The sequence below is a fragment of the Amedibacillus sp. YH-ame6 genome, assembly GCF_053848845.1.
The window spans coordinates 57,672-115,342 of record NZ_JBSPEZ010000004.1 but is presented as its reverse complement, the minus strand read 5'-3'; the positions used below and the strand labels follow the sequence as shown (position 1 = coordinate 115,342).

The window sequence follows — 57,671 nt, the reverse complement described above, 5'->3', positions numbered from 1 at the left end:
TTCAATGATTGCTCGGCGCAGTTCAAATTCATCATCCGCTACGACGACTGTGTACATACCATCACTCCCTCTTCCTTGCTTCCTACCTATATTATAACTACGAACCTCATGACTGGCAAAAAAGATTAAGAATCTGTAATACTCACTTTCTTAATCTTTTTACCATCATACAAAAGTTTTAAATAACCTTAACTCCACCACAAGGACGAATCTTTAATATATAACAAGAGCCTTCTCCAAAGATTGCTTCCATTTGTTCTTTATAAGCACATAATAATTCTTCTGGAACAAATGCTTGAATTGTACCAGCAAATCCACCACCATGAACACGGCTTGCTCCAGCACCATTTAACACCTGTTCACTAGCCGCAAGTGCTACGGATATATTTTGTTCACTTACAATCTGTAAAGAGTATACATTCTGTAAAAACTTAAATGAACTATTTCCAGAAGCAATGACCAACTTCTTAAACGCATCAAAATCAAATTCTCTTAATGCTTTTACTTCTTGTACGACACGTTGATCCTCTTCAAAGAAATGGAAGGCTCTAAGCACACAACGATCACTACAAGCTTTTCTTACTTCAGCAACTTGTTTACTAAATTCTTCATAAGAAACATCACGTAAAACTTCTTTTCCAAAATAGTTAGCGACCTTCTTCATTTCACTTGGAATATCAGCGTAATCACTCGTTAAATCCGCATGACTTCCTTTCGTATCTACGATACATAAACTGTGTTTATATGCATCGAAATCAAAATCAATCTTTTCTACGATAGGATTGGCTGTATCTTTAAAGTCAATTGTTACAAATCCTCCTACACTTGAAGCCGTTTGATCCATTAAACCACAAGGTTTTAAGAAAAAATGATTCTCTGCATATTGTCCTATTTTCGCAATCTCTACAGCATCAATTTTTTCTTCATTATATAACCCAGAAAGAATAGTCCCTAACAATACTTCAAATGCTGCAGAAGAAGATAAACCAGCACCTTCTAGAACATTACTTGTAAGGTACGCATCAAAACCACCTACCTGAAATCCTAGTTCCGCAATTCTTGCACATACTCCACGAATCAATCCTTCTGATTTACCAACTTCTTCTTGTTGCATTTGTAAGTTAGAGATATCGATAGGAGAGATATGAAATCCCTGAGATGTGACAGAAACAGTATTTGTATCACTCTTAGATACAATCGCAATGGTATCCAAGTTAACGGAAGCTGCTAATACACGACCATGTTGATGATCCGTATGATTACCACCTACTTCACTTCTACCAGGTGCGCTATAAATTTCTACATCACGATCTTCTCCATAAAGAAAAGTAAAGTTATCAATCGCTTCTATATATCTTTTCTTCTGTGCTTCCACAAGTGCTGAATCCACATAGAGATATTGTAATCTTTCATTTAATTCACCACGTTCAATCTTTGCTCTTAAATCTTTTACATTCATGTTTTTATTCTCCTTCAATTGTAAATGCAAATGTTGTTGTTGCTACATATTTTTCATTTTTACGTAATATGGTAGATGGATCTTTTTCAATATGGATGGCATTTGGTGCCGCTTGTGTTTCGATACAAACAGCTTCACGTTTATTGAAATACCAATGCTTCTTTCCTTCTAAAGTTCCATCTAAGAAATTGGATGTATATATTTGACAACCAGGTTGATTGGTGGATACTTCTAAGACTCTTCCACTGTTTGGATCTTTTAAAACCACAGCTGGATCAAATTCTTCGAAGATAAAATAATGATCATATCCTCCACCATAATTTAATTGTTCATCATCGATATCAATATCTCTACCGATTGGTTTGCTTTCATTGAAATCAAATGGTGAATGATGTACCGGACGATGCTTTCCGTTTGCACAACAATCTTCATCACAACATATGATTTCTTTCGCATGTATCATTAACTCATGATCTAAAATACTTCCTTTACCTGCTAGGTTAAAATAGGAATGGTTTGTAATATTAAGGATTGTATCTTGATCACATGTCGCTTCATACGTAGCAATTACTTTACTACCTTCCAATACATATGTAACATATACATCTAGATTTCCAGGGAATCCTTCTTCACCATCTTTTGATATATAGTGGAAACGAATTCCATCTTCTAATATGATATAATCAAAAACTTTAGCGTTGAATCCTTCAATTCCACCATGAAGAGTATTCTTTCCATTGTTTCTAGGCAACGTATACGTTTGATCATTTAAGTTAAATTCTCCATTACGTATTCTTCCTGCACAGCGACCAACAATAGCACCAATATATTTATCCTGTTTCAAATACGTATCCATATCATCAAAACCTAAAACCACATCATCTATTTGTCCGTTTTTATCTTTTGTAAAAATGGAAACGATGGCACATCCAAGTGATGTCACATGTACCTCTATCTCTTGATTTTTCAACACAATAACATCAATGTTCTCATTCGAAAATAAATTCCTTTTTATGTTATGTTCCATGTAGTGTCCTAACCCTTCTTTTCGGCCAATGTTTCTCTAGGCACAAATGTAGCATTCAATACTACTTTTTTACTAATGCTTTGTTCTTCTTTGATCGTTTCAAGAATTAGCTTTGCGGCTTGATTCCCTAATTCATACATATTTTGATCAATGGTAGTCAGTTTTGGTTCTACCAATTTACTCAATATAATGTTATCAAATCCTATAATAGAAAACTCATCAGGTACACTCACACCAATTTCCTTACAAGCATTAAGTACCCCAATAGCCATTAAATCATTACAACAGAATGCTGCGCTACAACCCTCTTGCCGTATCTTTTCCACCATGAGCTTACAAGTCACATCAATCACTTGATTACTATTTCCTTCACCCACATACACAATATGTTCATTGACATCTTCATCCTGTAAACGAAGAAAATCACGATACGCTTGTTCCTTTACATCGTAGGAATAGCTACTTCCACCTCGTACAAAGTAGATATCTCTATGCCCTTTGTCCCATAAGCTTTGTAGTGCTTTGTTAGCCCCATCACGCTCATCACATAGAACATGAGAGAATCCCTCACGACTAGATTCTCCATTGATAAAGACTATCGGTGTACTTTGAACCAAATCATCATAAAATCCACTTTCCACATTGGTTGTGTTCACATCCGCAACAATCATCCCAGCTACATTCCTAGATAACAAATTACGAATACATTCTTGCTCTTTTTCTTCACTATTTTTAGAAAAGCTTAACAACAACGAATATGATTTCTGCATCAAGTGTTGTTCAATCCCATTGATAACCTCAGGGAAAAACATATTTTCAACACTCGGCACAATGACTCCTATGGTTTTGGTTTTACGCTTCTTAACTTCTCTAGCTTGTAAATTAGGAATAAAATTAAGTTCATTAATTACCTTTTGTACTTTTGCCTTTGTCTTACTATTGACTGGATAGTTATCATTGATTACCCTTGATACCGTCGCAACGGATACATTGGCTTTCTTCGCAACATCAACAATTGTAATTTTCATACCTCACCTTTATCAAAGTACTTCTATAAATCGTTCAAAATACTTTAACCCTTGTTCATCTAACTTAAATACCCCACAATCCTCCAATACTCGTTCAAACTTCTTTGAAATTTCTTCTTGTAAGAAATTCGTTATATTACTAACTGTATTCGCTTCTAACTTTTCTTTTAAATAGCTGATCCATTCTTTATGTTTTTGTAAACTATCAAGTTGTTCAGCGCTCAATTCTTCATGTAATAAATATTTCTCTACGCATTGTAACTCTGTTTTCAATCGCGCTGGTAATACGGCTAATCCCATAACTTCAATCAATCCAATATTTTCTTTTTTTATATGATGCACATCATTATGTGGATGGAATATTCCTAATGGAAATTCCTCGCTCGTACGATTGTTACGTAATACCAAGTCTAACTCATAATGTCCATCTTTCATTCTTGCGATTGGTGTTATGGTATTATGTCGTTCCTCACCGGTATATGCATGAATACCTGCTTCCTTATCCTCATAGGAAATCCAAGCATTTAATATATGACTAGCACATGCAATCATCTCTTCCCTATTCTTTCCTTGTAATCGTATAGTTGATAATGGCCACTTCACATGAGACAATGACACATTAGGAAAAGCTTCTAGTGAAAAAGAGGATAAGCACTCAGCATCTTCCATTGTAAACTTATAACATCCACCTTGATAATGATCATGACTTAAGATAGAACCTCCAACAATTGGAAGATCTGCATTCGATCCGATAAAGTAATGCGGAAACAAATCTAAGAATGCCAACAGATTTTGAAACGTACGTTCATTAATCTGCATAGGTTTATGCTGTGCATTTAAAATAATGCAATGATCTTGATAGTACACATATGGAGAATATTGCATAAACCAATCTTCATGATTCATCCTTAAAGATATCAAACGAATACTCTGTCTTGCGGCATGCGTGAAATCACCCGCAAATCCTTCATTTTCTCTACAGATTGCACATTTCGGATAAGAAGAAGAAACAGCATGTTTCAACCTAGCAATTTCCTTTGGATCTTTTTCTGGTTTCGATAGATTGATGGTGATATCCAACTCTCCGTACTTGCTCTTCCCTTTCCACTTTTGATCCTTATCCACTCTAGACTTACGAATATAATTCGTTGCGATGCTAAAGTCGTAATAATACTTAGTAGCCTCTTGTGGAGAAGATTTATAACACTCCCAAAATTTCTCTTCAACACTTGATGGTCTATGCATGACGCAATTCATAATTCTAGTATCAAACAAATCTTTTTCTGTTACCGTATCTTCTATCAAATGATGTTTTACTGCGTAAGCAAGCATATTTTCTAAAATAGAATCAGGCAAAGCCAATTGTTCCTGAATTTCTATTTCATCAAACTCAAAGAGTTGAAATACATCTAATAATAAATTTGCGCTGTATTGCTTATCACGTGGGTCCATTAAGTTGTGTTGTAATGCATAATTCAATAAACGATTGATTTCTTTATTCATCCTATTTCCTCCATATCGAGCCTACCATTCTACATCTACCTTTAAAATGATAGCGGTTCCTTAACAATTTTATTGTAAACGTTTTCTATAGTGCTGTAAAGCTATTTTTGGCTTTTATTTCAAATTTTTATAGTAATAATTAGTTTCCATAGTAAACGTTTACTAAAGTTCGTAAAAAAAATATAATATTGACTTCATGCGCGTTATTTTACAATCTATTCAAAACTACTATGTATCTCTTCTAATTTCTATAGAACATACAATATAAAGTAACCGTCAAATAGAGTACATCTAGAAAAATAAAGAGCCATCAGCTATACTATGAATGTAGTAAAGGGATGGCTCTTATCATTTGATTTTTAACTGTTGTGGCAGTGTTGGTGAGTAAGGTAATATAGCTTGTATATCAATGGCATCATTGTTTTTGACTTCCTCAAGCACATATTCTAAATATCCATGTATATCGAGATGGTTTAATTTTGCACTTTCAATCAGGTTGTAATAGATACTGCTCATCTTTGCTCCACTCTTCGTGTTGGTGAACAGCCACGCTTTTCATCCTATTACGAACGGCTTTACTGCTCTTTCTCCTCGATTATTAGAAATTTCTGCTGCTCCATCATTCAGATATTCTCTTATATATTTCTCCTGGTTTTTCGCATATTGAATTGCCACACCCATTTTTGACTTTACACAATATTGATGTTCATATTCTTCAAGATATTGGAAAAGCTCATCGACTCTTGGCTTTTGTTCTTCCTGTCGATGCTCTTTAATCTCTTCTATTGTATATCCTTCTTTTTGATATCTGCTTTCACAATGAAAAAGATAGCTTAGTTCACTCAACACATGCTGAATATTTCCATAGGATGGATTCTCATCACAAAGCTGTTTGAGCTGTTTTTGATTCATCTTCTTTGTGCCTTTATGTAAAGGACTTACTTCTAGTGCCTCTACAAATTTTCTTCTAAGGTGTGCCATGCCCCCTATCACCTTGGCTTGCTCAAACTTATGATAGGATTCATAACCATCACAGTGGATACTTCCACGATAGTCTGCACCTAGGATCTCTTTTGCTATTTAATGTTCACGTATTTCGTGATATTGATACCACGCAATCTGCTCTTTCTCGTGTTTTCCACTTTCTACTACCCACATATAGCTTTTGCTTCTTCCTGTAGTTTGTTTATCTTCCAACACAACAACTGTGGTTTCATCCATGTGTATATGTGTTTGATTGCGAATATCTTCCTGCATCTGGATGTAAAGTGGTTCTAGTTTTTCACCACAATTCATCAACCAGTTCGACATCGTTGCTCTACTGATTTCTATTTTCTTTCGCTTCAATTCTTGTTCCTGTCGATACAATGGTGTCCCACTGATATATTTGTTGAAGACACTGCCTGCTACTACAGAAGGTGATGTAACACTTCCTTTGATTAATCGCCTAGGTGCTCCTTCGGCAATCGTAATTTCTGCTTCCAAATTTTCTTCTGTACAGGCAGGACAAACATATTTATGTACAATATGACAGTCTACTACATAGCGTGCAGGTTGATACTTCAATACATCGATAGTTTGTGGTGCTAGTTCTCTTAAATCATTCCCACATACAGCACAATGCTTGTCTTCAATTTCATGCTTGATAATTCGTGTTGGCAATTTTGAAAAATCTGCTTCTCTTTGCTTTTTCTTTTTTGATTTTTTTACAAGTTCAGGTTTTTCTTCAACTACATGATCATTGCTATCTTCTACTTCATTAAGAAGATTCAATTGACCAGCAATTGTTTGTTCGCTACTTGATGAAAATCTCGCTTTTTTCAACATAGCAATTTGTTCTCTATACCAATTATTTTCTTGTTCCAGCTTGCTGTTTTCATTTGCTAATTCATCTCTATTGATAAGCAAATCGATGAGTTCTTCTTGACTCATCGATTGCAGTTTTGTTTTGATTTCTTCTCTATTTTCCATGCCTATATTATACCACTTACAGCATATAAATGCACAATGTTTAAAGGCTTTTTTGATGATTTATACATATTTCGGATTGCTCTTTTTGAATGCTGTTTTCTGTTCAATTCGCAATCCTTCCAATAACCACTTTAACTGTTGATGTGTAAGAATAATCGTTCCATCTTCATTCTTGATCCACTTAAAATGTCCTTTATCTAAGCGTTTATATAAAAGCCAAAAACCATTCCCATCCCAGTATAAGCATTTGATTTTATTACGTTGTCGATTACAAAAAATATACAGTGTATCTTGGAAAGGATCAAGATGATGCTTATCTTGTATCAGGGAAGCGTAGCCATCGATTCCTTTTCGTAGATTAGTGTATCCTCTTACCATATAAACTTGTGCAATATCATGAAACTGTATCATTGTAGTGCCTTCATGATTTTGCGTAGTCCTTCATCATCCAATGAAGCATCTATTGATAAAGATACCCTGTTTATAACGAACGAAATCTTTTGCTGTACTTCACATGTCACTGGTACGATGCTGACTTCATCTGCCTTGTTCACAATTTGATATTTATGGTTTTTGAAACTTTGATAAGGAAGCCCACGTTCTCTACAAAACTTCTTCATATTCATTCCTGATGATTGTTGCTCTTTGTGTAGTGATTCCCAATCATAATCATATTTTACTGGCATTAATTTCACCTCCTGTTGGATATATTATCTTACAGAAGGTTATCTATTTCTAGATGTGCTCTATTTGACACTTACGTTATTTTTCTCTCATTTCCACTTAAATTATGTAAGTTCCTAATAGACAAAAAAAGGTCCCATCCCCTTTACTTAACGGGCTTGGGACCTTTTTACTTTCTTCCAAGTGTAAAACTTGAGATCGTATTTTGGTTATGATTATAAGTGTTTTTTTATAATCTTATAAAAAAACACTCACAACTTTATAAACCATTTTTTAAAGAACTCATTTCCACGGTTCTATGAATGACTACTATCCCCATTTTTTGGGAATATTAGTTTAACATCAATCATTCTTGCTTTGTATTCCTCTTCGGAAAGTCTTAATTTTAAACACAATCATAAAAATCATAATAGCAACAACTACTCCAATTACACCCGATACAATATTTAACACAGCTTCCTCCAATTGGAAATGTCTACCATCAATAAATTGCTTATGCCATTCATCAAAGTAGCCATAACAAACAGGTATGATTAGCGCAAATGCAAGCACTTTATAGTTCTTCTTTCCAAATGTATATATAGAGGATAAAAAAGACAACACACCAAGGATGAAAAAAAATCCTATATGTGCCAATTCTCTAATATTCATATGCATGCTGTTTACTTGTGATTCTGTCGGTTGCGAATAAACAAATTCAGCCACATCTTTTGCGATTCCACTACTAGTTTGTGATGTTTGTGTACCATTTTGGGAAGAAAGCGCGAAAATAAAAATAAGCCATAGGATTGTTATAATCCAAAAAGTGATAGAAATTTGTTTTGGCTTATATTGTATTCTGAGTCTAGAAAAATTCATCTTCTAACAAACCTTTTCAAGATCATTTTAAGTTTATTTGGTAATACCCCTTTTAAAACACCAAAATAATATTTGATTCCTTGAGATTTTCTATACCACTTTTCAACAGCTTTGTATCCTTCATTTTTGTAAATATTCAATATTATCTCTCGTTTCTTACTCCGATTACTTGGATGATTCAATTGTTTATTAGCACTTGCCGCCTTTTCAAACTCTGATGGTAAAAGCTCCATGTTTTTACAAAAATCATTTAATATTTTTGCTCCATGAGAATTATTAGCAATAACACAAGATACTCCTTTACTGATGTCAATATGTTTTAAATACTGAGGGTGCTCATTTTCTATACCCCAAAAGTCTCCAATTGTTAAATCACCAACACGTTTAGAACTTGCATATTTACATGAATAGCAATTTTCTCTATAAATATATGACTTAAGAAACAAATTATAATATATTGATTGTTCACAAGAAAGTAATTTGTTTAACTCTTTGTTTGATTTTGAATACACTATTTTCGCATTAAGGCCCCAACCTTTAGACTTATCCCTAAACTTATAATTTATAACTTTTCCTTTAAGTTTTTTTTCTAATATCATAATGTAATCTTGAAACATTTGAGCATTTGGAACTCCATGACAAACTAGATCAACAGTGATTAGATTTTTATAGTCTTTCATTAAATAATGCTTTAATCCATCTATTTGGCACGGTGTTCCTGAGAATAGAACCAATAAATCTGTATCTAAAAGCTTTTTTGCTTGTTTATAAGTATCACCTATATAACTTTGTACATATTTTGATCCCTGTAGCTTTTTTAATCCTTCTAAATTGTTGATCATAATGTGTTTTGGTATTAATTGGTTGTGTTCTTGTTCCAAAGAACACCCAAATGCTACTCCACCTTTTTTTATTACTTCTGTTGCCAATGATGCAAAAATACCTCCTGAAGCTGAAGTTTTCAATATTTCACTGTCATTTGACACCGCAACATAAGTTTTATTAATTTCTGGAGTAGTAATTTCTGCTTGATAACCACAGACTTTTTTACACAAACCACAGCTTATACAAATATCTTCATCAATTTTTGGATAAATAAAGCCATATTCATCAGGTTTCATTAATATTGCCTGCTTCGGGCAAATGTTCATGCAAGCTCCACAACCACAGCAGTTCAATTTGTTATCATAAAGGATAATTTTTTCAACGTTTACTTTATCATTCATTTATTCATTCTCCAACATATGTTTTTCTTTAGATTTCACTTTTTCTTTTTTTATACTGTAAAAAACTACACCAAGCATAATAAGAAGCACCATAGTATACAAACAGTTTATTATTGTGCTTCGTGTCATATATAAAATTGATGAAATCAACATCATAATGCATGGAATAAAATAATGCCATGCTTTCAACTCGATATCTATTTTCTTTTTTAGAACGAAATATCTAATGATTATATTCACAACAAAACTTACACATATAGACAGGTTTGCACCATTTATACCAAACGACGCTATTAAAAAACGACATAATAACAAATTACATACACAAGAAACAACCATTGATGTTAAAATTGATTTTGTATCCTTTATAGCATAGAAGATGTTTCCGATAAATGTAGAAAATGCACTTAAAATCGCCATTATTAAGAATAGTGGAATCGTTGCATATGCTTCAACATAATTCTCCCCAATCAAAAGTGGAAAAAGAATCGAAAAGCAAGGAATCATAAGAGAAAATCCAATCCCTAAAAACAAAAAATAATAACCACAAGCATTTCCGTAAAAAAACTTATTTCCTTTTTTCCCTGTTTCATGAGCAAACGCCAAATCCTGCCACGCATATGTAAAACAGGTTGTAACCAATGCGATTGCAGATCCGAATTTGTTTCCTATTGCATAAATACCATTCGAAGAGATTCCCATTACTTCTTGAATGACTACTCTATTGTAGCTAGTTAAAAGCCAATATGATATTGAGTTAACGCATAATGGCAATGTATACCTAATGATACTCTTAAATAACTCCTTGTCTAATTCAAATCCTATTACTTTTGGTAAGCATCGAGATGCAAAACCTAAATATAAAACTTGTCCCAAATTTCCTAATATAGCAGAAATATACAACGCTTCGATTTCCATGTGAAAAATCAAAATCATAACAAGATTTCCTACAAGCATTATTATTGTATTTATAATACCAGATATTGCAAATTTAACATTTTTTTTCCAACCGCGTGTAACAAACCCACTCATGTTATGAAAATTCACTGACAAACCATATAACAAAATTAGCATCGAATATCTAATTGAAAAAAAGTTACATATTATAGCCCCTAACGTCACATAAATAACGGATGATATAAAAAACAGAATCCAGCATGTCGTTGCAATTTGTTCCTTACGTTTTACATCATTCGCATCATACATGAAGCGTAGAACTGTCGACCATATATCAAAATATAAAAGAGATGTAAACACCGTAACATACGCTACAGATAAATCATAGTAGCCATAACTGGCAGTAGAAATATACATAGTATACAGTGGTAGCAACAAAAATATAATGATTTTGGAAAGCGCATTTCCTACAAAAAAAATCCCTGATGTTTTTATAAATAACTTAAGGCTGTTATTCATTTAATGCTGCCTCCAAAAACTTAAAGCTCTTTTCTCTTTCTATTTCCAATTGATTATTTACATAATTATAATCAATTGGTCTATTAATTATCGAAAAATCTAGATAATCCTTTAGTAATCTATTTTGTGTTCCAGTTAGTGCCAAAATACTTTCGATACGCGTTCCAAACCGTTCAGGTAATACACTTACAAAACTTTTGTTTAAATTTAACGAAAATGCTGTAGCATGAAAAGAATCCGTAAGTACACAAGCCGCATCAAAAAAACACCCAAGTAATGTTTCAACACTAGGGCAAACTAAACATTTACCAGCTTTTTGCTTTCCGGAATAGCCATAACTAATTCTCACAATATCCCATCCATTCTCATAAGCGAGACTTACAGCATACTCATCCATTTGATCATTTTTATTAAGCTGATATATTAATAAATAGGACCTGTTTTGTTCATAAGGTTCTGCTATTTTTTTCCATTGACTAGCGGTAAGCATTAATGTCGGATCTAGCACTTGTTCCGCATGTATCTCCAATCCCCTTAATATATCTACCCCACTTTTCTCTCTCATCCCAATTGATGAGTATTTTTTTAACATTTCTTTTGTTATTTCTACTTCCCAATCATCTAACATACTCTTACCTATGCTCGCGGCAAAAGCGATTCTTTTCTTATCTTTAGGTGCATATTCAAGAAAATATGGTTTTTCTATTCCTTTATTCCATGTACTATTCCACACTTGATCACTTCCCGTCAGATAAATGTCTGCTTGAGGCACATCATTTAATATTTCCTCAAAAGAATAATAAGACTTTTGGGTTAAATGAATCCTTTTTTGTAGAAATTTTTTCATTGGTGCTCGCTTTTTTTTCAGCATGAATTTCAAAGGAAGTCTTACCATCTTACGTGTTATGCTATTGATTCCCCAAATTTTCTTATACTTTTGCATGAGAGAACTTTCTAAAGCTTTTTCTATTGCATGCTCTCCAGTATTATCCTTTCTCCAATAGTCTACAAATTCTACTGTATATCCCATACTCTCTAAAATTGTCTGCGTCGCATAAGTTTGCAAAACAGACCCATAATTATTTACAGTATGCAATGTGATTACGCTTATTTTCATCTATGTAGTCTCCTTTTTATAATAAATTTATAAATTGGCAAACAATAACAATAGGTTATAGCTTGCACTTTTTTTATATTGGGAATATATTTGTTTTTTAAAACACTGCTTAAATATTTTTTTGTAATTCCCCTCGTTTCATTGACTAATTCGGAAGGACATATCAACCCATTTCTTGCATAGGCGCTGTAAATTCCCATATGAGAAAACACACACGCCGTTTTCGCAACATATGATAGCTCTGGATAATTTTCTTCATAAAATTTTAATTGTTCAAATGAAACCTCGATTGGAGCTAAATTGATTTTTTTATTTCTTGAAATACTATTTTGGCGCTGAATATAATGATAATATGGAGCAGAGTTATAAACAATTTTTTCCGCCTTTGCCACTATTTTATGCATTAAATAATAATCTTCACATAATTTTCCAACAGGAAAACGAAGATTTTCAAATAAATTAGTTTTAAAAATCTTATCACAAAATGACATATTAAAGTATTTATAACTATTCAACTCAATTAAAGCTTGTTTTTTTGATAAACAAAGTTTTGTATCATTAGAATGTTGAGCTCTTTTTTTACCATCTTCTTGTTCAATCCATACTCCCCCTATAGAGATATCTGCATTTTTTTCTTTCATAAAGCTCATAAGATTTTCATACATCATCGGATCTATATAGTCATCAGAATCAACAAAAGTTACATATTCTGTTTTGGTCGCATCGATACCAGCATTTCTTGCTGCAGAAAGTCCTTGGTTTTTTTGATGTATTACTTGAATATAGCTATATCGTTCTGCATATTCATCACAAATTTGACCACTCCCATCAACAGAACCATCATCAACTAAAATAATATATTTAGCTTGTAATGTTTGTGATAATACAGAGCCAATACATCTGCGTAAATATTTTTTAACATTATATACGGGAATGACAACCGTTAAATCACTCATATAAACTCTCCTATCTAAAAAATATCGTATGATATGGAAGTACGTTATTGCCGTTTTTTACGCCAATAGTATAGGTAATATAGACAAAGTATAATAGTATTATTAATGCACTAACCATAAACTGTATTTTTTTATTTTTGATTTTTGACACCACCAATGGAACAAGGATTATTCCAGGCAATCCAAAAAACCATCTTATGCGATTAATCAATACAATATCTCCGCTAAACGCAGAAATCCACATAGCGATTACCTGTAAGTTAAAATACAACTGATATTTTTTTTCTTTAACATAATAAAATGCAGCAAATATGGTGATTGCTATATTCATAAGTAAAATTATATATCCAGTTTCTCCTTTATCATATATAGATCCAACATATCCACTATATTGTGTTTTAAGTATGATATCATTTATTGAAGTTCCAATTGGCTTACTTAAAAGAAACAAAATAATTGTTGTAGCAGCCATTATCCTTGGTTTTAATTTAATACTTTGTATGAAATATACAAACAAAAAAACAATACAGGATATATGAAACCCTGTAGCTATCAACACACAAGTCGAAAATGGTTTGATTTTTTTTTGCTGCACATATCTAAGAGAGAACAAAAGGATAGCACATCCAACCATTTGACGCATGGCATTCATAAATATAAAATAATAGCTCATACCAATAAGAAGATAGATACTAAACAATGGGTATGGAGAATCTTCAAATATCTGTTCATACACAAAAATCATAAATATAATAGAACATATAATAAAAACCCAAACATAATCACCAAATAGAAAACTGATTATCTCGTTTAAATAATGATATACCGGTTCAAGTTTTTCATTAACACTACCAATTTGAATTCTTTCAAAATATGGAACATATGTAAAAAAATAATCTTGTCCTACACCATATCTTAATCCTGCTATCAATATAAGTGGTAAGGCTGAAATCCATATTGTAATTTTTTTTTGTTTTTTTTCTTTAAGTGGATTATGTTTTACATGTTGACAAAACCAAGCTAGACATAGAGATATTAAACATCCACACCAATAGATAATCATTCGTTATTCTCCAACATTTTAAAGTATCTATCACTCATTTTTTTTGCAGCAATAGTTATATCAAAGTCATCAGTTGTTATTACTGCATTTGTTCGTATCATACCATTTGAAGCAATTTCAACTAATTCAGTTACCCATGCATCTCTGTTACTATCAGAAATAGCAAGAAATGACACTAAATCTGAAATTATCGTATCCTTCGTAATCGCGTCTGAAAATAAACAGGTAAGTCCATTGTACTGAGCTTCGATTCCAGTAAGTGGCAATCCTTCAAAAAGTGATGGCAAAACAAAAACATCCATTGCTTGATAATAATTTTCACAATCTTTGTGTACTCCTGCCAAAATTACATAGTTTTCTAATTGTAAATGATGGATCCTACATATAATTTCATTTTTTAATTCACCTTCCCCTAATAGTAATAATTTCGTATTAGGTAAAACATTTAGAATCTTTTTTAAAAGTTCCAATAAAAACATATGGTTTTTTTCCAAATTAAATCTCCCCACATGTCCAATTACAAAATTATTTGAAACGTTTAATTCACTACGCATTTCTATTCGCTTATTAAGATCAAATTCGAATCTTTTAGAATCAACAGCATTGGGAATAAACTCAAAATCTTCCTTTTTGAATAAATAATTGCCTGCCTCTGTTGAACATGCGAATCTAAAGTTTGCATTTACCTTTGCAAATCTAAATAGCAAATATTTTACATAGCCTTTTGGAGATTTTAAGAATCCTGCTCCATGGCTATGCGAGATTCTATATGGTACTTCTGCCTTTTTCGCAGCACCAAGATAAAAATATGCAAGACTACTCAAATGACCATGAACTATTTTGTACTCTTTATGTTCCTCAAAAAAACATTTTAGATTTTTTTTATACTTCAAGATATTCTTGTCATCAAGTACACTCATATGAAAAACGTTACCTCCAAGAGTTTTAATTTCATCTTCAAAAAAACCTATATTTGTATGATGAACCAAGAAATCGAATTGAATGATGTTTCTATCTATATTTCGATACAAATTCATAATATAATTTTCCATACCACCTGTATTTAAAATTGAAACTACATGTAAAATACGAATCATTTTCTTAAAAACCTCCTATATATATAATCTCTAATTATATTCGGAGCAAGGCACGATATTGTATTTGCTATAGAGCGCGCTAAAAAATCCCGTCTATGCATCCATCTCATTTTATATAATTTTTTATTAAAAGCAAGCAGTGTTCGCAAATATTTATATCCACCTCTTCTTTCATAAAAATTTTCGTTTACCCGCATAGATACCAAGCATTCCTTCATTGTATATCCCTTACAACCATAGGCAAGCAACCGAACAAATAAATCATAATCTTCATGCAAGTATGCATTTTGATAATTTCCCACTTGAATAATTTGACTTTTCTTCATGATAACAGCAGGATGAGCAAAAGGTGTTCTTCTTCTGCTAAAAGCCACTATATCATTGTGCTTTTCTGGAAAGACTCGAGTTGCAATTACATTGTTTGGCATATCTATAAACTCATTTACGTCACAACCGATAATATCTATATTACTCTTCATCATTTCTTCTAATTGTTTTTCACATCTATCACAAGCACTATAGTCATCAGAATCCATTCGAGCTATATGCTCATATTTGCATTTTTCTATACCAATGTTAAGTGCCATGCCTAACCCAACATTTTTTTCTAAGGAAATAATTTGAAACAAATTAGGATGCTTTGATTGGTAGTCAACAATAACGCTCTTTAAACTTTCAGTAATAGGTCCATCTTCTATAATTACAAAATCATTTGGTGGAATCGTTTGCATCATCATACTTTCAATTGCCAATGCAAACCATTTGGGATCGTCTTTTATGTATACTGCCATTAGAACACTATACTTCGGAAATCGTTTTTCAATATCATTCATTTATAATCCCCTCCATGTATTTAAAATAACCCTTTTTTGTTGCAGTCAGTATACCAATCCTTAAGCGTTTCTTCAAAAGTATAGTGAAACTTATAACCACATGTTCCTAATTTCTTGCCACAAATATTTGTCGATATCATGAGTTTTCTTACTCTTTCTGGATGTAATCCAACTTTCTTACCACCAATAGGTCCAAAAACGGTAGCAGCCATTATAAGTATCCATGATGACACTAATGGTATATATCTTTTCATATTTGTAGCTTTTTGCATTTCTGTACAAATTTGTTCTATCGTATAAGATGGTTCAAAAGTACAGTTGAAAACATCAACACTTTTAAAACTGTTATCAATCATTCTATATTTCATGAAGTGAATAAGTTCTTTTACATAAATACAAGCTTTGATAGTGTTTCTTCTTCCTGGATAAAAGAAATATCGCTTTCTTTGTCCCCAATAGAGGCGAGTAAAATTACCATGTTCTCCTTTACCATACACCACACCAGGGCGAACTATTGTAACTTCTCGTTTGGGATCCTTTGCTTGCCAAATTGCATGTATTTTTTCAGCAACTAATTTACTAATACCATAAGGTGAATTAGGAGTTGGCAAACTATCTTCCGTTTTTATTGATTCTGCAGCGCCATATGGAGCAATTGAACTTGTAAATAAAATTTTATTAATACCATGCTTTTCAGCAAAATCAGTGACATTCTCTGCACCCAAAATATTCGTTTCGAAATACTCATGATCGGGATGCCCTGGTGTCCGATGAACTGCTGCTAAATTAAAAATAATATCATTAGCTGTAGGAGTAAAACTAAACTCTATAGGTTTACGTATGTCTAATCTAAGATATTCTACCCCTTCAATTTTTTCAACAATTCCTGGAACTATACCTTCCTCACCAGGCATTACTATATCGAGATTATATATTTTATCTTGATTAGTTATTACTTCTTGTTTCAGCATTTTAATTAAATGTGTTCCAATAAATCCTGACCCACCAAAAATAATGTAGTTCACTTTCATTCTCCTTTTATAATAGTTTTCTAAAGGTATTCCGCCTTTTAAAATTATTTAAAAACCATAATGCTAAATCACCTAGTTAAAAAAAATCAGCGTTAAAACTATTTAAAAATAGTCGTCTTAATTAAAATAAATGGACCTAATCGAGTAGAGACTAATAATTATCATTAATGTTATTTCGTCCCTCTCACACCACCGTACGTACGGGTCTCGTATACGGCGGTTCAGCACTTTACTTGTTTGTAGTAATCTGAAAAGAAGATATAGTTCTGTGATTTAATATAATCATTCGTTAATGTCTTACATTCGTTAATGTCTTACATTCGTTAATGTCTTACTTAAAACAGGACTATAGGCTAATCGCCAATATCCTTTTCTTGTATTCGCATTTCGATATGCTTCATTATCACTCATACCCAACTTGGCAAGGTTCTTATACCATGTCTTTATTTTCTTCCATTGCTTCCATATTCGGCACCTTATCTTACTTTGCATCCATTCATCTATTTGCTTATATGCGATTTGAGGCTTTAGGTCCAATGTTTTTTATTAAGACGTATTTAAATACATAATAACTAAGTATCAACTATTTTAATGAAACTAATCAAAAAGATACACTCCCTCCCTCCCCCACATGAAGTGTTGAACATTGAAGTATATCCTTAAAGTTTTCACAAGGTGCCTCAACAACCATTGCTTCTACTTTATATCTTTTTAACTATTTCTAAAGAAACAGTAACTCTTAAAACGTTATCTAATACCTTTACTTCTAATTCTGCTTTCCTTTGATGTCTATCAATCTTTACAATACTACTCTCATATCCCTTCAAAGGCCCTTCTGTGATAATAACTTTATCATTTTCGACATAACCTTTTGATGTTTCTACAACCTTATCAGAGTTTAATAAATGTTCTAAATACTGTCTTTCTTCTGGTAGTAAAGAAGGCATTTCATCATCGTACTTCAGTTCCTTGATTAGTCCATCCTTTTCACTTCGCAATCGATTGAATAGTTGCGTAAAGGATGCATGGTCAAGGAGTGTTTCCACAAATATGTAAGAGGGAAACATTGCCTTCAGTACAGTGTAAAAGCTTCCCTGTCGTTTATGAACAACTTCTTTTTGGACGATAAATGCATGAATATCTTCCACGAGATTGAGATAATCGCATAATTGCATTTCTCTTCCACCATATACATAAAGTATATACCAGCGTGTTTGCATTTCAGCCATATCAATAATAGTAGTTGTAGTAATTAGCCTGTTCGTTATCTACTTTCGTCAATACTATACCAAGAATGTTTACGCCATTTCGTTTAAATTGGGTGATTGCGTTTTTAGCATCATTCTTTTTCGTATCCATCGCAGAAATAACAAATACCAATCCATCACTAAGTCTTGCTACTGGGATAGCATCTGACACTGCGGTTACTGGTGGACAATCTAAAATGATAAAGTCAAATCTCTTTCTTAGTTTTTCTAATAGGATCTCAAATTTTTCACTTCCCAATAACTCTTGTGGATTTGGAACCTTTGTCCCTGATGTTAACAAATACAATTTTCCATCACTTGCATTTTCTTTAAAACGTTGAAAGTAGGTATTATCATTGATGTTTACATTATCCAAATCGAATAGTAAATCACTCAACCCTTTTGCATTCGATACATCGAAAATTTTATGTTGTCCAGGTTTTCTTAAATCGCAATCTATAATTAAAACACTACTATATTTCGCTATGCTTATCATTGCTAGATTACTTGAAACGGTAGACTTTCCTTCTTTTGGACTTGTAGAAGAAAAACTTATAACTTGTAGCTGCTTATTGTTGAAATAAGAATATTCGATATTGGTACGCAATTGACGAAATACTTCTTTTTGATCAAACTGATCCTTTTTGGTACTCACATCTCTATTTCTCTTAATTTTAGGTAGTTTCATGTTTACACCTCTCTACTATAAATGCGATTCCATAAACTTTTTTTAATCTTCATCGATGCGACAGACTCGTCATGAATAATATGCATCGGATTCTCTATACATAATAAATCTGCGTTAATATTACCATATTTCGAAGATATCTTCTCATACACATCGTGTAGTCTGCAGTTTCGATTTCCGCTTACACAATGTGCATCTGATGCCACAATATGAACAAGCGCACTCTTTAGTAACTTATGTGCATTATATTCATTTTGGCTTCCATGTAAACCTAAGATGGATCCACGATTCACTTGAATTAGACATCCATTATCTATCCATGTACGAATCCTTTTTAAATCTATATGTCTATGAAAATATCGTTCTACATGAGCTATTACTGGGACATAATTTCTAACTTTTATTTCGTATAACATGTCTTCTATGTCCATTCTATTTGAAATATCTTTTCTTACATCAAATTCAACAAGCAAATAACGTGAATTGTTAAGTGGTAGAACTGAATTGGTCTCGATCATTTCCAAATATTCAAAATTCATGAACACTTCACAACCTGCGTAAACTTCAATATCGTAAGTTTTTGCTAAACTAATAAATTCATCTATACGCGATTTTATACGTTCCTTATCGCATGCATTGTGCGTCCCAGGAACAAAGTGAGGTGTTGCAATTATTTTTGATATCCCATCTTGTTTTGCATTCTCAAGTGCTTTCTTTGCATCTTCTTTTGTTTCTAATCCATCATCAATACCCCACGCTAAATGCGTATGTATATCTACTAGCATTAATCTATTCCCTGTAATATGGTATTTCTACAAGTACTGGTATTCCTAAGAATGATTCTGCTTCAAAACTGTTCTTTAAGCGCTTATCAAGAATGAATTTTAAGAATACATATCCACAAGAGAGGGCAATTCCAATAAATGCACCAAACAATAAATTCACTTTCTTGCTTGGTGAAACTGCTGTCGTATTGATTTTTGCAGAATCTATAATTGTTAAGTTTTCAATGTTAAGTTTATCCTTCATCTCAGTAAAGAATATATCGACCGTTGTTTCCGCAATTTGTTTTGATTTTGTAGGATCATCAGTTTTTGCTATAACATTTATAATCTGTGTGTCCGGTTCATTTGAAACCGAAACCGCTGCTTTTACCTCATCAACGCTTGGTAAATCTAATTTCTCCGCAACTTTGCTTAAAACATTTTCACCCTTAATCATAAGCACATAATTATTTACTAGTATTGTATTAGAATTCACAGAGCTAGCATCAACCGTTCCCTGTTCTGTAACTTTGGGTGTTAAATAAATGGTTTCCGTACTAGCATATTTTTTTTCGATGAAAAACACGGTGATTAAAAGTGAAATAGCTGCGCAGATCGTTGTTGATATAACAATAAGCGTTACATGCTTTTTCAATAAAAGAAAGAATTGGCTTAAGTCAATTTCTATTTCATCTGACTTTCTTTCTGTATTTATATTCTCGTTCATATATTTTCCTCCAGAGGGCTCAAAACGCACCGTCTTTTACAAGTACACTTTTCATAGTTTTGATGAGAATCGTAGTATCTAACCATAGGCTCCAATTACGATTATAATAATCATCCATAACACAACGATCTCGAAATCCAACATCGTTTCTTCCATGGCTTTGCCACATACCAGTGATTCCTGGTTTGGACATGATAATACTGTCATAGTACTCACACATATCCTCTTTTTCACGAGGCAAATATGGACGAGGTCCAACAATGCTCATTTCCCCTTTTAATACATTGATAAACTGTGGAAATTCATCCAGACTTCTTTTTCGTAACAAATACCCTGCTTTTGTAATTCTTGGGTCTTCCTTCAATTTTTTATTCTTTGTATACTCTTCTTTAATTAAAGGATCTTGTTCCATCAAATCCTTTAATATATCTTCAGCATGTGGCACCATTGTTCGAAATTTATACATCACAAACATTTTGCCATCTTTACCTATGCGTTCTTGTTTGAAATATACTGGCTCATAATCACCATTCTTACGATTTACATGACGAACATATAACGTTAGTGGTAATAAGAACATAAATCCACATAAGCCCATGCAAATGTCTATAAAACGCTTAACAACATTTTTAGTGATGCTTTTCTTTTCGTTTGTCTTTGAAATCACTAATAAACCGTCCAAATCCTGTATTGCTGTATCAAATGTTATTAAATCTTTGATTCTAGGAACAAATTTTATTTTTTTCACATAATGATTAGCGATACCTACAATTTTGTCTAAATGTTCTTGAGGAAGATTTGGCTCCGCTAAGATAAGTTCTGTTATCTTATCCTTCTTTATTCTATCAACAAGATCTGTCAAAGGATAAATACGATCTTTTAATGTATCGATTTCTTTAAACAAATTCATCGTATTTCTTGCATTAGGATTGATGATACAAGTAACATTCATCATGGCAAATCGATTTGTTTTACATATAGTAGCTAATGTTTTTGCTTCTTTTCCAACACCAACAATCATAACTCTTTCTGCAACTTGTTTATTCAATATGATACGGATATAACGAGATATCAAAATATCAAAAACAAACATAAAACAAGTGATCATTAAGTTTTTAATAATTAGTTGATATGACAAACTCATCAATGGTAGTAAAATCAATGATGTCGTATAAAAGCTAACATGTGATATGATTAGCAAACGAATTTCATCCCAAATAAGAAGGGATTTTAATCGATAATGTCCAAATAGCGTCTGACAAATAAAATATAATACTAAAAATCGAAATGTATAATCAGAAGAGTAACTAAACCCCAAACATAATAAAACAAGAAAACCATATTCTATAAGTAAAAGAAATACTCCCATTATTTTTTTACTCACTTATTGTCCCCTCTCTTTCTAAAAAATGTGAACGATAGATTCGCATATCTTTGTGCTTATTCGATTTATGAATAGACTTTATATATGCAACCTGAAATCCAAAAGCAATAAGGAATACCCCTATAATCATACATGAAACTAACAATGACCTTGAATATTGAACTACTAAATTATACATATATTCAGGATTAATTGAAATTTTCTCAAAAATTTTCATAGAATATAAAGTAGCAGGAGCAATGGATATCAATAAACCAGCACTGATAAGGGCAACTGCAAAATACTTCTTTCTACGATGATTCCTTGTTTGTAATCGATAAATAAAGAAACATGATATGACACTCACAAAAAGTAAAATTGGTATTACTATCATATATACTTTATTAAACAAATTCATCATATTTCCCATGATTCCCAAATAAGGAAATTGCGTTAGATACACATATTTGTTTATGCAGTTTTCCGTAAACCTATCTAAAGACAACTGTGTATTTGCATCTATTTTAATATTGTTGTTCTGTGCATATGTTTCTATAGTGGTTTGCAACTTTTGTTTAAATTGTGATGTATCAATCACAGCTTGTTCTTGATCTAATACACTTTGTTCATATGTAATCATTTTTTCTCTAACATCTTCTTCCTGAACAAACTTGTCGAAAACGTCAATTTCAAATCCAGCTCCTCGAGCTTGTTGCTTTATATAGCGCGTTAATTGTGTAGCTGTATTATTATAATAATCAACTGTTTCCATTGTTTTAAAGAAAAACGTTGGACTCATCACAGTGAATCGTATACAACTTAGCAACATAATTAAGAATAAGAAGAAAGCTAGAGAAAATGTGAATATATATGTAATAATAAGTCTCCAAGTATTCTTGCTCATATTATACCCCCTCTACTACAGGACCACTGATTTTATCAGCGTATACAAACAATCTCTGTTCTTTGAATCCTATACCATCCAGAGGATAACACGTATACATAATGAGCTGTTCTTTTTCCTTCTGTGATAAATCATACATATTACTGTCATTAAAATTACCAATTTTTGTTTCCGTTATTTTATATTGGAAAACTCCATATGACGTAGATATTTGTACAACATCACCTTTTACTAATTCATCAAATTGACGAAAAAAAGGTATTGTATGCCCAGCAATTAATATTGTTCTGTTACATCCTGCTAAATAGCTTCCAGAAAACTGACCAGCTGCAACTTCAAGTATTTCTTCACTATCACCATAGTACAAATCAATATCCAAATTGATTTTAGCGATGGATAATTTAGCATACAAATCTCCATAACTAGGCTTTTTAATATTTTTATACGCAACAACACCTGATGATGACCCAGGCTCCCCATTATATAAATCTAGTGTTTTTTTATTAAAGTTTGGCGTTACTTCACTGCTGATTAAAGAGTATATAGACATCACTGGTCTTAATAACGGATAAGAAAATGTAAACATCAATCCATACCCTATTATAAGAAAAGACAATGGCGCTATAATAAGTGTCATTATCTTTTTCGTTCTATGGCGAATTTTCATTTTTTAGATAACAAGCCCTTCTTCAGTGCCACTATTCCAGCTCCAGCTAACAATATGGCAAATGCCCCTGATAAAGCCAGTATCGATGTGTAATCATCCCCAGTGTTCTTTATTGCTTTCTCCGCAGTGAAGATAACTTGACCATTTTTATCGATTACTGTAATGATTTTTGATGGATAATCAACAGAAATCCTAACGCCCATTACACTCGCAGCAGTTTGTGCAATATCGATAATTTGATCTTGATATTTTTTATTGATTGTAGCTAAGTTTGTAACATTATTGTCTATGATAATTTTTTTCGCAGATTCTATTTGCGTTATGATTGTGCTTTTCTGATTTTCATTCATTGATACATCATCCCGCATAAAATAACTCTCCGCTTGTGATATGTAAGTAGAGTCTATTGTCACAATCTTCCCATTAACGTTTATTCCGCTTTTCAAAATGTCTAAAACTGCTTGTTCATTTTCATCGACTCCCGCAGTTGCGTTAATCGGTGAAAGTGCACATGTTGCGCATACCAAAATGCTCATAATCAAATTGGTTATTTTTTTCATACTTTCTCCTCTTTTCCATCACATTTTTCATAACTATATTTACAAAAGCACGTATTCTCCCTTACAAGTTATAAATTGTATATCAAAATGAATGATGCCATTCGTGATACAATTGTGATAGTATGTAAAATTAATTGCACAATTTCACATAGTAATTTTACTATACCTATGCACAATAAGCAAGAAAATTTATGTATCCTAGGGAAAACATTCGTATTACACACGCTTTATACAGCGTCGATAATGGTGTTATTATCTCATGTCTATCTCACTAAAATAGAATTGGATCATCATACAGTATAGCTGTTTTTGGAAATCTTTAAAGTTTAGTAAAATGTTCTAGATTTATAAAATGTTTTTTGTTAAACTTTATGAGTTTAACCATTCTATAATTTTATTTTTTGCTTGTGTAATGGATGTAATACCTTCAGCTTCTCCTAAAATATACTCACACACATCTTTCCAATCTTCTAAAGAATAAAGCGCTTCATCCATATTTAAAATATAGGTTTGATACGTGCATAAAACAGCTTTATTTTTAATATCAGAAATATAATGTACTCCACAATGATTTGCCAACTGATCTAATAATTGATATTTCATACGTACCTCCATACATAAAATTATAGCTATTTAGACATTTTGGTTTTTTTGCAATTTGTCTTTTTTTATTTCTTTTTGCTTTTGTAAATGTATAAAACTGGTTTTTTGTCTACGTATCAAAACGTATACTTTTTTAAATTCACATATGAATTATAACACATTCCATCATGAAGTATATTTTTTTTTACATTTTTTTCCTTCATACAAAGAACTCCATAAATACTGAATGATTTTACATAATTCTAGGATAATGGGAAGAATAATGGTACGAGGTGATGAACATGAATTCCTATTGGATACAGAATGGAACTAGCAAAGCATATCCTTCTCTACAAAAGGATATAAATGTAAATATAGTGATTATTGGTGCGGGTTTAACTGGCTTAAGCACTGCCTACTATTTATCGAAAAGGGAAAAGGATATGATTGTAGTAGAAGCAGATACGATTTGTTATGGCGCAAGTGGTAGAAATACCGGGAAACTAACAGCACAACATGGTCCTTTATATAAAGATTTAATGAACAATTATGATTTAATGATTGCGAAACAGTACTACCATGCAAATGTAGAAGCTATACGTTCAATGGAAAGCATTATTAAGGAACATGATATTTCTTGTGGATTTAAACGAAGTGATACGATGTTATACACAAGAGATAGCACTATGGTGAGTGAACTTCAAGAGGAATATCAAGCCTACTTGGATATTGGTATCGATTGTAAATATGTTGAAAATGTTGGAGATTCCTACAAGATAGAAGCGGGATTAATAATGCATAACCAAGCAAAATTTGACCCCTATCAATATGGTTTAGGACTTAGTGATATTTTGGATGAACGCAATATTCCCATTTATGAGCATTCTCCTGTAAAAACGATGGTAGAGCGTGGAGATCATTCATACGAGCTTCACATTAATGATTATCACGTACACGCCCATTATGTCATCTTTGCTTCACAATTTCCTTTTATTGATCACGCTCATTTCTATTTTACAAAAATGTATTGTGAACAAGAATCTATTGCTTATATGGAAAACTTCTATAATCAACCAGAGATTATGATGGTCAATATAGAAAAACCATTACACACCTACAACATCTATAAAGATAAAATTATTGTTGGTGGTAACTCTTATAAAAGTGGACAAGCACCTGAAATTACACATACAAAGTTTATGCGTGATATTCGAACGTTATTTCCAAAGGAAAAAGTAGAATATGTTTGGTCTAGTCAGGATTATATTACATTTGATCATATTCCTTTTATTGGTAAACTAGATAAGAAGGATGATCATGTGTTATTTGCGAGTGGCTTTAACAAATGGGGCAATAGCACAAGTAATATTGCAGGTAAATTATTAAGTGCCTATGTATTAAAACTACATTCTCCTTATCATATGTTATATTCTCCACAACGTTTATCTTCCCTATTTACCATTCCTTTCGTAAAGGAAAATCTCAATGTAGCCTATGAATTTATCAAAAGTAAGTTTAAGTATGAAGATGATGAATACCCGATGTTAGCGGAAGGTAAAGTCATGCAGATTGATGGACACTCTTATGGAGTATATCGTGATGAACACGATGAACTCTTCATCGTTGATATTACTTGTCCTCACCTTGGATGTGTCTGCTCTTTTAATTCTGTAGATAAAACATGGGATTGCCCATGTCATGGTTCTAGATTCTCATTTAAAGGAGATATCATCAAAGGGCCAGCTACACATCGTTTGAACAAATATGGAGAGGGCTTAAATGAAATTAACCCCCATATACTAAAATAAAGGGTTGTGCTCACAACCCTTTTGTCTTGTCTTCTATATACGTTTCTATCTTTTCTTGAATACTTTGAAACTGTTGTTTCGTTGTTGAAGTTTCAAAGGTATACATTGTTCGTAATGTTTGATAATTTCCAAATTGTTTCACAAGATGTATACTCTTCACAAAGTGTATATCAAACAACAATGCTAGATGAGAAATGTACATATCCAAAGGTGTTTTGCGCTTTTTTGCTAAAACACTTTTTTCTTTCATTATATCTTCATATACTTCTTTACTTATCGTTTCCTTTTTTAGTTGTTGTGGACTACATTGAAACAATAGTTCACAACTCTCCTCACAATCTACTCGAAAGATATCGATTTTATCCGCATCTCTAATGAGATTAACATACAGGAGTTCCTCCTGTGTTAGGTTGTCTTCGACAACGAAGCGATTATGATTTCTTATAGCTGTATAGATAATTTCATCGTATCTATCTTCTTCTATAAATGCACGAAGAAATTGATGTTCTTGTAAGATGCATATACCTAACAAAGCATGGTCCTCGCTTTGCGAATCTAAAAACGTTTGATACCTTCGTATTTGTTCAAATCGTCCTATATCATGAAGCCACCCAATCAGTTCCGCAAGATCTTGTTGTGCCTTGGTAAACTGTAAAGACTTAGCGATTTGCCTACATAATTGGGCTACTTTCTCAGTATGGATTACTTTTAATAAAATCTTTTCATCTTCTAAAGAATAGTCTTTCACATATTCAAGAAATGCTTGTTTCGCTGTCTCTATATTCATCAAAACTTCCTACCTTTTTAAATAAGTAAATACCCAAGCATAATGCCAATGCTTCCGCAAACGGAGTGGTCAACCATATACCTGCTAAATCTACCGTTGGAATAAGAATCACAAACCCTAATAGAATAAATAAGAATCCTTTACATAATGCAATCACAGTCGCTACATTTCCTCTTTCTATCGATTGGAAATAATACATCATAATCGTAATCGCAGATAAACATACTAGGCATAAAAAATATAATCGTATGCCTTCTGCACCCAATGCTATTAAACGCGTATTTCCACTCGCAAAGATAGCCGCAAATTCTTCTGCAAACAAGAAGAAAATACCATAGGTAATCACAGAAAATATTGCGCTACATACTAAGGATAATCGTAGTACTTGTTTTACACGCGAGAAATATCTTGCGCCATAATTTACAGACATAATTGGTTGTGCTGCTTGCGCAAACCCGTTTAATAACCCTCTACAAACATATGCAATATTCGTTATAATTGCAAATGCCGCAAGGAACAACTCATCCGCAAAGTATAAAATGATCATATTAAACACGATAACGATACATGCCGCACTGATTTCCATAACGCCACTACCAAATCCGTTTCGAAACATTCTCTTCAATAAATCTATATCCAAGAAATTCTTCGTAAACTGTACGGTATTTTTCTTTTTCATGAAATGAGGAAGTACTCCAACGATAACTAAAGCCGCTCCAATACAAGTCGCAACGGCAGCTCCCATCAAGCCCATATCCCATTCAATAACAAATACATAATCCAATACAATATTGGTGATATTTCCAAATAAGGTTGCTTTCATAGCGGTAGAAGGCGCATGATCAGCACGCATCAACACACTACATGAGTACATAGGAATAAAAATGATACTAGAGGCAAGGATAGGCACCATATATTCACGTGCATAAGGCAACAATTCTTTTGAACTTCCAAATGCCATTGCTATTTGATCGCTAAACACTACACCTAAAATAGAGGCAAGTGCACCAATCGCTAACATACATACGACACTTAATGTAAATGCTTTATTACGTTTATCAAATTGCTTATTTCCTTCTGCAATGGACATCACCGTAGCTGCACCTACTCCAAAGCATACCCCAACTGCCGCAAACAAAGAATACAGTGGCATCGCGATATTTAAGGCAGCTAACCCCACACTTCCTGTGCCTTTTGATATAAAGAATACATCTGCCAAACAATACATAGAACTAGATAACATGGCAATTAAGGTAGGTACTAAGTAATGCATATATAACTTACGAACAGGAGCTTGTAACATCATACCATCTTTCATAAAGAACACTCCTTCTGTAGTAAGTTTAAAATGTCTTCACATTCTTGTTTTGTTTCATTGGTAAAAACGCATAAGAATGAAGAGATTCCCTGTTGTTTTGCGTTTTGACAATCTTGCATATAATTTCTTGGAGTTTCTTGTAATATATGCATGCGACAGTCTTCATCGCACATAATTGGATAGGTTTGTTTCTTTAAGTCAGATAATTGATAGTTTGCTTTACGACAAAGTCCACAGTTCTTTTTATCACTATCTTTTTCAACTGCGTTGATACAACAATACTCACTTATCATAAGTTCAATACGTCCATAAATTGGATAGATAAAGTTTCCTTTTTCTTGATAGTTGTCTTCATATTGTTGCACTATCTGTATGCACTCTTCTAAACTTAATTCCAAAGAGAAACATACCCCGAACGCATGACGTTCAAATAAGAAACGTGCATACGCATGATTGGCTACATTTAAAGATGTATCACAAATACAATCGTGTTGTTGATACAGTCCTCCACTCTCCTGAATCATACACAAAGATGTCTTAGGATATTCTTTTTTCATGACTCTGGAAGTTCTAGGATAAACTCCTTTTTCATCTCTTAGTTTTTGATACAAAGTATCTCCATCTACAAAAATCATAGGCATGTTTGCTTCTTTACAAGCAAGGTATTGTTCCATCGTGTGCACAACCACAAGAACTTCTGGTAGCTTTTCTTGTTTGTTTAGATTCGTAGGTTGACCCGTTGTACCTACTTGACGATTTGGATTACAAACTTTTCTCTGTTCTTCTAACTGTGACAAAGCATCTCTACGCATTTGATTGATTTCTTTGATTGGAAGGATACAAGTATGATCCATATGAAATTCTATTTGTAGAAAATCAAAGGGTGTATCTTTGCTCTTTCTAAGTTGTGCATCTAAACGTTCTTCATCCAATGGTGTATGATTCGCTTTTACACATGGTATCGTGCTTTCTACAATGACTTGATTTCCAAGTTCATCCATCACTTCTAATTGAGCAAACTGTTCACAGAACGCCTTAAAGCTTCCATATACAGGTACTCTTCGTTTTCCACCTTCATATGTTTCTTGTAATTGTTTTAATTGCTTTACATCACTTGTTTTTACTACGACACTTCCCTTTTCCACAAAGAACGTCTTATCAATTTCAATAATATCCTTACCATCTCCATGATTTACCAACAACCCATTCTTATAGATACGATTGATACGAAACCCTTCATCATTCTTTAAAGATAATATACGAATTCCATCTCCTTGATACAATGGTTTACTTAACTGTATGCTTACTTTATCTTTACGGAAATCAATTACTTTTCCAATTTCAATCCCCATATGATTTGGTCGATTGAAATTCATTAAATCACTTCCCATTTTATGAAATAAATGACCTGCACTAAATCCACGATGAAAAATCTTTTGCATATCTTCTTCGATCGTCGCATCCACATGAAAAACCTTTCCTTCATAATATGCATCGATGGCTTTACGATAGGTAGAAACCATAAGGGCTACATATTCTGGACGTTTCATTCTTCCCTCAATTTTAAAAGAGGCAATACCCGCTTCAATTAGTGCTGGTACTTGTTTGATAGAGTTCAAATCTTTCGGACTTAACAAATACTTTCCATTCGCTTTTACACTATGCACTCCAGTATCATCAATTCTCTCTAAATCATATTGCATACGACAACTCTGTGCACATTCTCCACGGTTCCCGCTTCTTTGTTGTGTCATGGCACTCATTAAACATTGTCCGGAATACGAAATACATAAAGCCCCTTGTACAAAGACCTCTAAATCCATTCCTAACTTACTATATTGTTGAATTTCTTCAATGCTAGTTTCTCTTGGAACGACGACTCTAGCTGCACCTAGTTCTTGTAGTAAGTGAATTCCTTGTGGATTATGTATATGCATCTGCGTAGAGGCATGCAGTTCAAAATCAGGAAAGTGTGCTCGTATCAATTGAAACAATCCCAAATCTTGGATAATCAACGCGTCTACATCCGCATCTTGCAGTTGTTTTATATATGTTAAACAAGCTTCTATTTCCTCTTCCTTAATCATTGTATTTACAGTCACAAAAACACGTACGCCATAAACATGGGCATACGCAACTGCTCGTTTCATCTCTTCTTCATCAAAGTTGTTGGCGAATGCACGTGCCCCAAACATCACACCACCTAAATACAGTGCATCACAACCATTTTGTACGGCTGCTTGTAAGGCTTCAAAAGAACCTGCTGGTGCTAATAATTCTACACGTTTCATACTTATACTCCCCTTCTAAAATTCCGCGGTTTACAAATCGTTTTCATAACTGTTGAAACCAACAAAATCCCTAATACCAATATACCCGCTATCGCAATCGTATCAATCCCTGTTGTTAAGGCTTGCATAGCATTTCCTTGAATAGCTTGTAACATGGTACGATACATTCCTCCTCCAGGTACTAAAGGAATCAAAGCCGCAACTAAAAATGTAGTTACTGGAGTCTTACAAACACGCGCAAATATTTCAGAATATAAAGACAGGGCAATTGAACCCCAAAACATCGACATCATTTCAGACATTTGCATATCCAAACATACATGATAAACAATACCACCGATGGCTCCGCCAATTCCCGCAAGGATTAATTTTTTTCCTTTTATATTGAATAGGATTCCAAATCCTAAAGTTGCTAAAAATGAACCAATTATAATTTGTATCATCTTACATACCTCCACTTATGCCAATGGACATACTCAAAACAAAACCAATTCCAGCCGCAATCGCAACTGCCGCAATCACTGCCTCTACGCCTCTAGACACACCAGAAAGATAATCTCCCGCCACAGTATCTCGTATCGCGTTGGTAATTGCTAAACCTGGCACCAACAACATGATACTAGATATAATCATAATATCCACAGGTGCTTCTTTGAATAAAGCGTGAAAGATTAACGCAAAGAAAGCCCCAATCCCTGCAGAAACAGCATTGGTAAAAAAGTTATTAAATGCATGATGTTCCATAAACCAACTCATGGATTTGATTGCCATACCAATCACAAAGGAACATACTGCCACAATGATATTTCCTCCAAAAAACAACGCAAATCCAAACGCACTCAATGCGCCAAAAAATAACGTTGGTAAAAAAGAATAACGTTTCTCATCCGCAATCGCATGCAAGCTTGTTTGAAGTTCTTCGATTGTAAAGGATGATGTTGCGGCTTGTCTTGATAATTCATTTATTTTGTCAATGCAGTTTAAATCTACTCCATTGTTGCGTACACGAAGAATTTTAGTATGGGTAGTTTTATTTACAGTGATGGATAACATAATACCCGTTGGGGTCACAAAACTTTCTGCATCTTCCACCTCTGGAAAACTAGTACAAAGTCGTACCATGGTTTCTTCTACTCGATATATTTCTGCCCCATTTTGGATCAACAGTTTCCCAGCATAACTGCACATCTCTAAGAGTTGATTTGTATTCATATTCTTCGCCTCGCTTACGCTATCAAGTATATCGAAAAATAGCTAAAAAAGAAAACAATTTCTGCATTATTTTCATTATTTTGAAGACAAATCGTACAACCATGGAAATTCTTACCTTTTTACACTATAATAGGTAGTAGAAAGCTGGGGTGAGCTTATGAATCGTAAGGTTATGATCATTATGAATCCAAAGGCGGGTAAAGGAAATGCAAAGTCTTCTTTGTTCACGATTTGTGACAAGTTCAATGCGATGCAAGATCATGTGGAAGTCTTTGTGACGCAGTATGAGCACCACGCTACCAAACTTGCCAAAATGCATGGAGAACAATTTGATATTTTAGTTTGTATGGGTGGAGATGGTACATGGAATGAAGTCATTAGTGGATTATTAAGTATAAAGAAACGACCTGAAGTATGTTATTTACCAAGTGGAACTGTGAATGATTTTGCGTCTACTTTAAAACTTTCAAAGAGTGCAAGTAAAATGATGGAACACATTGAAGAATACAATCCGTTTCCTTGTGATATGGGCAAATTTAATAAACAGTACTTTACGTATATTGTTGCATTTGGTATCTTTACAGAAGTGTCTTATAACACTCCCCAAAACATCAAAAACACCTTTGGCAAGGTTGCCTATTTTCTAGAAGGCTTTAAACAACTTACAAGAATTCCAAATTATCATATCAAGGTAGAAGTAAACAACGAAATCATTGAAGATGATTTCATATTTGGAAGTATTACCAATTCCAAATATATCGCTGGCTTTTCTTATGTAAGTGCTAAGGATACAGAATTGGATGATGGTCTATTTGAAGTCATGCTCATTCGTAGTCCTAACAATCCCATGGATGTTCAAGCCATCGTCGCTGCTTTACTAAAACGGGAGATTAATGAAAAATGGATGTATTTCTGTAAATGTAAAAGTCTACGTATATTATCAAAGCAACCAATTCCTTGGACATTGGATGGTGAAGATGGTGGAGAAACCACCGAATGCACCATCACCAATCTCCATAAAGCAATCACGATTCTCATCTAACCAGAAAAATACTTTCTGGTTTTTATTTACTTTCTTCTCTTAATAGGATATACTCTACTTATAAATTAAACAGTGTTTAATTTATAAGTAGAGGTACACATATGCGCATAAAAGATGAACAACAAATAGAGAAGAAAAAAGAAGAAATTCTATCACACGCCAAAAACATCCTTCTTGAAGAAGGATTCGATCAATTGTCAATTCGTAAGATTGCGGCTCGAATGAAACAAACCCCTGGCATTTTATATCATTACTTTGAAAACAAAGAAATGATTTTAACACGCATTGTTGAAGATGGGTATCAACTCATTCTACAAAGCATCCAAAAAAATAGAAATGTTAAGGATTTACAAGAGCGACTCCTAGCAACACTTACTTCTTATATGGAGTGCATGTGTGAGCAGAAAGAACTATTCTTATTATTGATGAGTAGTAAAGACCCCAACATTAGAATGCGCGTAGATGTACTCAAAGAAGATGCAATCGAACGTCAAAGTATTCGTTTTTTATGTAGTGAACTTGAAACAGGCGTAAAGAATGGCGTCTTTGAAATTGAAGATTGTTATCGCAAAACACAGTGGGTATGGTGTGCCACCTATGGAGTCATCTCTCGCATCATTCAAGAACAAATAACAGACGAGCAAAAGAATCTCCTAATAAAGGAGCATGTGACTTCTATTTTGAAATCACTAGAAAGGTAACTCATGAAAACATTAATTATATACGCAAGCAAACATGGCGCAACAAAAGAAATTGTACATTTATTAGCAAATAATTCCTGTGATATTAAGGATATTATTGATAAAGATATCGACTTGTCATCTTACGATAACGTTGTACTTGGTTCTGGCACCTATGCCGGAATTCTTGATAAACATATGAAGGAATTCATACGAGTACAAGAAGAAACTCTATTACAAAAGGAGCTTTACTTATTTATATCAGGACTGAGTGGAGATTCTTCTTCTATGGATAAAGTATGTGCAGAGAATATTCCTGCAAACATCCTAAGCCATATCACCTACAAAGATCATTTGGGCGGAAGACTTAATATGCCTGATATGAATCTATTTGAAAAAACACTGATTAAAATGATCAACAAAAAAGGTCATTTCTATACCCCAGAACAAGCAAAAAATAACATTGATTTATTAAATTACGAACGTATAAAATTATTTAAGGATAAACTTTCGAAGGTCTAATTGAAATTTCATGAATAGAACTATACGCTACGTATCTCCATGTTAGGAATGGTAATGTCTCTCCTTTGATATTTGAATACTTTCCATCATAAAATGAAAAAATCGTAAGATCTGTATAACATCCTTACGATTTTTTTTAATTTATAATTAAGCTTATCTAATGATTTTCTGCCAACACTCAAATGAAGTGGTAAACGTCTTAGCGAATTTCGTTAAAAAGTAAGTACTACTATAGAAGAGGAATATTGTCCACCTTTTCACTCCGTTCGCAAAGCTGTTACTGGATCTTCATGCGATGCTTTCTTTGAAGGTATTAACCCTCCAAGCAGAGTCAAAACAACACTCAATAAAATCAAAACGATTGCCCCTACAATAGGTAACGATGCATTCACTAAGGTATTCCCAGCAATTTCATGTATCACCATATTTCCAGGTATCAACAAGAGTAGTGTTACTACGATTCCTAGGACACCCGCCAATAACCCAATGATAAAAGTTTCTGCATTAAATACTTGCGATATATTCTTTTTACTGGCACCCATTGCTCGTAATATACCAATTTCTTTTTTTCGTTCCAAGACACTTATATATGTGATGACACCAATCATGATGGAAGAAACAACTAATGAAATCGCCACAAATGCAATAAGCACATAACTAATTACATCGATAATATCTGTAACAGATGACATCAATGTTCCTACATAATCTGTATATGAAATTACCTTATCTTCATCCATTTTTTTCATGTCTTCATTGTATTTATCCAACACATCAAGAACCTTTTGTTTACTAACAAAATCCTTTGGATAAATGCTAATCCCATTTGGTTTATCAACATTTGAATATCCTAATTTTTTTAAGTTTCCATCAAAGGTAGACGCTTCCTTCATCATCAAAGACATCATCAATTCGGATAACTCTTTTTCATTCATATTCATTTTAATTGCTTTGGAAAACATCGTTCCATCCACCTGAATTGCATCTTGTATCTGCGTTAACATTACCCCCATCTGCTTCTCCATTTGACTTGCGAGTTGCGTTTTTAAGTTTGTTGCAATTGTAGTAGAGAATTCATTGACCAGCGATTGCATTTGCTTTTCAAGATTTACTTGGAATTGTTCGCTTAAGCCACTTTCCTTTAGAAATGCTATCATCTCTGTTTGGATTAACGTTTGTGCTTCTTCGCTTTGAAAATACGAAGCAAAATACTCGGTTAATTTTGTGGGATCCTGTAAATCATTCTCTGTAAGATATCTTTGAAAATCGGCTTGTATCGATCGAACCATCTTTTCAATTTGTTCCTGTGACATCGTAAGATTGAGATTCTCAAAAATTGCATTTACATCAATTGCAGGAAGTTTATCAAAATCAATGCTTAAATCTGTAAAATCAAAACTATTCACATCCAATTTGATTTTGCTTTGGTCAAACGAAAAAGCGCTTTTTAACATCGTTTCATCAACACTAAATAAGGAAGTCATATCCATAGAACGATCATCTGACGTATTAAACTCTTTTCCCGTAAAGACATCTATTGATGGCTGCTCTAATTGCTTTGCTACGATTGTACTATCTTGTGCTTGCTTCATAACATGTGTAGTTAAATCGGCAGGATAAGCAATCCCAGCCTTCAACATTGTTGCACTTGCTTCATCACTTGGCTGTACAATTCCAACAATTTTTATTTCCTCTCCATTTTGTATCAATGTACTCATATGATTTTTATCATTCATCTTATCGATGTACACTTGATAGCTTTCATCGTATTGATAATACTCTGTAGCATTGACTAGCTTAAATGTAGTTCCTACTATGTCTTTGTAACTATATGATTGGTTCATTTTAGGTAGCTTAACCGCTTCTTCTTTTGAGAACTGTTGTATCATCTGATCTAACTCTGTATAACTACGCAAACCTAATGTGTACAACATCAAATCATTCATATTCCCATTTTTTGTAAGTACAAGCACACATTCGTTGTAGTTCTTTGGCCACTCCCCTGCTTTTATATCATATTGACTCTCATATAAACTTGGATTACTAGGCATTTGATAAAACACATCCGTACTCATCATCATAGACATCATACTATTGGATTCCGAGGAGGATCCAAAACCAAGACTAGAAAAAGATTTATCTGGATGCACTTGTCGAATATCTTTTGTATTGTTTTGATAAATTTGCGGAGCTATTGCATAGGAGTATTCAATTGAATTTATATTCTGCTTCATGTCTGTTTTCTTTTGATCCAAATATTCCTTCAAAGAAACCAAATCATTAGAACCTATTTTAGAAAACATGTTTGTAATCATCTGTGAAACATGTACCTCTCCATCTTTTGAAGTGTCGTTTGATTTTGGTAAAGTATCGCTCATCATCGAAGTGATATCAAATCCCGTACTTTGTATTTGTAGTGGATATTGTGATAGCGTATCTTCTTCGATCGTTTTGATATATTGGCTCACTCCATTGGAAAGAGATAGAATTAATGCAATTCCAATAATTCCAATCGATCCAGCAAATGATGTTAATATCGTACGTGCTTTTTTTGTACGAAGATTATTAAAGCTTAAAACAAGCGACGTAAGAAAAGACATAGAGGATTTCCCCATATTTTCATGTCTTGGTTGATCTACATCATCTTCGCTAAGCTGATAAGGATTTGTATCACTACGAATAGTTCCATCCTTTAACTTTACGATTCGGGTAGCATATTCTTCAGCTAAATCTGGATTATGCGTGACCATAACCACAAGGCGGTCTTTCGCAACTTCTTCCAACAACTTCATGACTTGTATACTGGTATCGCTGTCCAAAGCCCCTGTGGGTTCATCCGCAAGTACAATATCCGGATCATTGACCAAAGCGCGCGCAATCGCAACACGTTGCATTTGTCCACCTGACATTTGGTTTGGTTTTTTATGCCCTTGTTCTCCTAACCCTACTTGATCAAGAGCTTCCTTTGCTCGCTTTCTGCGTTCGCTTTTTGAAATACCAGAGATGGTCAATGCAAGTTCCACATTCGCTAATACACTTTGATGTGGAATCAAATTATAGCTTTGAAACACAAAACCTATTGTATGATTACGATAAGAATCCCAATCATGGTCTTTATATTTTTTTGTACTAATCCCATTGATAATTAAATCTCCTTCATCATAACGATCAAGGCCTCCAATGATATTTAAAAGTGTTGTTTTTCCAGATCCACTAGGACCCAAAATTGCAACAAACTCATTATCTCTTAAATTTAAACTTACTCCAGCAAGTGCTGTTTGCACAAGACTTCCAGTTGTATATTCTTTTTTAATTTCTTTGATTTGTAGCATTGTGTTCATCCCCTTCATCCATTTAGGTATTTGCGTAGAATTTATTTTTTTATTATATCAAATATTTTCCAATTTTACACCTTATGTGATTTTTATCGTCCTGCTAATCAAAGAAAATATCGATTTTATGCTTGTGTAGTTTGGACTAAAGATGTAGAGGATTATTTTGTGTTAACTACAGCCGATATGAGTAAGAATTATAATGTATGAAATTCACCCCGAAATCGTAGAAGATTTTAGACAATAGTACTAAGTTGAATGTTATTTCTTTCCATCCTATTTGTGTGATGTTTTGCCATTAGTTTTATCAATTGTATTTGAATACTGAAGATATCAAGAAATACATTGGTTAATGTTTGCCAGTGATTTTAAAGAATTATAAAGAAGAGTTCTTGCAGTATCTTGTGCTTTATAGTGGAAAATATTTTTTTCTATGACTATGAGAGAGTTTATTGAAAACAGAGATGGTTCCAGTGATGTGATAAAGGGATTTATCTTAGAATATTTTGATTGATTAGGTGAAATCATAAAATGTGATTTCAAAAATTTTTAACGAAATTTAGGAATTCTAATTATTTTTCTCGTATGTATATATTGAAAGGAAGGTAATTAGATGAATGAAATAATTACAAAAGATAAAGAATTCAAAGATTTAGTACACGTAATTCGTGGACAGCAAGTGATTCTTGACAGTGATTTAGCACTGCTGTATGGTACTGAAGTTAAAAACCTTAATAGACAAGTTAAAAGAAATTCTGGTAAATTTCCTGAGGATTTTATGTTTCAGTTAATGAGAGAAGAAATAGATTATCTGATGAAGTGCCAAAATGGCACCACACCAAATAACTTTATGACAGGAAATGAAGGAGGGCGCAGAACTATGCCTTATGTATTTACAGAACAAGGTATTTATATGGTTGCAACGATTCTGAAAAATGATATCGCTACACAGCAAAGTATTTATATTATGCGATCATTTAAGGAAATGAGGCATTATATCGCAGAGAATAAAATGTTATTAAGCAGTAATGAACTCTCTAATATCAACCAGCGACTAGATAAACATGAAGCTGATATAGTTAAAATTATGGATAATTTTATTAACGACACTACAGTAAAAGAAATTACATTCTTGGAAGGTCAAAGATTTGAAGCCAATGAAGCTTACATAAGCATCTATAGACAAGCAAAATATACCATATATGTAATTGATAATTTCGTTGATATCAATACTTTGAGTTTACTTAAGCATAAGCAAAACAATGTAGTTGTAACTTTATTTACCGCAAATAAAAGTGTTCCAAAATTACAGAGATTAGAAGTACATAATTTTGATAGAGAATACCCAAATTTATATGTCAAAAGGATTAGAGATTTCCATGACCGTTATATTGTTTTAGATTATGGTACATCGGATGAAATTATGTTTCATTGTGGTCATTCTAGTAAAGATACGGGAAATAAAGTAAGTACGATTCACAAAATGTTGGACACAGAAGTTATGCATCCTGTAATAGATAAAATTTTAGAAAATAGCGACTCATTGTTTAGATAGATATTTTATACTTTAAGCTATCAGATAAATAGAAAAAGATAATCAATGATAAATGATTTCCATCTAAATTATCTTCTAATTTAATCGATTTGTATCTATTTTACAAATTGAAACCTGGTAAGAGCCTTATTTCCATTGTTCCTATCTTTTTTGTAAACCTACATAATCCAACTTATCACTTTCTTATTTTCCCTAACTAAATACGCTCTTCTGGGTTCCTTTATGAAAAAACTTATGCTGGTAATGACCCTCTATTATGTGGTTGTGGTTTTGAAATGAAATTTGTTGATTGTTATTTCCCTCTAGAGATACAAGAGAAAATTAATGAAAAATGGAAATACCCAAAATAAAATGTACCCTATAAAACAGAGTCAGTATGTCTTTTTTCATACTGTCCATTTTACAGGGTACATTTTAGGATAATGTGTTCTTTTATTTACCCATTGAAGTTAACTTTCCCAAATTTATCTGTATTCTTCTTTCTACCTAATTTCTTCTCTAACATCTTAGATTGTGGTTTGCTTTTTGCTTGACGACTTCTCTCTAATAATGCTTTTGTATCTACTTTCTTTTGTTCGCTCATATCCATCATTCCTTTCCTAATATTTTATAGAGTTCCCTTAAATCGGTAATCTCATAAGTGCTGTTTAATATTATTTCTTTTACATCTTGTCTTGGATGATACCAACACGTATCAATACCAGCGTTGATACCTCCTTGGATATCACTTGATAAGGAATCGCCGATTATCAACACGTTATGTTTATCAACTTCACCAATACGCCTAAAACACGTATCAAAATAAGCCAGGTCTGGTTTTTGATATCCTATTTCTTCTGATACAAAGACATCTTTGAAGTAAGGTCGTAACCCACTCTCATCCAATCTTTGATATTGTGTAGCACTAACTCCATTACTGGCTATATATAAGTCATATTCTTGATAAAGTGCTTGGACTACTTCCATAGCATACTCCATCATTTCATGACCATGTGCTAAACGATTTTGATAATCATCTTCAAACTGAATGCCATCATCCTGTATCCCTACTTCTTGAAAGAGTTTTCCAAATCTAGAATAAATCACTTCTTTTCGACTTATTTCTCCTGCTTCATAAGCGTTCCATAGTTCTTTATTAATCTCTAAATAGCGATTACGAATACTCTCATTATAAGGATATCCATACGCTTCAAATGTATGTATCAACGCATGATATTCTGCCGCATCAAAATCTAATAATGTGCCATCTGCATCGAATAATATTGTTGTATATTGTTTCATAATTACCTCTTTCTTTTGTATTATAACGGTTTTCTTATAAAACGTAAAGAAACTATGGTAATATTATAAACGAGGTGATACACATGAAAGGCTTGTTATTTGTTGGATTGGGTGGAGCAATTGGCGCTATAATGCGTTATGGCATTAGCATGTTCCCATTAAAAAGCGAATTTCCTTTCCTTACATTGTTCATCAATATCTTAGGTGCTATTATGATTGGATGCATTGTTGGGTTCAGTGAAGAACATACGAGCAATGAAGATCTCTTATTGTTTTTAAAGACCGGAGTTTGTGGTGGATTCACTACTTTTTCAACCTTTTCTTTAGAAGCAGTTCAGCTTTTTGAAAAGCATCGCTATTTTGCTGGTGGCAGTTATGCAGTGGTTAGTGTTGTCTTTTGTATTGTAGGTGTACTGCTTGGAAAGAGCATTTCTAAAACCTTATTTGCTTAGTGCTATAAATCGTTTATTTTCGTGATTTTTTATTGCCAATCTTTTTTTTCTATGATACTATAATAGGGCAGTAAAAACTAGGGGTATAGTACAATGGTAATATAACGGTCTCCAAAACCGCTGATGGGAGTTCGATCCTCTCTACCCCTGCCATGAAATACATAAAACGTTGTCAAAAAAATTGACAACGTTTTCTTATGCTACAAATGTATAAAGAAGGATAACATACCAAAAACCATCAATATCGCGTGAATATTGTGATTATAAAATCTATTAACATAATAGAAATTCCTATTATGCAAATAAACCATGCAGTCTTCTGTTTCATACGAGAGACTATGTATTCCTCCAGAGGTTCCACAACATAAATTAGAGCTAACCCACCAAGCGCAAATGTGAATACTGAACGCAAACAAACAAAACCATCAATGTTCATAAACAATCCAGTATAATCCCACCAACGATGTTTCCATATTTGCCACATACCCCATCCTGTAATATATTCTACGATTCCTGTTATCAACATTCCCATAATAAATACAATCCAAGGATATTTTTTATATTTATGTAATAATAAAGCCATAAGTACAGCCCCGACACCATAAACAGGTAAATATGGGCCGTACATAAAACCCCGATTTCCTATCCAATTCTCACTAACATAATAAAATATTTCTTCATAAATCCAACCACTAACACATCCTATAAAGAAAATGAAAATTAGAACAATTAAACGTGCGTGGATAAATTCTTTAGATTTTCCTATAAAATGTTCAATCATTTTAGTTCCTCCCTTAAGCATTATTTGTGTTACATTATAACAGGTTTATTTTTACATTTGTTAAATCTGTATAATTTATCATGATGTGTTATTTAAAAAATTCTGCATTAAGTAAAACTTTATTCCCATACGATTCGTTATATAGATAGGAGGTAGCTATGAAAGAACAGATGATCATTAACAAAATAAAAAAAGGCGATCAACGTACACTTGATTCCTTTATTCGTGAACTATACCCTCCTATTTATAGCTTTGCCTATCGTAAGCTACAAGGTGATGACATTGCGAAAGATATTACACAAGAAGTATTCCTTCGTTTTGTTCGCCAACTCCCTTTATACCATTGTGAAGGAAAGACATTACATTATCTTTATCGCATTACAAGTAATCTATGCCATGATCATTTTCGTAAGATGAAGCGTGAACAAAGTGTAGATATAGAAGATAAAGCATATGAGCTTAGTGATAACAGTAGTGTACACGAAAGTATTTTAAATCAAATACAAAACGAAGAACTTATGTACTATATCAAAGGACTAAAAGAAGAACACCAAGATGTTCTCCTATTAAAGTATTTTCATCAAATGACATTTAAGGAAATTGCGGATAGCTATCAACTTCCCCTTTCTACTATTAAAACAAGACATACTGCCGCATTAAAACGATTATCTAAATTATGGAAAGAAGGTGACGCATATGATAAACCATAAAAAAATGATTTCGATTGATGAACTGCATTTAGAAACAACCATTCAATTGTGTAAACAAGAACAATCTCACATCCTACAAAAACAAAACACAAGCCTACTTTTATTATTCACTCGTTATATAATGATGGATATACGAATGTATGCATCCTTTGCGTTAATTGGCTTTTTATTGACTTTACTGTTCTCTGGATTTCATCGAACATTCATTTTAATTTATGTATCCATCTACTTTTTCTCACTAGGGTTATTCGCGCTATATGAATTTTATAAAAATGCATTCTATCACACCACAGAATTACTCTCCAGTGCATACTTACACCCTGGACGTTGTCTCCTAATGAAAAATGCAAGTATCGCATGTATGGAATGTATTCTTTTTCTCATCCTGATGATGCTTCCAATGGTTCATCAACAAATTACTTTAACGCAAGGAATTTTATGCTTCCTCGTTCCTTTGTATGCGTTACAAATCGCAATGATATATCTCTTACCAATTATAAAAGGTTATTATTCAGCACTTGTCCTGTATATAGTTCTCTATGGTATCTATTTTATATTTGTAAAAACATTCTCTTTGCTTCAAATAACAAGTACTATATCTTTTCTCATTCTCACAATTATCATTTTTATATACCTAATAAGTATGTATCAACTGTATCTAAAAACAAAAAAACAAGGAGGTAATACGTATGGAATTACTTTTGGAACATATTAATAAAGCATTTAAGAAGACTTCAGTGGTATGCGATATCAATTTATCTTTACAAGAAGGAGTGCATGGTTTATTAGGTGCCAATGGTTCTGGCAAAACAACCTTAATGCGAATTATTTGTGGGTTATTGCCAAAAGATAATGGAACGATTATGTTCGATGAAATCGACGCTATGGCACAATACGATATTTACGCAGCTAATATCGGTTATATGCCACAACACTTTGGATATTATCCTCATTATAGCGTGTATGAGTTCTTAGAATATATGAGCATTGTTAAAAATCTATCTAAGGATTATGGTAAACAAAGAATAGAAGAGCTTTTAAAGACGTTAAATTTAGTAGAAAAAAGAAATACAAAAATGAAGAAGTTATCTGGTGGGATGCTAAGAAGAGTTGGTATAGCACAAGCATTATTAAATGAGCCAAAAGTGTTGATTTTAGATGAACCAACGGCTGGTTTAGATCCAAAAGAACGTATTATTTTCCGTAATTTGATTGCTTCTTTATCACAAGATTGTATCGTCCTTTTATCTACCCATATCGTTAGTGACATTGAAACAATTGCAGATGATATCCTCATCATGAAAGAGGGTCAAATCATTCTTCATGATACACCAGAAGATCTCTTACAAACCATCATCAAAAAAGTATGGACAATAACACTACCAAAGAAAGAAGCCTTGCTACTGATGCAACATCATATCATTGTGAAAAGTCGTAATGAAGGTAATCAGATTGAATTACGTATTGTTTCTGACAATAGACCACACCCAGATGCAACCTTATCAACACCAGATTTAGATGATCTTTACCTGTATCATTTCAAAGAGAGTGATTCTTTATGATACGTTTGATAAAAGCTGAGTTTAAAAAGATATTCAAAAGCAAAGCAAATATCGTTCTCTTGCTTGTTCTTATGATACTTAGTGGCTATAATTGTTATCAGACATATCACACAGCACCATCAAAACAACTTCCAGTAGAAAAGTATATAAATACAGATGGAGACATAAGTGAAGGACTTAACTATTGGAAAGAAGCTGATAAGATACAACGCCTTTACACAGGAACATTAAATGATTCTATCATAAAAAAAATGCATCAAGATTTCATGAAAATCATAGATACGTATTCTACGGACAAAGTAGATCATGCATATATGTTGAAAGTATATGGTGATAACTACGAAGAAAAGATAGAGAAAGCAAAAACCGAAGGATATACCACAGAGGAATTTGATAAAATCTTTCCTAATTATGTTTCTATCTATAAAGGGTATTGGGCTCAACCTATAGAAGGTACTGATAAATTAAAATTTGGTGGTCTGGATATTTTCATGGAAGGCGATGCTACAACCTCTCTCTATTCCTCAATCTACAACGTCTATAAATATACTGAGAACCCTGATGAAATGTCTTATGACACTGCTTCACTCGAACAACTGTCCAGATGGTTACACGCCTCGAATTTAACGAAACAGCAAATTCGTAAAGAGTTCTTAGGAGAAGCTCCTATTTCATCAAAAACAGAAGCTACAATAGAACCTTTGCTTGATCATTTTCAAAAATCTCCACGTAATATAGGTAGCAATATTGGAAACAATCTTTATCTAAAATCAATGTATGGACTTGATATTTTTTCACTCTTAATTATCATACTCATATTATCCAACATATTTGCTATTGAAAAACAACATAAAACAGATCAAATCATGTGTCCATCCTTTCATGGCGCAAGAAATATAACAATTGCGAAACTTATCACTGGCGTACTATTTGCCATAGGAATTGTCACTCTTCAAATAAGTATCATCACTCTTATGTCAATTATCTTTTTACCAATGAGTGATATAGGCTTCACCGTCTATGCACAATCACAGTTCTTTTTTCCAAATAGTATAACAGACTTTCTTTTCACTTATAAAGAAATGATATTTAATGGTATTCTTCTTATTACAATTTCTGCTATTGCAACAGCTTGTATTACAATGTTAATTTCTTATATTAGTAAGAATCGATTTGTAACAGTAATTCCTTTACTGCTTATCTTCATACTCACAGGATACATTCTCATTTTCGATAGTATCCTTCCTGGGACTATTTTAGATTTATTCTTCCCTGCTCAAATGGTACATTTCACTCAATTTTTCCATCTTTCCTTTCATACTGGACAAGCACAGTTTTTACCCTATTTTACAATGTTTGGCCAAACCTTCGCATGGAAAGATGCCATCATGTTATTTTGGGTATTGATGTCACTAGGCATGAGTATGCTCGTTGTAATGCATTCACGCAAACATAACGTTAAAACAAATTAATCTAAAGACACTCAAACACGAATTTTGTTTTGGCTGTCTTATTATCGTGACAACTGCCCATCTATACTTTTTTGTAATGCATATCCTATGGAAGGAATGTATTTACATCCTATGATGAGGTGATGAAATGATAGAAGATGATGTTTTCTTTGTATCTTGTGATCCATGTATTGATGAACCAATCTGCTGTTGTGAAGGTCCAAGAGGACCTAGAGGATTTCGTGGGGCTACGGGTGCAACAGGTGCGACTGGCACAAAAGGCTCCACAGGTGTAACTGGAGCTACTGGAAATACTGGTGCGTCAGGTGCCAATGGAGCGACTGGGCCTACAGGAGCTACGGGTGTAAAAGGGGCAACCGGTGCCACTGGAAACACTGGTGCTGATGGGGCTACTGGTCCAACGGGTGCTACTGGCAACACTGGAATTACAGGTATTACGGGAGTAACTGGACCAACAGGTGCAACCGGAAATACTGGTGCTGATGGCGCAACTGGCCCAACAGGTGCCACTGGAAACACTGGTGCTGATGGTGAAAGCGGACCAACTGGGGCTACTGGAAACACTGGAATTACAGGTGTTACTGGCGCAACTGGTCCAACAGGTGCTACAGGAAATACAGGTGCTGATGGCGCAACTGGCCCAACAGGGGCAACTGGAAATACTGGAGCTGATGGTGAAAGCGGACCAACAGGTCCTACAGGTCCTGCGGGAATCGAATTTTTTAACGGTTTTTCTTTTGGTGGTTCACAAAGTGTAGAACCTGGAGGAAAAGTAGTACTTGCACAAGGTTTCTTTCAACCTAATTTTTATAGTTTTGCTACAGGTACAGGCGATATCAACATACTTGCAAATGGAACTTATCGCATAAGTTTTGGATTAAACATTTTATTAGAGTCTCCAACAAGTGCATTACCAGTTGCCTATAGTTTTTATTTGGATCAAAATATCTTTCCAAGTTCTGCATTTGGGGAATATCTAACTACTACAACTGCTTCTTCCTCTATTCTATTTACCGCTGAAACAATAGCTACAATTTCAGCTGGACAAGTAGTATCACTACGTAATATTGGAAGTGGAACAAATGTACTAACTGGTGATGCGGGAACACAAAATGTTACCAATGCCTTTATCATGATTATGAAGTTATTATAGAAATATATGAGCCGTCTTTAGTATCGTACACATGAAAATTAATAAAAAACAGGAAAAGCCAAGTGCATATTAAGTGCTTGGCTTTTCTATTGTTCATAGTTTGTTATTTTTCTTTCCAGACCTTGCTTTATGTAGTAGAAAACCCTATTAGAATTGCACACTGTTCATGTCTTTCTTATAGGGTAGAGTTTTATACTTTAAGCATAAATCATTTTCATATGCATTATTTACTCCAGTTTTAAAACCTTTAGAATACTATCTTTCATCATTCTCACAAAGACAATGCAAACTCTCAAGTTTAGAATACAATTGACCTTCTAGTAAAGTAATCTGTGTAATTGTTTTACGAACAGATTCATTGACCATCAAGAGTTCTTCTATGGAAATATCGCTGGCAACAGCTTTTTGTAGTTTTTCTCCTTCTGCATTCAAGATGTGTGCAATCCCTGCCTCCTCTAAAGCAATGGAATGAATAACTTCACTCACGCCCTTCTCACAAGTAATATTTGTTGGATCTGGATTAGGTATAGGAGAGAAATCATCACAAGATAGAATAACTTCTAAGGTAAGGACAGTATTCTCATTGGTAGAACAATCCTTTACGAATATTTGAATTTCATATCGTTCCTCATACCCATTCATACAGTACTCTTTCAATACCATTGCCTCGAAATGATATGAACAAGATAAGCGATATACTTTAGAGCAATCATTTGATAGAGAAATGACTTCAATATACGTATTACCTTCCCCTTGATAAGCAAGGCAATAACCATCATGAATTGCGATAATATCTATAATTTGCATACCTTCTTCGACACACTGTGTTTTTAGAATTGTTTGAGAGCATCGATCCCAAAAAACAATCTTATCTTCATATACTAATAGGATCACGGAACATGTTGGATGTACACTTATTGCACATATTCCTTCTTCTACTTCCCATGTTTTTAATTTGCGAAAATTTAAATCTAAGCAAAACAGTATAGAAGGATGTTCATTAGAAAATGCATAGTAATAGCATTCTGATCTATCGAAACAAATACCATCATAGTGATGCGCACAACTATACTTTCCTTGTTTACATAAATTCTCATCTAATCTTATAATTCCATCATAACCATAGCTTAAAAGTGCATAATCACATCCATCATAGGCTACGCTTTTTATTTCTTCTATTGAACAAGACATTGGTTTATAACAGCCTGGTTTTATCGTTATCAAAAGAATACCCCCATCTTCATTATATTCATATCTTATTTTATGATATGAATACAAAATGGTGCATAAAATCATGCAAACATTTTATTTAGCGCAATTTCCTGAGATTCGATAATCTACAATACTCATTTTTGTTTGACCTATTCTCACCTCTTATACAATGATATCGTCTTGAAGTGAGGACTCCTACCTAAAAATCGTTGAATTTCCAAAAGCTAACCTACCATTTTCTTCCTTTTCAATTATCGCATAAATAAAACAGAGGTTCCTACAAGCAGGAACACTCTGTTTTTACTTTCCGCAGTATGGTGATTCCCTTAACAGATTCCCTCTATTTGACAATCGACCACGCTCAATTTTTGTTTTAAAACAGCTTCTAATAAGGAAATAGATGCCAGCATATCTGAAACGCTTTTATTAATACATAATAATTCTTGTGCGCTGATATCTCCCATTGCTACCGCTTTTTGTATTTTCGCACCTTCCGCATTAGCAATCGCCGCAAGGGCTGCTTGTTGTAATGCGACAGACTCGATTAAATCGTTAATTTGTTGTTGGTAGTTGTAACGTAACACTAGTGTATCAAATGAATTGCTTGTTTTACTTACACGGACACCATTTACATTTTCAGTATCTACGGTGTATGTGTAGTCAACGCTTGCTATATTGACAATTGGATTTGGCAATGGCATTACATGGATGAGTGCTTTAAATATGATTGCAACTACTTCTCCTGGCGCAATTGGATTCGTTAGTGTAATCCCAGTAGTAGGTGTACCACTATATGGAACATTTACACTTAGGGTTCCATTCACATAGTTTGTACCATGCACAATAATATCCTTAATTACAACATTGTTCGCAGGAACATTACCTGTGTTTGTGACTGAAATCTGATAGGTGATAGTATCGCCTAAGAAAGATATAAACTTATCTGCACTTTTTTCAATCACTACGTTTGCATGATGCACTTGTGTACTTACTATACTGCTTGTTGTAGTAGCGCTTACTCCATTTGGTTGGGCTGGATCTACCGTGTATTTGTATTGAACATTAGCGATATTTTGAATTGGATTTGTCTTTGGTACATCGCTGACTTTTACTTGGAAGCTAACAAAAGAACTTCCTCCAGCGCCAATTGGTGTATTCAGTGTAATATTAGGAAGTGTCCCTGTTGCACCGATGAGAGATCCTGCTACATAGGTTGTCCCTGTTGGAATGGCATCTTGCAATGTCACATTGCTTGCTGCAACATTTCCTATATTTTGCAAATCAATTGTATACGTTAATATATCATTTACATCTGCATACGCTTTATCTACTGTTTTTGTTGCATTTATTTGTGCATGGTTGATAAGTGTTGTCACCATATTGCTCTCCTCTGTTCCACTAGACCCATCTGGATTCGCAGGATTCACTGCATAGTTGAACGATGTGGTCGCTGAATTTACAAGTGGGTTGGTTTGTGGAACACTCGCATCTACCTTTACTTGAAAACTTACCGTTGTACTAGCACCTGCACCTAATGGATTGATTAATGCAAGAATTGGTGGTGTTCCTGTTGCTCCATTTAAGGATCCAGAAAGAAACGTAGTTCCCACTGGTAAAACATCTTGAATGAGTACATTATTCGCAACTACATTCCCTGTGTTTTGAAGCTGTAAAGTGTATGTGATAACATCACCTGTATCCGCATAGCTCTTATCAACTATTTTTAATGTCGTGATACTAGCATGGTTCACTTGTGCTTCCACCGTATTACTTGCACTTGTTCCACTTTGTCCATTTGGAAATTCTGGATCCAAGGTAAATGTGAAAGTTGATGTTGCTACATTTTGAATTGGGTTTACTGATGGAATCGTTGTTCCCACTTGTACTTGAAAGCTTATGGTTGTGCTAGCACCAGCAGCGATTGGATTTGTTAATGTTAGTGTTGGAGGTGTTCCAGTGGCACCAACAAGAGAACCAGGAACAAAAGTAGTTCCACTTGGAACTGCATCGTTTACAACAACATTGTTCGCATCCACATTCCCAGTGTTATTTATAATAATGGTATACGTAATAATATCACCCGTATCCAAAAAGCTTTTATCGGAAGTCTTTTCCATGGAAAGGATGGCTTCACTGATTTGTGTACTAACCGTATTACTTGATGCACTACTACTTGCACCATTGGGTTGAGCTGGGTCTACCGTAAAGGTATAGTTTGCAAATGCATGGTTTGTAATTGGATTAGGAACAGGAACTGTGTTCCCCACGATTACTTTAAAGGATATCGTAGCAGTTCCACCTGCTGCAATCGAACCAATTAAGTTCAGTGTTGGTGGGGTCCCTGTTGCACCAAGTAATGATCCTGGTACAAATGAAGTTCCTGCTGGTATAATATCAGTAACAACTACATTGTTTGCAGGTACATTACCGGCATTTGTCAATAAAATTGAGTACGTAATTATATCACCTGTTTTAGCGAATAATTTATCAACAGCTTTACTCATAGTGATAAATGCTGTATTCACTTGTGTTGTGACAATATTACTAACCCCTGATGTCCCTCCTGGAACATCTACATTGGCAATATTAGGAATTGGATTTCCAATAGGTGGTAAAGAATTTACTTGCACTTGCCAAGAAATGGTCGCAAAGCTAGCAGCAGGTATTGTTGAAAGTGTAATCCCTGTTGCTAAATCTGTTCCAGAATAACTAGTACTTGCAATGATATTACCAATATATGTTGTTCCAAATGGTGTAGCATCTTTTACAAGGATATTATTTACTGGAAAATTATTAGGATTATCAACTCGGACAGTATAGGTTAATACATCTCCTATATTCGCAAAAGCCTTATCCACTGTTTTTACAAACACTTCTGGAGCAGCGTTCAAAATAGTATACGTTACATCATCGCCTAACACTGGTGTAAATGTAATTGGCAAACTACCACTTGAAGGTATGGATCCTGCTGGAGTTGCATTGGATGCAGAAACCATTTGTGTATATTGCGACAATGAGCTCGCACTACCTGCTGCCATAGCTTCATTTATTGTATATGAATTTCCAAGTTGCGTATAAACAATTGCTTTTTCTGTTTGAATACCATTTAATGAACCTGTAGTTGTTGCTTGGGATGCTGGCAAACCATTTATATCTAATACAAACTGATCACTCGCATCAATACGCTGTCCAATATTCTTTTCTAGTGTAATACGCGTTACAGCAAACCCGATTGCGATTGCTTGTAAACTTCCTCCAAGATTACTCTCCGTTAAGGTAATTGAAGTTGGAGCATGAGATCGCATCACGTAAGAAGCTACTGGGTTATTTAAAGAACTTCCTACAATACTAAACGTTTGTGTACCAGCACCCGAAGTTGTAACGCTGGAAGGATTTCCAAGAACAGCAACTTGTTGCCAAGTTCCTCCATTTGTTGACCATGTCCAAGTTTCGCTTCCAGGTGAAGGTGGTCCTCCATTTGTACTTTCTGCATCTGCAACAATTACTTCATAATCACTAATAGGATTTCCTGCAGAATCTTTTACAACAATATTTGTAAGAACTATACTTTGTGCTCCAAAGCCACTTACTGCAATATTTTGTAATGCTACATTCCCTGCGATACCTGCATAATTAGGTGCAGGAAGAGAAGCATTTGAGAAATATGCAAATGACCAAGTAGGAACTGTCTTCGTATTGTAACTAGTTGGATTTCCGGAGGAATTGCTATTCGTCAAATCAAATGTAACGCTATCCCCTGTAGTAAGGGTTGCGGATAAATTCGTTATGGTTTGACCTGGTGCAATTGTTAACGGACCAAAATCAAACCATCCAATTCCTCCAGCACTCACTCCAGAAGTTGGATTTGCATAAGAAAAAGGCATACGTGATCACTCCTTCAAGTTTCTTAACTTGTTTGACAAATTGTACTTTTAAATAGTTCTAGTTTTGTTTTCAAGGCAAGTTCCAAACCAATGACCGTATCAACAGCATTCTTCACAGATGCGTTTACAGCCAATAGCTGCTGAACACTTACACCAGAGGAAGAAATTACTTTTTGCAATTTCTCACTTTCGGCGTTAAGAATATGTGCAATTGCTGATTCTTCAATTGCGATTGACTCAATAATATCCCCTATTGATTCTTCACGAGTAATGGTACCAGGTTTAATGACAGGCATTCCCATATATATTCCCTCCTTTTCTTGAATACTATCGTATTCATAGCGATGAGAAAACATTGTAAAATTATTTCTCATCTGTTTTAGTGTATGAGCAAAACTTTAAAGCAACTATATCATTTGTCACTATTATCGTTTTCTTTTTTTTATACGAAAGTCAGTAAATGCTTATATGGATAGGAACTAAAGATTATTTCACAAATTGTTTCATGAAGTATGATATGATAATAGTAGGTGTTTTCATTGTAACAAACAATGGAGTAGATGAATCTTGCTTAACTTAAATTTAACACCATGTGCGTATAATAAAAATTGAGGTGATTTTATGAGAATATTAATTGTGGAAGATGAGTTAGAACTACAATCATCAATCGCTGAAGGGCTTAGATTAGATGGGTATGCTGTAGATACTTGTGACAATGGCAGTGAGGCTTGTGAATTATGTTTTGTTGTCACATACGACTTGATTATTTTGGATTTAAACCTTCCAGAAATGGATGGATTTGAAGTCTTGCAACAGATTCGTCAATACAACTCAGAATTAAAAGTTTTAATATTAAGTGCAAAAAATTCTGTTTCTGATAAGGTCAAAGGTCTAGATAGTGGAGCCAATGATTACTTAACCAAACCCTTTGCTTTTGTAGAGCTTGAAGCAAGAATAAGAAATTTATTACGAAGAAATTTCATACAACAAGATAATATTTTACTCTTCGATAAAATAACATTAGACCTTTCAAAACAAAAAGTATTTGTCGATGATACTGAGGTTGTCTTAACAAAAAAAGAATTCTCTATTTTACAATATTTTTTATTGAATCAAAATAAAACAATCAGTCAAGAAGAATTAATTGATCATATATGGGACAGTAATGTCAATAGTTTTAGTGGTGCTATTCGTGTACATATTGCTTCTTTAAGAAAGAAATTAAAGAACGTATTGACATACGATCTCATAGAAACGAAAGTTGGTGTGGGATACTTTTTAAAGGAAAGGATGGATAGCGAACATGTTCAATAGATTTTCTATTCGTATAAGACTGGTAGGCATCACCATGTTCATTCTCATCTTATGCTGTATTGGAATTACCCTTATTATCAATTACTCCGCTACACAAATGACAATACAAGTAGTTGATATCTTTGTTCCCGCGAAAGAAGTAGTACCAGTACAACATGCGAAACCTACTGACGCTTTGTCTCAAATTTATCAATCTGATCTTTCAATGGCCCCAACAGAAGACATAGAGAAGGCGAAACAACAAGCACAAGTCATGGATGCATTCTACAAAAACAGTATTTTATATATGTTTTTTATCATACTATTTGGCGCTGTTCTGATGTATTTTTTTTCAAAAAGAATCCTTCTTCCCCTCGCAACCTTAAATGCGAAAATAAAAAATAGTACAATCTCAAATCTTTCAGATAAAATCATTGTTCCAGAAGGGAATGATGAAATCAAAGAACTTGCTGTTTCTTTTAATAAAATGACAGACGGATTACATGAAGCAGTAATATTTCAGCAACAATTCTCTGCGAATGTAGCGCATGAATTAAGAACACCGCTTACTATATTAAAAACTAAAATCGAAGTATTTAATAAAAGAGACAACAGTAATCTTACAGAATACAAGCAACTTATTAGTGAATTGCAAAACCAAATTACGAGATTATCAGATATTATCCAAACTCTTTTAAAACTTACGAACACGGATGCTATTGAAGATAAAGAATATATTTCTGTTGCAGACATAGTAGAGAGCATTATAGAAGAGTTCTCAGCTATTTCATCACAGAAACATATACAATTTTTAGTGGATTATGAAGATGTTGATATGTATGGTGATATAGATTCTATTTATCAATTGTTTTATAATCTTATTCAAAATGGCATCAAATATAATGTTGATCATGGAGTGATTTCTATTTCCGCAAGAAATGAAAATAAAAAAACACTTATTAACATTTGGGATATGGGATTGGGTATAGCGAGTGAGCATAAAAAACATATATTTAAACCTTTTTTCCGTGTTGATACATCTCGTTCGCGCTGTATTGGTGGTGTTGGTTTAGGATTATCCATCGTTAAACATATTGTCGATAAGCATGGTGGAACAATTTCAATTTCAGATCATCAACCACAAGGAACCTGCTTTACAATCGAATTTCCTCTTCCACGATAAAAAACTTTTTGAAACAATACTTCTCTTAACAAGTATTTAACACTCAATTGTTTATAATGGCTATAGCTTGTTAAACATTCCATTCTAGCAAGATTGGAATCCTTAATAAGATATAGCTTTTTAAATAGGAGGAATTCGTATGTTTCAAGTAAAAAATGTAACAAAAACGTATGGTGAAAATGCAGTACTTAACAATGTATCCTTATCGATTACAGATGGGATGAATTTCGTTGTAGGATCTTCTGGAAGTGGCAAAACAACGTTATTCAAAATCATGGCTGGAATTGATAGTGATTATGATGGAGAAGTTTATTTATGTGATAGAAATATGAAAGAATTATATTATAATGAAAAAAGTTCTCTCTATAATACTACAATAGGCTTTATTTGGCAGGAGTTTCATTTAATAGAGAGTTATACGGTTGTGGACAACATCTGTTTACCCGCACAGCTGAACAATACAGTAACTAGAAAACGTGCGCAAGAATTGATTGCACGTTTAAACTTGAAAAATGTTGCGGACAAACAAGTAAAATATCTATCAGGTGGACAAAAGCAAAGAGTCGCTATAGCACGTGAGTTGATGAAAAATCCTAAGCTAATTTTAGCAGATGAGCCGACCAGTGCCTTGGATAAAAAAGCATCCAATGATATCATGAACATACTAAGAGATATCGCAAAGGATACACCGGTAATCGTGATTACGCATGATCCTTCAAATATAACAAAAGCCGATTCCGTATTTGAACTAGATAAAGGAGAAATAATTTCAGTTCGCATGGAAAGTGAAGTTGCGATCAATCGAAAACTTAACATTCCCAAAATTAAATTCCCTATTTGCAACGCCCTCTCTATTATGAAAACAAACTTCTTTTGTTATAAAGGTAGATTCTTAACTTCTGTGGTAACATTGATTATGGGCACTTGCTTCTTATTAACCATGTTCTCAAATAATATTTCAGGTGCTAGCCAAACAGAATTCAATAAGCTCTTTGATTTATATGGAGAGAGTGTATTAGATATAAGTATGGCACATTCTTTTATTGGAGCATCGGGAACATCAAACGAAGATAAGGACAATCCAAATGTGGATGTGAAACAAAATTTAAAAGGTTTATATGAAAAATATAAAAATGATAATAGAGTAAAGTTCATTACTTATGTAAAGGCATTTGATAATATTAGCCTGAAAGATGGGGATAAGACGTATTCCATAGAAGCTTCAGGCAATGTTCCGGTTATGAATAAACTCATTACAGGAAGGCTCGCGAATGGATCTACAAAAGAAATCGTAGTTCCAGAAAGTTTTGTAAAAGAAATGAATATTTCAAATAAAGAGGCCCTTGGAAAAAAGATACTCTTTCAAGGAGAGCTTGTAGAATGGAGCGGAAATAATCCAACTATTAAAAAAGTTTCATCAGAAGTAGAAATCGTTGGTGTTATTGATTCCTCTATAACCACTGTTTTTGAAGGAAAAAAATATGAGTACCCAATTTCTGATTCATTTTTCTTTAGCAAGTCTGCTTTGGATAGTTTGTTAGAAAATTGTACTACAGACCCTGATAACTTAGACATTTTAATCAGAGCTAAAAGCCCAAAGGATATGATTTCCTTAAAGGATGAATTGAATAAAGAAGGCATCGTACCACTTGGTAATTTTGAAGTGATTGAAGACCTTGTTCGTCTAAGTTCGCAATCAAAGAAACAATCAAAAACGGCAGAAGAAGTGATTGCGATATTAGCACTTGTTCTAGTAGGCGCTATATCCTTGGTTACTACTATTCTTAGAAGAAAAGAATTTGCTATCTTCAAAATCAGTGGATTTTCTAATAAAAATCTGTGTATGTTATATTTATTTGAAGTGGGTACACAGATGATATGTTCCTTTATATTAACAATGTTGCTTGCTCCTCTTATCAATGTGGTTAGTGAGAAAACACTAGGTGTTTCTATTATCCTGTTAGAAAATGTAGGGTTAAATCTTTTGCTTTTTATAGGAGTCGCGCTTTTGAGTTATCTCATTACTGCAATCGTATGTATCCGTACAAGTGTTTTAAAAACATGTAAGTTAGAGGAAAAATTATGATTGAGCTACTTAATCTAACAAAAATGTATGGAAAAACCACGATTATTCAAAATGCAAATTATGCATTTCCAGATAAAGGATTAGTGTGTTTATTAGGAGAATCTGGGTGTGGAAAAACTACATTAATAAATTTGATTGCAGGATTAGATGGAGATTATAGTGGACAAATTGTTGTAGATCATGTAAACCTAAATGTATTATCCGAAAATGATTTATGTAACTATAGAAAAGATTATATTGGTTTTGTTTTTCAAGACTACCAATTATTAAGCGGGTATAGTGTAGCTGAAAACATTGTATATCCATGTGTACTAACAAGTCATGATGCAACGAACGATATACAGCAAACAAATGAATTACTAGAGAAAATAGGCTTATCGGACAAAGTAAATGAAAATGTTTTAAATTTATCTGGTGGACAAAAACAAAGAGTAGCAATCGCAAGAGCTCTCATAAAAAATCCAAAAGTTATATTAGCAGATGAACCAACGGGAGCATTGGATAGAAAAACTTCTACAGAGATTATGCAAATGCTAAAAGAAATATCAAAAACAAAGCTTGTAATTGTCATTACCCATGATCATCATATTTGTGATTATGCAGATGAAATCATTACCATTGAGAATAAAAAAATACAAATACAGAAAAGTTCAACTGAGACAAGTAAACAAACGAAATCGACAATGATACTTACTCCCCCACTGGATTTCCACCCTTTTACCTTGGCATATAAGAATTTTAGAACAACATTTTTAAAATATTTTCTTATATCTTGTATATTTTCTATTGGAATCTTATGTGTTATATTTTCGCTATCTTCTGGAAATATCTTAGATACCTCTATTTCTAATTTTAAAGAAAAGAACATAGCGTTCAATAATGGCTATATTAAAAATGAAGGAAATACAGATGTTTATCAGACACTGAAGCGTGATGATCGAATTATAAATGTATATAAACAGTTTCAGATTGAAAATGTTTCACTATCGATGAATGATCGCAATGAAACCATGTCGGAAAAATTTCCTATGCCAAAAACGAAAGAAACAATGTCTTATGGAAGTATGCCACGTATGGGAAAAAATGAAATTGTGCTTACTCCTAGTTTGGCAAAAAAGTTCAATCCTCAAATTCATAAGTTAATAGGCAAAACAATGACTTTGAAATATAATCACCAAAACTATGAATTAACGATAAGTGGCATATATAATGCAGGCTATGATGACTTCTTTGTTAGCAGTGATGTGGAGCAATCTTTTTATCAAGGAATCAAAACTAAAGACT

Annotated in this window: 53 protein-coding genes, 1 tRNA gene and 1 pseudogene (2 of these 55 cut by a window edge); 16 read left to right on the top strand and 39 right to left on the bottom strand. The window is 33.5% G+C overall.

Going from position 1 to position 57,671, the window contains the following annotated elements:
- The 27 genes and pseudogenes from ACWG0P_RS05045 to ACWG0P_RS04915 all read right to left on the bottom strand — a co-directional run.
- On the bottom strand, nt 1-57 hold the beginning of the coding sequence (locus ACWG0P_RS05045) for a response regulator (protein ID WP_455800777.1). 1,539 nt of this gene lie to the left of the window's left edge; the window shows 57 of its 1,596 coding nt (coding positions 1-57); the start codon lies at nt 55-57; the stop codon falls past the left edge of the window.
- 121 nt (nt 58-178) lie between these two features.
- Nucleotides 179-1,459: a galactokinase gene (locus ACWG0P_RS05040; protein WP_455800776.1), complete on the bottom strand. Its 1,281-nt coding sequence runs from the start codon at nt 1,457-1,459 to the stop codon at nt 179-181.
- Nucleotides 1,460-1,463: 4 nt separating this feature from the next.
- Nucleotides 1,464-2,486: an aldose epimerase family protein gene (locus ACWG0P_RS05035; RefSeq protein WP_455800775.1), complete on the bottom strand. Its 1,023-nt coding sequence runs from the start codon at nt 2,484-2,486 to the stop codon at nt 1,464-1,466.
- An 8-nt stretch (nt 2,487-2,494) separates the two neighbouring features.
- Nucleotides 2,495-3,514 carry a LacI family DNA-binding transcriptional regulator gene (locus tag ACWG0P_RS05030; RefSeq protein ID WP_455800774.1) on the bottom strand — a complete coding sequence of 340 codons (1,020 nt, stop codon included), beginning with the start codon at nt 3,512-3,514 and terminating at the stop codon, nt 2,495-2,497.
- Between the two features lie 12 nt (nt 3,515-3,526).
- On the bottom strand, nt 3,527-5,017 hold the full coding sequence (galT, locus tag ACWG0P_RS05025) for a UDP-glucose--hexose-1-phosphate uridylyltransferase (protein WP_455800773.1): 1,491 nt from the start codon (nt 5,015-5,017) through the stop codon (nt 3,527-3,529).
- A gap of 348 nt (nt 5,018-5,365) precedes the next feature.
- A complete protein-coding gene (locus ACWG0P_RS05020; RefSeq protein WP_455800772.1) occupies nt 5,366-5,533 on the bottom strand; it encodes a transposase domain-containing protein in 168 nt (55 codons plus the stop codon).
- A gap of 39 nt (nt 5,534-5,572) precedes the next feature.
- A pseudogene (tnpC, locus tag ACWG0P_RS05015) lies at nt 5,573-6,949 on the bottom strand (IS66 family transposase).
- Nucleotides 6,950-7,048: 99 nt separating this feature from the next.
- On the bottom strand, nt 7,049-7,399 hold the full coding sequence (gene tnpB / locus ACWG0P_RS05010; protein WP_455800771.1) for an IS66 family insertion sequence element accessory protein TnpB: 351 nt from the start codon (nt 7,397-7,399) through the stop codon (nt 7,049-7,051).
- Nucleotides 7,396-7,674 (bottom strand): IS66 family insertion sequence element accessory protein TnpA, encoded by a 279-nt coding sequence (tnpA, locus tag ACWG0P_RS05005; RefSeq protein ID WP_455800770.1) that lies wholly within the window; start codon nt 7,672-7,674, stop codon nt 7,396-7,398. The genes tnpB and tnpA overlap by 4 nt, the downstream gene beginning before the upstream one ends.
- A 340-nt stretch (nt 7,675-8,014) precedes the next feature.
- Nucleotides 8,015-8,530, bottom strand: coding sequence for a VanZ family protein (locus tag ACWG0P_RS05000; protein WP_455800769.1), 516 nt, complete (start codon nt 8,528-8,530; stop codon nt 8,015-8,017).
- On the bottom strand, nt 8,527-9,756 hold the full coding sequence (locus ACWG0P_RS04995; RefSeq protein ID WP_455800768.1) for a Coenzyme F420 hydrogenase/dehydrogenase, beta subunit C-terminal domain: 1,230 nt from the start codon (nt 9,754-9,756) through the stop codon (nt 8,527-8,529). The genes ACWG0P_RS05000 and ACWG0P_RS04995 overlap by 4 nt, the downstream gene beginning before the upstream one ends.
- Nucleotides 9,757-11,172 carry an oligosaccharide flippase family protein gene (locus ACWG0P_RS04990; protein ID WP_455800767.1) on the bottom strand — a complete coding sequence of 472 codons (1,416 nt, stop codon included), beginning with the start codon at nt 11,170-11,172 and terminating at the stop codon, nt 9,757-9,759.
- Nucleotides 11,165-12,289 carry a polysaccharide pyruvyl transferase family protein gene (locus ACWG0P_RS04985; RefSeq protein WP_455800766.1) on the bottom strand — a complete coding sequence of 375 codons (1,125 nt, stop codon included), beginning with the start codon at nt 12,287-12,289 and terminating at the stop codon, nt 11,165-11,167. The genes ACWG0P_RS04990 and ACWG0P_RS04985 overlap by 8 nt, the downstream gene beginning before the upstream one ends.
- Entirely contained in the window at nt 12,286-13,245 is a 960-nt protein-coding gene (locus ACWG0P_RS04980; RefSeq protein WP_455800765.1) for a glycosyltransferase family 2 protein, read from the bottom strand. The genes ACWG0P_RS04985 and ACWG0P_RS04980 overlap by 4 nt, the downstream gene beginning before the upstream one ends.
- A 10-nt stretch (nt 13,246-13,255) precedes the next feature.
- Nucleotides 13,256-14,308 (bottom strand): EpsG family protein, encoded by a 1,053-nt coding sequence (locus tag ACWG0P_RS04975; RefSeq protein WP_455800764.1) that lies wholly within the window; start codon nt 14,306-14,308, stop codon nt 13,256-13,258.
- Nucleotides 14,305-15,405, bottom strand: a complete 1,101-nt coding sequence (locus ACWG0P_RS04970) for a glycosyltransferase (RefSeq protein WP_455800763.1) — start codon at nt 15,403-15,405, stop codon at nt 14,305-14,307. The genes ACWG0P_RS04975 and ACWG0P_RS04970 overlap by 4 nt, the downstream gene beginning before the upstream one ends.
- Nucleotides 15,402-16,238, bottom strand: a complete 837-nt coding sequence (locus ACWG0P_RS04965; protein ID WP_455800762.1) for a glycosyltransferase — start codon at nt 16,236-16,238, stop codon at nt 15,402-15,404. The genes ACWG0P_RS04970 and ACWG0P_RS04965 overlap by 4 nt, the downstream gene beginning before the upstream one ends.
- Before the next feature lie 20 nt (nt 16,239-16,258).
- On the bottom strand, nt 16,259-17,263 hold the full coding sequence (locus tag ACWG0P_RS04960) for an NAD-dependent epimerase/dehydratase family protein (protein ID WP_455800761.1): 1,005 nt from the start codon (nt 17,261-17,263) through the stop codon (nt 16,259-16,261).
- 707 nt (nt 17,264-17,970) lie between these two features.
- Nucleotides 17,971-18,498, bottom strand: a complete 528-nt coding sequence (gene loaP / locus ACWG0P_RS04955) for an antiterminator LoaP (protein ID WP_455800760.1) — start codon at nt 18,496-18,498, stop codon at nt 17,971-17,973.
- Nucleotide 18,499: 1 nt separating this feature from the next.
- Nucleotides 18,500-19,204, bottom strand: a complete 705-nt coding sequence (locus ACWG0P_RS04950) for a tyrosine-protein kinase family protein (protein ID WP_455800759.1) — start codon at nt 19,202-19,204, stop codon at nt 18,500-18,502.
- Between the two features lie 2 nt (nt 19,205-19,206).
- Entirely contained in the window at nt 19,207-19,989 is a 783-nt protein-coding gene (locus tag ACWG0P_RS04945; protein WP_455800758.1) for a tyrosine-protein phosphatase, read from the bottom strand.
- 4 nt (nt 19,990-19,993) lie between these two features.
- Complete coding sequence (locus tag ACWG0P_RS04940) at nt 19,994-20,695, bottom strand: YveK family protein (protein WP_455800757.1); 702 nt, start codon at nt 20,693-20,695, stop codon at nt 19,994-19,996.
- 19 nt (nt 20,696-20,714) lie between these two features.
- On the bottom strand, nt 20,715-22,079 hold the full coding sequence (locus ACWG0P_RS04935) for an exopolysaccharide biosynthesis polyprenyl glycosylphosphotransferase (RefSeq protein WP_455800756.1): 1,365 nt from the start codon (nt 22,077-22,079) through the stop codon (nt 20,715-20,717).
- On the bottom strand, nt 22,072-22,962 hold the full coding sequence (locus ACWG0P_RS04930; RefSeq protein ID WP_455800755.1) for a hypothetical protein: 891 nt from the start codon (nt 22,960-22,962) through the stop codon (nt 22,072-22,074). Before ACWG0P_RS04930 ends, ACWG0P_RS04935 begins: the two co-directional genes overlap by 8 nt.
- A 1-nt stretch (nt 22,963) precedes the next feature.
- On the bottom strand, nt 22,964-23,629 hold the full coding sequence (locus ACWG0P_RS04925; protein ID WP_455800754.1) for a class D sortase: 666 nt from the start codon (nt 23,627-23,629) through the stop codon (nt 22,964-22,966).
- Nucleotides 23,626-24,189, bottom strand: a complete 564-nt coding sequence (locus ACWG0P_RS04920) for an LPXTG cell wall anchor domain-containing protein (RefSeq protein ID WP_455800753.1) — start codon at nt 24,187-24,189, stop codon at nt 23,626-23,628. Before ACWG0P_RS04920 ends, ACWG0P_RS04925 begins: the two co-directional genes overlap by 4 nt.
- Nucleotides 24,190-24,558: 369 nt before the next feature.
- Entirely contained in the window at nt 24,559-24,792 is a 234-nt protein-coding gene (locus ACWG0P_RS04915; protein WP_455800752.1) for a hypothetical protein, read from the bottom strand.
- 281 nt (nt 24,793-25,073) lie between these two features.
- Between ACWG0P_RS04915 and ACWG0P_RS04910 the strand changes: the two genes are divergently transcribed.
- On the top strand, nt 25,074-26,579 hold the full coding sequence (locus tag ACWG0P_RS04910; RefSeq protein ID WP_455800751.1) for an FAD-dependent oxidoreductase: 1,506 nt from the start codon (nt 25,074-25,076) through the stop codon (nt 26,577-26,579).
- A gap of 10 nt (nt 26,580-26,589) precedes the next feature.
- Here ACWG0P_RS04910 and ACWG0P_RS04905 read toward each other — a convergent pair whose 3' ends face one another.
- Genes ACWG0P_RS04905 through ACWG0P_RS04885 form a run of 5 tightly spaced genes read right to left on the bottom strand, consistent with a single transcriptional unit; the run spans nt 26,590 to nt 32,187 of the window.
- Complete coding sequence (locus ACWG0P_RS04905) at nt 26,590-27,366, bottom strand: HD domain-containing protein (protein ID WP_455800750.1); 777 nt, start codon at nt 27,364-27,366, stop codon at nt 26,590-26,592.
- Entirely contained in the window at nt 27,332-28,684 is a 1,353-nt protein-coding gene (locus tag ACWG0P_RS04900; RefSeq protein WP_455800749.1) for an MATE family efflux transporter, read from the bottom strand. The genes ACWG0P_RS04905 and ACWG0P_RS04900 overlap by 35 nt, the downstream gene beginning before the upstream one ends.
- A complete protein-coding gene (locus ACWG0P_RS04895) occupies nt 28,681-30,975 on the bottom strand; it encodes a DUF3656 domain-containing U32 family peptidase (protein ID WP_455800748.1) in 2,295 nt (764 codons plus the stop codon). Before ACWG0P_RS04895 ends, ACWG0P_RS04900 begins: the two co-directional genes overlap by 4 nt.
- A 2-nt stretch (nt 30,976-30,977) precedes the next feature.
- Nucleotides 30,978-31,418, bottom strand: a complete 441-nt coding sequence (locus tag ACWG0P_RS04890; RefSeq protein WP_455789730.1) for a threonine/serine exporter family protein — start codon at nt 31,416-31,418, stop codon at nt 30,978-30,980.
- A 1-nt stretch (nt 31,419) separates the two neighbouring features.
- Entirely contained in the window at nt 31,420-32,187 is a 768-nt protein-coding gene (locus tag ACWG0P_RS04885; protein WP_455800747.1) for a threonine/serine exporter family protein, read from the bottom strand.
- Between the two features lie 157 nt (nt 32,188-32,344).
- Between ACWG0P_RS04885 and ACWG0P_RS04880 the strand changes: the two genes are divergently transcribed.
- From ACWG0P_RS04880 to ACWG0P_RS04870, 3 genes are all read left to right on the top strand, one after another.
- Complete coding sequence (locus ACWG0P_RS04880) at nt 32,345-33,229, top strand: diacylglycerol/lipid kinase family protein (RefSeq protein WP_455800746.1); 885 nt, start codon at nt 32,345-32,347, stop codon at nt 33,227-33,229.
- A 101-nt stretch (nt 33,230-33,330) separates the two neighbouring features.
- A complete protein-coding gene (locus tag ACWG0P_RS04875) occupies nt 33,331-33,930 on the top strand; it encodes a TetR/AcrR family transcriptional regulator (RefSeq protein WP_455800745.1) in 600 nt (199 codons plus the stop codon).
- Nucleotides 33,931-33,933: 3 nt separating this feature from the next.
- A complete protein-coding gene (locus ACWG0P_RS04870) occupies nt 33,934-34,431 on the top strand; it encodes a flavodoxin domain-containing protein (protein ID WP_455800744.1) in 498 nt (165 codons plus the stop codon).
- A 257-nt stretch (nt 34,432-34,688) separates the two neighbouring features.
- Here the strand turns inward: ACWG0P_RS04870 and ACWG0P_RS04865 are convergent, their stop codons facing one another.
- Nucleotides 34,689-37,763, bottom strand: a complete 3,075-nt coding sequence (locus ACWG0P_RS04865; RefSeq protein ID WP_455800802.1) for an ABC transporter ATP-binding protein/permease — start codon at nt 37,761-37,763, stop codon at nt 34,689-34,691.
- 613 nt (nt 37,764-38,376) lie between these two features.
- On the opposite strand from ACWG0P_RS04865, the gene ACWG0P_RS04860 reads away from it, so the two are divergent.
- Nucleotides 38,377-39,318, top strand: a complete 942-nt coding sequence (locus ACWG0P_RS04860; RefSeq protein WP_455800743.1) for an ORF6N domain-containing protein — start codon at nt 38,377-38,379, stop codon at nt 39,316-39,318.
- 436 nt (nt 39,319-39,754) lie between these two features.
- Here the strand turns inward: ACWG0P_RS04860 and ACWG0P_RS04855 are convergent, their stop codons facing one another.
- Both ACWG0P_RS04855 and ACWG0P_RS04850 read right to left on the bottom strand, forming a co-directional pair.
- Nucleotides 39,755-39,901: a hypothetical protein gene (locus tag ACWG0P_RS04855; protein ID WP_455800742.1), complete on the bottom strand. Its 147-nt coding sequence runs from the start codon at nt 39,899-39,901 to the stop codon at nt 39,755-39,757.
- A 5-nt stretch (nt 39,902-39,906) separates the two neighbouring features.
- A complete protein-coding gene (locus tag ACWG0P_RS04850; RefSeq protein ID WP_455800741.1) occupies nt 39,907-40,599 on the bottom strand; it encodes a YjjG family noncanonical pyrimidine nucleotidase in 693 nt (230 codons plus the stop codon).
- Nucleotides 40,600-40,682: 83 nt separating this feature from the next.
- Between ACWG0P_RS04850 and crcB the strand changes: the two genes are divergently transcribed.
- Nucleotides 40,683-41,051, top strand: coding sequence for a fluoride efflux transporter CrcB (gene crcB / locus ACWG0P_RS04845; RefSeq protein ID WP_455800740.1), 369 nt, complete (start codon nt 40,683-40,685; stop codon nt 41,049-41,051).
- A gap of 79 nt (nt 41,052-41,130) precedes the next feature.
- Nucleotides 41,131-41,204 (top strand) — tRNA-Trp (locus ACWG0P_RS04840).
- Between the two features lie 85 nt (nt 41,205-41,289).
- On the opposite strand, the gene ACWG0P_RS04835 is transcribed toward ACWG0P_RS04840, so the two are convergent.
- Complete coding sequence (locus ACWG0P_RS04835; RefSeq protein ID WP_455800739.1) at nt 41,290-41,832, bottom strand: putative ABC transporter permease; 543 nt, start codon at nt 41,830-41,832, stop codon at nt 41,290-41,292.
- A 158-nt stretch (nt 41,833-41,990) separates the two neighbouring features.
- Here ACWG0P_RS04835 and ACWG0P_RS04830 point away from each other — a divergent pair, with 158 nt between their 5' ends.
- The 5 genes from ACWG0P_RS04830 to ACWG0P_RS04810 all read left to right on the top strand — a co-directional run bounded on the left by ACWG0P_RS04830 (nt 41,991) and on the right by ACWG0P_RS04810 (nt 46,729).
- Nucleotides 41,991-42,542, top strand: a complete 552-nt coding sequence (locus ACWG0P_RS04830; RefSeq protein ID WP_455800738.1) for an RNA polymerase sigma factor — start codon at nt 41,991-41,993, stop codon at nt 42,540-42,542.
- Nucleotides 42,529-43,257: a hypothetical protein gene (locus tag ACWG0P_RS04825; RefSeq protein ID WP_455800737.1), complete on the top strand. Its 729-nt coding sequence runs from the start codon at nt 42,529-42,531 to the stop codon at nt 43,255-43,257. The genes ACWG0P_RS04830 and ACWG0P_RS04825 overlap by 14 nt, the downstream gene beginning before the upstream one ends.
- Nucleotides 43,232-44,104 carry an ABC transporter ATP-binding protein gene (locus ACWG0P_RS04820; RefSeq protein WP_455800736.1) on the top strand — a complete coding sequence of 291 codons (873 nt, stop codon included), beginning with the start codon at nt 43,232-43,234 and terminating at the stop codon, nt 44,102-44,104. The genes ACWG0P_RS04825 and ACWG0P_RS04820 overlap by 26 nt, the downstream gene beginning before the upstream one ends.
- A complete protein-coding gene (locus ACWG0P_RS04815; protein WP_455800735.1) occupies nt 44,101-45,576 on the top strand; it encodes an ABC transporter permease in 1,476 nt (491 codons plus the stop codon). Before ACWG0P_RS04820 ends, ACWG0P_RS04815 begins: the two co-directional genes overlap by 4 nt.
- A gap of 127 nt (nt 45,577-45,703) precedes the next feature.
- Nucleotides 45,704-46,729: a collagen-like protein gene (locus tag ACWG0P_RS04810; RefSeq protein ID WP_455800734.1), complete on the top strand. Its 1,026-nt coding sequence runs from the start codon at nt 45,704-45,706 to the stop codon at nt 46,727-46,729.
- A 255-nt stretch (nt 46,730-46,984) separates the two neighbouring features.
- Here the strand turns inward: ACWG0P_RS04810 and ACWG0P_RS04805 are convergent, their stop codons facing one another.
- The 3 genes from ACWG0P_RS04805 to ACWG0P_RS04795 form a co-directional block, all read right to left on the bottom strand.
- Nucleotides 46,985-47,953, bottom strand: coding sequence for a hypothetical protein (locus ACWG0P_RS04805; RefSeq protein ID WP_455800733.1), 969 nt, complete (start codon nt 47,951-47,953; stop codon nt 46,985-46,987).
- A gap of 314 nt (nt 47,954-48,267) precedes the next feature.
- Nucleotides 48,268-51,825, bottom strand: coding sequence for a DUF7507 domain-containing protein (locus tag ACWG0P_RS04800; protein ID WP_455800732.1), 3,558 nt, complete (start codon nt 51,823-51,825; stop codon nt 48,268-48,270).
- A gap of 23 nt (nt 51,826-51,848) precedes the next feature.
- Nucleotides 51,849-52,127 (bottom strand): hypothetical protein, encoded by a 279-nt coding sequence (locus ACWG0P_RS04795; RefSeq protein ID WP_455800731.1) that lies wholly within the window; start codon nt 52,125-52,127, stop codon nt 51,849-51,851.
- A gap of 319 nt (nt 52,128-52,446) precedes the next feature.
- On the opposite strand from ACWG0P_RS04795, the gene ACWG0P_RS04790 reads away from it, so the two are divergent.
- The 4 genes from ACWG0P_RS04790 to ACWG0P_RS04775 form a co-directional block, all read left to right on the top strand.
- On the top strand, nt 52,447-53,139 hold the full coding sequence (locus ACWG0P_RS04790; RefSeq protein ID WP_455800730.1) for a response regulator transcription factor: 693 nt from the start codon (nt 52,447-52,449) through the stop codon (nt 53,137-53,139).
- Nucleotides 53,129-54,301 carry a sensor histidine kinase gene (locus ACWG0P_RS04785; protein WP_455800729.1) on the top strand — a complete coding sequence of 391 codons (1,173 nt, stop codon included), beginning with the start codon at nt 53,129-53,131 and terminating at the stop codon, nt 54,299-54,301. Before ACWG0P_RS04790 ends, ACWG0P_RS04785 begins: the two co-directional genes overlap by 11 nt.
- 139 nt (nt 54,302-54,440) lie before the next feature.
- Entirely contained in the window at nt 54,441-56,387 is a 1,947-nt protein-coding gene (locus ACWG0P_RS04780; protein ID WP_455800728.1) for an ATP-binding cassette domain-containing protein, read from the top strand.
- Nucleotides 56,384-57,671: the 5' portion of an ABC transporter ATP-binding protein/permease gene (locus ACWG0P_RS04775; RefSeq protein ID WP_455800727.1), read on the top strand. 509 nt of this gene lie beyond the right edge of the window; only the first 1,288 of its 1,797 coding nucleotides appear in the window; it begins with the start codon at nt 56,384-56,386; its stop codon lies beyond the right edge, outside the window. Before ACWG0P_RS04780 ends, ACWG0P_RS04775 begins: the two co-directional genes overlap by 4 nt.

Bases quoted from the DNA above. Each gene is read 5' to 3' on its own strand.
- ACWG0P_RS05040 (WP_455800776.1), bottom strand. From the start codon at position 1,459: ATGAATGTAAAAGATTTAAGAGCAAAGATTGAACGTGGTGAATTAAAT.
- ACWG0P_RS05035 (WP_455800775.1), bottom strand. From the start codon at position 2,486: ATGGAACATAACATAAAAAGGAATTTATTTTCGAATGAGAACATTGAT.
- ACWG0P_RS05030 (WP_455800774.1), bottom strand. From the start codon at position 3,514: ATGAAAATTACAATTGTTGATGTTGCGAAGAAAGCCAATGTATCCGTT.
- galT (WP_455800773.1), bottom strand. From the start codon at position 5,017: ATGAATAAAGAAATCAATCGTTTATTGAATTATGCATTACAACACAAC.
- ACWG0P_RS05020 (WP_455800772.1), bottom strand. From the start codon at position 5,533: ATGAGCAGTATCTATTACAACCTGATTGAAAGTGCAAAATTAAACCAT.
- tnpB (WP_455800771.1), bottom strand. From the start codon at position 7,399: ATGATACAGTTTCATGATATTGCACAAGTTTATATGGTAAGAGGATAC.
- tnpA (WP_455800770.1), bottom strand. From the start codon at position 7,674: ATGCCAGTAAAATATGATTATGATTGGGAATCACTACACAAAGAGCAA.
- ACWG0P_RS05000 (WP_455800769.1), bottom strand. From the start codon at position 8,530: ATGAATTTTTCTAGACTCAGAATACAATATAAGCCAAAACAAATTTCT.
- ACWG0P_RS04995 (WP_455800768.1), bottom strand. From the start codon at position 9,756: ATGAATGATAAAGTAAACGTTGAAAAAATTATCCTTTATGATAACAAA.
- ACWG0P_RS04990 (WP_455800767.1), bottom strand. From the start codon at position 11,172: ATGAATAACAGCCTTAAGTTATTTATAAAAACATCAGGGATTTTTTTT.
- ACWG0P_RS04985 (WP_455800766.1), bottom strand. From the start codon at position 12,289: ATGAAAATAAGCGTAATCACATTGCATACTGTAAATAATTATGGGTCT.
- ACWG0P_RS04980 (WP_455800765.1), bottom strand. From the start codon at position 13,245: ATGAGTGATTTAACGGTTGTCATTCCCGTATATAATGTTAAAAAATAT.
- ACWG0P_RS04975 (WP_455800764.1), bottom strand. From the start codon at position 14,308: ATGATTATCTATTGGTGTGGATGTTTAATATCTCTATGTCTAGCTTGG.
- ACWG0P_RS04970 (WP_455800763.1), bottom strand. From the start codon at position 15,405: ATGATTCGTATTTTACATGTAGTTTCAATTTTAAATACAGGTGGTATG.
- ACWG0P_RS04965 (WP_455800762.1), bottom strand. From the start codon at position 16,238: ATGAATGATATTGAAAAACGATTTCCGAAGTATAGTGTTCTAATGGCA.
- loaP (WP_455800760.1), bottom strand. From the start codon at position 18,498: ATGGCTGAAATGCAAACACGCTGGTATATACTTTATGTATATGGTGGA.
- ACWG0P_RS04950 (WP_455800759.1), bottom strand. From the start codon at position 19,204: ATGAAACTACCTAAAATTAAGAGAAATAGAGATGTGAGTACCAAAAAG.
- ACWG0P_RS04945 (WP_455800758.1), bottom strand. From the start codon at position 19,989: ATGCTAGTAGATATACATACGCATTTAGCGTGGGGTATTGATGATGGA.
- ACWG0P_RS04940 (WP_455800757.1), bottom strand. From the start codon at position 20,695: ATGAACGAGAATATAAATACAGAAAGAAAGTCAGATGAAATAGAAATT.
- ACWG0P_RS04930 (WP_455800755.1), bottom strand. From the start codon at position 22,962: ATGAGCAAGAATACTTGGAGACTTATTATTACATATATATTCACATTT.
- ACWG0P_RS04925 (WP_455800754.1), bottom strand. From the start codon at position 23,629: ATGAAAATTCGCCATAGAACGAAAAAGATAATGACACTTATTATAGCG.
- ACWG0P_RS04920 (WP_455800753.1), bottom strand. From the start codon at position 24,189: ATGAAAAAAATAACCAATTTGATTATGAGCATTTTGGTATGCGCAACA.
- ACWG0P_RS04915 (WP_455800752.1), bottom strand. From the start codon at position 24,792: ATGAAATATCAATTATTAGATCAGTTGGCAAATCATTGTGGAGTACAT.
- ACWG0P_RS04910 (WP_455800751.1), top strand. From the start codon at position 25,074: ATGAATTCCTATTGGATACAGAATGGAACTAGCAAAGCATATCCTTCT.
- ACWG0P_RS04905 (WP_455800750.1), bottom strand. From the start codon at position 27,366: ATGAATATAGAGACAGCGAAACAAGCATTTCTTGAATATGTGAAAGAC.
- ACWG0P_RS04900 (WP_455800749.1), bottom strand. From the start codon at position 28,684: ATGAAAGATGGTATGATGTTACAAGCTCCTGTTCGTAAGTTATATATG.
- ACWG0P_RS04895 (WP_455800748.1), bottom strand. From the start codon at position 30,975: ATGAAACGTGTAGAATTATTAGCACCAGCAGGTTCTTTTGAAGCCTTA.
- ACWG0P_RS04890 (WP_455789730.1), bottom strand. From the start codon at position 31,418: ATGATACAAATTATAATTGGTTCATTTTTAGCAACTTTAGGATTTGGA.
- ACWG0P_RS04885 (WP_455800747.1), bottom strand. From the start codon at position 32,187: ATGAATACAAATCAACTCTTAGAGATGTGCAGTTATGCTGGGAAACTG.
- ACWG0P_RS04880 (WP_455800746.1), top strand. From the start codon at position 32,345: ATGAATCGTAAGGTTATGATCATTATGAATCCAAAGGCGGGTAAAGGA.
- ACWG0P_RS04875 (WP_455800745.1), top strand. From the start codon at position 33,331: ATGCGCATAAAAGATGAACAACAAATAGAGAAGAAAAAAGAAGAAATT.
- ACWG0P_RS04870 (WP_455800744.1), top strand. From the start codon at position 33,934: ATGAAAACATTAATTATATACGCAAGCAAACATGGCGCAACAAAAGAA.
- ACWG0P_RS04865 (WP_455800802.1), bottom strand. From the start codon at position 37,763: ATGCTACAAATCAAAGAAATTAAAAAAGAATATACAACTGGAAGTCTT.
- ACWG0P_RS04860 (WP_455800743.1), top strand. From the start codon at position 38,377: ATGAATGAAATAATTACAAAAGATAAAGAATTCAAAGATTTAGTACAC.
- ACWG0P_RS04855 (WP_455800742.1), bottom strand. From the start codon at position 39,901: ATGAGCGAACAAAAGAAAGTAGATACAAAAGCATTATTAGAGAGAAGT.
- ACWG0P_RS04850 (WP_455800741.1), bottom strand. From the start codon at position 40,599: ATGAAACAATATACAACAATATTATTCGATGCAGATGGCACATTATTA.
- crcB (WP_455800740.1), top strand. From the start codon at position 40,683: ATGAAAGGCTTGTTATTTGTTGGATTGGGTGGAGCAATTGGCGCTATA.
- ACWG0P_RS04835 (WP_455800739.1), bottom strand. From the start codon at position 41,832: ATGATTGAACATTTTATAGGAAAATCTAAAGAATTTATCCACGCACGT.
- ACWG0P_RS04830 (WP_455800738.1), top strand. From the start codon at position 41,991: ATGAAAGAACAGATGATCATTAACAAAATAAAAAAAGGCGATCAACGT.
- ACWG0P_RS04825 (WP_455800737.1), top strand. From the start codon at position 42,529: ATGATAAACCATAAAAAAATGATTTCGATTGATGAACTGCATTTAGAA.
- ACWG0P_RS04820 (WP_455800736.1), top strand. From the start codon at position 43,232: ATGGAATTACTTTTGGAACATATTAATAAAGCATTTAAGAAGACTTCA.
- ACWG0P_RS04815 (WP_455800735.1), top strand. From the start codon at position 44,101: ATGATACGTTTGATAAAAGCTGAGTTTAAAAAGATATTCAAAAGCAAA.
- ACWG0P_RS04810 (WP_455800734.1), top strand. From the start codon at position 45,704: ATGATAGAAGATGATGTTTTCTTTGTATCTTGTGATCCATGTATTGAT.
- ACWG0P_RS04800 (WP_455800732.1), bottom strand. From the start codon at position 51,825: ATGCCTTTTTCTTATGCAAATCCAACTTCTGGAGTGAGTGCTGGAGGA.
- ACWG0P_RS04795 (WP_455800731.1), bottom strand. From the start codon at position 52,127: ATGGGAATGCCTGTCATTAAACCTGGTACCATTACTCGTGAAGAATCA.
- ACWG0P_RS04790 (WP_455800730.1), top strand. From the start codon at position 52,447: ATGAGAATATTAATTGTGGAAGATGAGTTAGAACTACAATCATCAATC.
- ACWG0P_RS04785 (WP_455800729.1), top strand. From the start codon at position 53,129: ATGTTCAATAGATTTTCTATTCGTATAAGACTGGTAGGCATCACCATG.
- ACWG0P_RS04780 (WP_455800728.1), top strand. From the start codon at position 54,441: ATGTTTCAAGTAAAAAATGTAACAAAAACGTATGGTGAAAATGCAGTA.